Origin of the sequence: Pseudomonas sp. PAMC 26793 (assembly GCF_000313235.1) — a bacterium.
Lineage (GTDB): Bacteria > Pseudomonadota > Gammaproteobacteria > Pseudomonadales > Pseudomonadaceae > Aquipseudomonas > Aquipseudomonas yamanorum.
Genome location: NZ_AMXG01000015.1, coordinates 114,668 through 170,344 on the forward strand (window position 1 = coordinate 114,668; position 55,677 = coordinate 170,344).

Annotated in this window: 57 protein-coding genes and 1 pseudogene (2 of these 58 only partly in view); 30 read left to right on the forward strand and 28 right to left on the reverse strand. The window is 60.4% G+C overall.

All coding sequences use genetic code 11. From position 1 onward, the window contains the following. Positions 1-697: the 3' portion of a DNA-3-methyladenine glycosylase gene (locus D109_RS0103565; RefSeq protein WP_017475706.1), read on the forward strand. 167 nt of this gene lie to the left of the window's left edge; the window shows 697 of its 864 coding nt (coding positions 168-864); the start codon falls outside the window, past its left edge; its stop codon occupies positions 695-697. A 122-nt stretch (positions 698-819) separates the two neighbouring features. On the opposite strand, the gene D109_RS0103570 is transcribed toward D109_RS0103565, so the two are convergent. The 7 genes from D109_RS0103570 to D109_RS0103600 form a co-directional block, all read right to left on the reverse strand. Then, positions 820-2,169: a CoA transferase gene (locus D109_RS0103570; RefSeq protein WP_017475707.1), complete on the reverse strand. Its 1,350-nt coding sequence runs from the start codon at positions 2,167-2,169 to the stop codon at positions 820-822. 40 nt (positions 2,170-2,209) lie between these two features. Then, entirely contained in the window at positions 2,210-3,553 is a 1,344-nt protein-coding gene (locus D109_RS0103575) for a cell wall metabolism sensor histidine kinase WalK (protein ID WP_017475708.1), read from the reverse strand. Between the two features lie 65 nt (positions 3,554-3,618). After that, positions 3,619-4,083, reverse strand: a complete 465-nt coding sequence (locus D109_RS0103580; RefSeq protein WP_017475709.1) for an LTXXQ domain-containing protein — start codon at positions 4,081-4,083, stop codon at positions 3,619-3,621. A gap of 269 nt (positions 4,084-4,352) precedes the next feature. Further along, positions 4,353-5,030: a response regulator transcription factor gene (locus D109_RS0103585; protein WP_017475710.1), complete on the reverse strand. Its 678-nt coding sequence runs from the start codon at positions 5,028-5,030 to the stop codon at positions 4,353-4,355. A gap of 7 nt (positions 5,031-5,037) precedes the next feature. Next, positions 5,038-5,445 (reverse strand): hypothetical protein, encoded by a 408-nt coding sequence (locus D109_RS0103590; RefSeq protein ID WP_017475711.1) that lies wholly within the window; start codon positions 5,443-5,445, stop codon positions 5,038-5,040. A gap of 106 nt (positions 5,446-5,551) precedes the next feature. Then, on the reverse strand, positions 5,552-5,851 hold the full coding sequence (locus tag D109_RS0103595) for a YciI family protein (protein WP_017475712.1): 300 nt from the start codon (positions 5,849-5,851) through the stop codon (positions 5,552-5,554). 1 nt (position 5,852) lies between these two features. Next, entirely contained in the window at positions 5,853-6,449 is a 597-nt protein-coding gene (locus D109_RS0103600) for a septation protein A (RefSeq protein WP_017475713.1), read from the reverse strand. Positions 6,450-6,536: 87 nt separating this feature from the next. Here D109_RS0103600 and D109_RS0103605 point away from each other — a divergent pair, with 87 nt between their 5' ends. The 6 genes from D109_RS0103605 to rluB all read left to right on the forward strand — a co-directional run bounded on the left by D109_RS0103605 (position 6,537) and on the right by rluB (position 11,551). Beyond that, on the forward strand, positions 6,537-7,400 hold the full coding sequence (locus D109_RS0103605) for a PHP domain-containing protein (protein ID WP_017475714.1): 864 nt from the start codon (positions 6,537-6,539) through the stop codon (positions 7,398-7,400). 13 nt (positions 7,401-7,413) lie between these two features. Continuing rightward, positions 7,414-8,043, forward strand: coding sequence for an L-threonylcarbamoyladenylate synthase (locus tag D109_RS0103610; RefSeq protein WP_003220075.1), 630 nt, complete (start codon positions 7,414-7,416; stop codon positions 8,041-8,043). Positions 8,044-8,163: 120 nt separating this feature from the next. Beyond that, entirely contained in the window at positions 8,164-8,862 is a 699-nt protein-coding gene (locus D109_RS0103615) for a ScpA family protein (protein ID WP_172834604.1), read from the forward strand. 12 nt (positions 8,863-8,874) lie between these two features. Next, the gene (scpB, locus tag D109_RS0103620) at positions 8,875-9,834 is read left to right on the forward strand and encodes an SMC-Scp complex subunit ScpB (protein ID WP_017475716.1); all 960 of its coding nucleotides are present in this window, start codon (positions 8,875-8,877) and stop codon (positions 9,832-9,834) included. Positions 9,835-9,965: 131 nt separating this feature from the next. Continuing rightward, complete coding sequence (locus D109_RS0103625; RefSeq protein WP_017475717.1) at positions 9,966-10,157, forward strand: DUF1289 domain-containing protein; 192 nt, start codon at positions 9,966-9,968, stop codon at positions 10,155-10,157. A gap of 143 nt (positions 10,158-10,300) precedes the next feature. Next, the gene (gene rluB / locus D109_RS0103630; RefSeq protein ID WP_017475718.1) at positions 10,301-11,551 is read left to right on the forward strand and encodes a 23S rRNA pseudouridine(2605) synthase RluB; all 1,251 of its coding nucleotides are present in this window, start codon (positions 10,301-10,303) and stop codon (positions 11,549-11,551) included. 210 nt (positions 11,552-11,761) lie between these two features. Here the strand turns inward: rluB and D109_RS0103635 are convergent, their stop codons facing one another. Both D109_RS0103635 and D109_RS1000000134515 read right to left on the reverse strand, forming a co-directional pair. Then, positions 11,762-12,721: a hypothetical protein gene (locus D109_RS0103635; protein ID WP_017475719.1), complete on the reverse strand. Its 960-nt coding sequence runs from the start codon at positions 12,719-12,721 to the stop codon at positions 11,762-11,764. Between the two features lie 77 nt (positions 12,722-12,798). Then, positions 12,799-12,936, reverse strand: coding sequence for a hypothetical protein (locus D109_RS1000000134515; protein ID WP_003175756.1), 138 nt, complete (start codon positions 12,934-12,936; stop codon positions 12,799-12,801). Between the two features lie 525 nt (positions 12,937-13,461). Here D109_RS1000000134515 and D109_RS0103645 point away from each other — a divergent pair. Both D109_RS0103645 and arfB read left to right on the forward strand, forming a co-directional pair. Next, positions 13,462-14,874 (forward strand): amino acid permease, encoded by a 1,413-nt coding sequence (locus tag D109_RS0103645; protein ID WP_017475720.1) that lies wholly within the window; start codon positions 13,462-13,464, stop codon positions 14,872-14,874. A gap of 877 nt (positions 14,875-15,751) precedes the next feature. Continuing rightward, a complete protein-coding gene (arfB, locus tag D109_RS0103650; protein WP_003212972.1) occupies positions 15,752-16,165 on the forward strand; it encodes an alternative ribosome rescue aminoacyl-tRNA hydrolase ArfB in 414 nt (137 codons plus the stop codon). On the opposite strand, the gene D109_RS0103655 is transcribed toward arfB, so the two are convergent. Further along, the gene (locus D109_RS0103655; RefSeq protein ID WP_017475721.1) at positions 16,162-17,361 is read right to left on the reverse strand and encodes an MFS transporter; all 1,200 of its coding nucleotides are present in this window, start codon (positions 17,359-17,361) and stop codon (positions 16,162-16,164) included. The genes arfB and D109_RS0103655 overlap by 4 nt on opposite strands. A gap of 85 nt (positions 17,362-17,446) precedes the next feature. Beyond that, the gene (locus D109_RS1000000134520; protein WP_010169883.1) at positions 17,447-17,620 is read right to left on the reverse strand and encodes a hypothetical protein; all 174 of its coding nucleotides are present in this window, start codon (positions 17,618-17,620) and stop codon (positions 17,447-17,449) included. 565 nt (positions 17,621-18,185) lie between these two features. Here D109_RS1000000134520 and D109_RS0103665 point away from each other — a divergent pair. Beyond that, entirely contained in the window at positions 18,186-19,460 is a 1,275-nt protein-coding gene (locus D109_RS0103665; protein WP_026077761.1) for an MFS transporter, read from the forward strand. On the opposite strand, the gene D109_RS0103670 is transcribed toward D109_RS0103665, so the two are convergent. After that, complete coding sequence (locus D109_RS0103670) at positions 19,457-20,041, reverse strand: HD domain-containing protein (protein ID WP_017475723.1); 585 nt, start codon at positions 20,039-20,041, stop codon at positions 19,457-19,459. The two genes, D109_RS0103665 and D109_RS0103670, sit on opposite strands and share 4 nt — an antisense overlap. A 35-nt stretch (positions 20,042-20,076) precedes the next feature. After that, positions 20,077-20,388 (reverse strand): DUF962 domain-containing protein, encoded by a 312-nt coding sequence (locus D109_RS0103675; protein ID WP_017475724.1) that lies wholly within the window; start codon positions 20,386-20,388, stop codon positions 20,077-20,079. Positions 20,389-20,549: 161 nt separating this feature from the next. Between D109_RS0103675 and D109_RS0103680 the strand changes: the two genes are divergently transcribed. Continuing rightward, the gene (locus D109_RS0103680) at positions 20,550-21,605 is read left to right on the forward strand and encodes an AraC family transcriptional regulator (RefSeq protein WP_003212986.1); all 1,056 of its coding nucleotides are present in this window, start codon (positions 20,550-20,552) and stop codon (positions 21,603-21,605) included. Here the strand turns inward: D109_RS0103680 and D109_RS0103685 are convergent. From D109_RS0103685 to D109_RS0103715, 7 genes are all read right to left on the reverse strand, one after another. Then, the gene (locus tag D109_RS0103685; protein ID WP_017475726.1) at positions 21,562-23,016 is read right to left on the reverse strand and encodes a TrkH family potassium uptake protein; all 1,455 of its coding nucleotides are present in this window, start codon (positions 23,014-23,016) and stop codon (positions 21,562-21,564) included. The two genes, D109_RS0103680 and D109_RS0103685, sit on opposite strands and share 44 nt — an antisense overlap. 261 nt (positions 23,017-23,277) lie before the next feature. Further along, on the reverse strand, positions 23,278-24,615 hold the full coding sequence (locus D109_RS0103690; protein ID WP_017475727.1) for an imelysin family protein: 1,338 nt from the start codon (positions 24,613-24,615) through the stop codon (positions 23,278-23,280). Positions 24,616-24,776: 161 nt separating this feature from the next. Next, positions 24,777-26,828, reverse strand: coding sequence for a bifunctional diguanylate cyclase/phosphodiesterase (locus D109_RS0103695; RefSeq protein WP_017475728.1), 2,052 nt, complete (start codon positions 26,826-26,828; stop codon positions 24,777-24,779). A gap of 219 nt (positions 26,829-27,047) precedes the next feature. After that, on the reverse strand, positions 27,048-27,224 hold the full coding sequence (locus tag D109_RS1000000134525) for a hypothetical protein (protein ID WP_017475729.1): 177 nt from the start codon (positions 27,222-27,224) through the stop codon (positions 27,048-27,050). 153 nt (positions 27,225-27,377) lie between these two features. Next, positions 27,378-27,974, reverse strand: a complete 597-nt coding sequence (locus tag D109_RS0103705; protein WP_003212997.1) for a superoxide dismutase — start codon at positions 27,972-27,974, stop codon at positions 27,378-27,380. 187 nt (positions 27,975-28,161) lie between these two features. Beyond that, a complete protein-coding gene (locus D109_RS0103710) occupies positions 28,162-28,764 on the reverse strand; it encodes a LysE/ArgO family amino acid transporter (protein WP_017475730.1) in 603 nt (200 codons plus the stop codon). 5 nt (positions 28,765-28,769) lie between these two features. Continuing rightward, a complete protein-coding gene (locus D109_RS0103715; protein ID WP_017475731.1) occupies positions 28,770-29,171 on the reverse strand; it encodes an ACT domain-containing protein in 402 nt (133 codons plus the stop codon). A 99-nt stretch (positions 29,172-29,270) separates the two neighbouring features. Here D109_RS0103715 and D109_RS0103720 point away from each other — a divergent pair, with 99 nt between their 5' ends. The 10 genes from D109_RS0103720 to D109_RS0103765 all read left to right on the forward strand — a co-directional run bounded on the left by D109_RS0103720 (position 29,271) and on the right by D109_RS0103765 (position 40,443). Next, positions 29,271-30,164, forward strand: coding sequence for a LysR family transcriptional regulator ArgP (locus tag D109_RS0103720; protein ID WP_017475732.1), 894 nt, complete (start codon positions 29,271-29,273; stop codon positions 30,162-30,164). A 52-nt stretch (positions 30,165-30,216) separates the two neighbouring features. Further along, positions 30,217-31,215, forward strand: a complete 999-nt coding sequence (locus tag D109_RS0103725; RefSeq protein WP_017475733.1) for an NAD(P)-dependent oxidoreductase — start codon at positions 30,217-30,219, stop codon at positions 31,213-31,215. A gap of 117 nt (positions 31,216-31,332) precedes the next feature. Further along, positions 31,333-32,160, forward strand: coding sequence for an ATPase (locus tag D109_RS0103730; RefSeq protein WP_017475734.1), 828 nt, complete (start codon positions 31,333-31,335; stop codon positions 32,158-32,160). Between the two features lie 156 nt (positions 32,161-32,316). Continuing rightward, a complete protein-coding gene (locus tag D109_RS0103735) occupies positions 32,317-33,576 on the forward strand; it encodes an AGE family epimerase/isomerase (protein ID WP_017475735.1) in 1,260 nt (419 codons plus the stop codon). A gap of 106 nt (positions 33,577-33,682) precedes the next feature. Continuing rightward, positions 33,683-34,969, forward strand: a complete 1,287-nt coding sequence (locus tag D109_RS0103740; RefSeq protein ID WP_003213009.1) for an ABC transporter substrate-binding protein — start codon at positions 33,683-33,685, stop codon at positions 34,967-34,969. An 88-nt stretch (positions 34,970-35,057) separates the two neighbouring features. Continuing rightward, entirely contained in the window at positions 35,058-35,966 is a 909-nt protein-coding gene (locus D109_RS0103745; RefSeq protein ID WP_003213011.1) for a carbohydrate ABC transporter permease, read from the forward strand. Further along, positions 35,959-36,804: a carbohydrate ABC transporter permease gene (locus tag D109_RS0103750; RefSeq protein WP_017475737.1), complete on the forward strand. Its 846-nt coding sequence runs from the start codon at positions 35,959-35,961 to the stop codon at positions 36,802-36,804. Before D109_RS0103745 ends, D109_RS0103750 begins: the two co-directional genes overlap by 8 nt. Before the next feature lie 2 nt (positions 36,805-36,806). After that, on the forward strand, positions 36,807-37,967 hold the full coding sequence (locus D109_RS0103755) for an ABC transporter ATP-binding protein (RefSeq protein ID WP_017475738.1): 1,161 nt from the start codon (positions 36,807-36,809) through the stop codon (positions 37,965-37,967). A 105-nt stretch (positions 37,968-38,072) separates the two neighbouring features. Further along, positions 38,073-39,419 carry a carbohydrate porin gene (locus D109_RS0103760; protein ID WP_017475739.1) on the forward strand — a complete coding sequence of 449 codons (1,347 nt, stop codon included), beginning with the start codon at positions 38,073-38,075 and terminating at the stop codon, positions 39,417-39,419. 178 nt (positions 39,420-39,597) lie between these two features. Next, positions 39,598-40,443, forward strand: a complete 846-nt coding sequence (locus D109_RS0103765) for a D-hexose-6-phosphate mutarotase (protein ID WP_017475740.1) — start codon at positions 39,598-39,600, stop codon at positions 40,441-40,443. Between the two features lie 142 nt (positions 40,444-40,585). Here D109_RS0103765 and D109_RS0103770 read toward each other — a convergent pair whose 3' ends face one another. Continuing rightward, positions 40,586-41,446 (reverse strand): MurR/RpiR family transcriptional regulator, encoded by an 861-nt coding sequence (locus tag D109_RS0103770; RefSeq protein WP_172834605.1) that lies wholly within the window; start codon positions 41,444-41,446, stop codon positions 40,586-40,588. Between the two features lie 218 nt (positions 41,447-41,664). On the opposite strand from D109_RS0103770, the gene zwf reads away from it, so the two are divergent. From zwf to D109_RS0103785, 3 genes are read left to right on the forward strand one after another with little or no spacing between them, the layout of a single operon-like run. Beyond that, complete coding sequence (gene zwf / locus D109_RS0103775) at positions 41,665-43,131, forward strand: glucose-6-phosphate dehydrogenase (RefSeq protein WP_017475742.1); 1,467 nt, start codon at positions 41,665-41,667, stop codon at positions 43,129-43,131. Further along, entirely contained in the window at positions 43,118-43,831 is a 714-nt protein-coding gene (gene pgl, locus D109_RS0103780) for a 6-phosphogluconolactonase (protein WP_017475743.1), read from the forward strand. The genes zwf and pgl overlap by 14 nt, the downstream gene beginning before the upstream one ends. Positions 43,832-43,848: 17 nt before the next feature. Further along, positions 43,849-44,514 (forward strand): bifunctional 4-hydroxy-2-oxoglutarate aldolase/2-dehydro-3-deoxy-phosphogluconate aldolase, encoded by a 666-nt coding sequence (locus D109_RS0103785; RefSeq protein ID WP_003213027.1) that lies wholly within the window; start codon positions 43,849-43,851, stop codon positions 44,512-44,514. Between the two features lie 99 nt (positions 44,515-44,613). On the opposite strand, the pseudogene D109_RS1000000134805 reads toward D109_RS0103785, so the two are convergent. The 3 genes and pseudogenes from D109_RS1000000134805 to D109_RS0103795 form a co-directional block, all read right to left on the reverse strand. After that, a pseudogene (locus D109_RS1000000134805) lies at positions 44,614-44,721 on the reverse strand (outer membrane lipoprotein carrier protein LolA); the annotation flags it as partial. Next, positions 44,712-45,893 carry an aminotransferase class V-fold PLP-dependent enzyme gene (locus D109_RS0103790; protein WP_017475744.1) on the reverse strand — a complete coding sequence of 394 codons (1,182 nt, stop codon included), beginning with the start codon at positions 45,891-45,893 and terminating at the stop codon, positions 44,712-44,714. The pseudogene D109_RS1000000134805 and the gene D109_RS0103790, both read right to left, overlap by 10 nt. Before the next feature lie 12 nt (positions 45,894-45,905). Beyond that, complete coding sequence (locus D109_RS0103795; RefSeq protein WP_003213031.1) at positions 45,906-46,142, reverse strand: DUF3820 family protein; 237 nt, start codon at positions 46,140-46,142, stop codon at positions 45,906-45,908. A 206-nt stretch (positions 46,143-46,348) separates the two neighbouring features. Between D109_RS0103795 and D109_RS0103800 the strand changes: the two genes are divergently transcribed. After that, complete coding sequence (locus D109_RS0103800; RefSeq protein WP_017475745.1) at positions 46,349-46,816, forward strand: PA2169 family four-helix-bundle protein; 468 nt, start codon at positions 46,349-46,351, stop codon at positions 46,814-46,816. Positions 46,817-46,871: 55 nt separating this feature from the next. Here the strand turns inward: D109_RS0103800 and D109_RS0103805 are convergent, their stop codons facing one another. Further along, positions 46,872-47,342: a MaoC family dehydratase gene (locus tag D109_RS0103805; RefSeq protein WP_003213034.1), complete on the reverse strand. Its 471-nt coding sequence runs from the start codon at positions 47,340-47,342 to the stop codon at positions 46,872-46,874. A gap of 58 nt (positions 47,343-47,400) precedes the next feature. Continuing rightward, entirely contained in the window at positions 47,401-48,345 is a 945-nt protein-coding gene (locus tag D109_RS0103810; RefSeq protein WP_017475746.1) for an alpha/beta hydrolase, read from the reverse strand. Between the two features lie 207 nt (positions 48,346-48,552). Between D109_RS0103810 and fadD2 the strand changes: the two genes are divergently transcribed. Both fadD2 and fadD1 read left to right on the forward strand, forming a co-directional pair. After that, positions 48,553-50,241 (forward strand): long-chain-fatty-acid--CoA ligase FadD2, encoded by a 1,689-nt coding sequence (gene fadD2, locus D109_RS0103815; protein ID WP_017475747.1) that lies wholly within the window; start codon positions 48,553-48,555, stop codon positions 50,239-50,241. Between the two features lie 394 nt (positions 50,242-50,635). Then, positions 50,636-52,327, forward strand: coding sequence for a long-chain-fatty-acid--CoA ligase FadD1 (gene fadD1 / locus D109_RS0103820; protein ID WP_017475748.1), 1,692 nt, complete (start codon positions 50,636-50,638; stop codon positions 52,325-52,327). A gap of 183 nt (positions 52,328-52,510) precedes the next feature. Here the strand turns inward: fadD1 and D109_RS0103825 are convergent, their stop codons facing one another. Further along, complete coding sequence (locus D109_RS0103825; protein WP_003213043.1) at positions 52,511-52,888, reverse strand: hypothetical protein; 378 nt, start codon at positions 52,886-52,888, stop codon at positions 52,511-52,513. Positions 52,889-53,087: 199 nt separating this feature from the next. Between D109_RS0103825 and D109_RS0103830 the strand changes: the two genes are divergently transcribed. The 3 genes from D109_RS0103830 (at position 53,088) to def (ending at position 54,943) form a co-directional block, all read left to right on the forward strand. Continuing rightward, entirely contained in the window at positions 53,088-53,273 is a 186-nt protein-coding gene (locus D109_RS0103830) for a CsbD family protein (protein WP_017475749.1), read from the forward strand. 182 nt (positions 53,274-53,455) lie between these two features. Continuing rightward, complete coding sequence (locus tag D109_RS0103835; RefSeq protein WP_017475750.1) at positions 53,456-54,400, forward strand: YihY/virulence factor BrkB family protein; 945 nt, start codon at positions 53,456-53,458, stop codon at positions 54,398-54,400. A 3-nt stretch (positions 54,401-54,403) separates the two neighbouring features. After that, a complete protein-coding gene (gene def / locus D109_RS0103840) occupies positions 54,404-54,943 on the forward strand; it encodes a peptide deformylase (protein WP_017475751.1) in 540 nt (179 codons plus the stop codon). Positions 54,944-55,079: 136 nt separating this feature from the next. Here the strand turns inward: def and D109_RS0103845 are convergent, their stop codons facing one another. Continuing rightward, positions 55,080-55,677, reverse strand: the 3' portion of a protein-coding gene (locus D109_RS0103845; protein ID WP_017475752.1) for a class I SAM-dependent methyltransferase. It continues 221 nt past the right edge of the window; 598 of the gene's 819 nt are visible here — the last part of the coding sequence; its start codon lies off the right edge, out of view; it ends in the stop codon at positions 55,080-55,082.

Genomic DNA, 55,677 nt, shown 5'->3' on the forward strand with positions numbered 1-55,677 from the left:
GCTTGAAGTCACGGTGGACTTCCCCAATCAGGCGGCGTTGCCGGAGATCAAGCAGCGGTTGCGTGACATGTTTGACCTGTCGGCTGACCCGAAACGGATCAACCGGCAACTGGCGACTGATCCTTTGATGGCGAGGTTGGTTGCGGCGCGTCCCGGCCTGCGGGTGCCGGGAACCTGGGATGGGCTGGAGTTGGCGATCCGTGCGGTGTTGGGCCAGCAGATTACCGTGGTAGCGGCGATCAAGCTGGCGGGCAAGCTGGTGGCGCAGTACGGCACGCCGTTGGTGACGCCCCATGCCGGTGTGACCCATGTGTTTCCTTCAGCCGAGGTGCTGGCGGCGGCGGACCTGGCAACCCTCGGCATGCCAAAAAGTCGTGGGCGCACCTTGTCGGCTGTGGCCCAGGCCTTACTGGATGACCCGCAGGTTTTCCAGCCGAAGGCGAGCCTGAAGGAGGGGGTGGCGCGGCTGGTGGCATTACCGGGGATTGGTGACTGGACGGCGCAGTACATCGCCATGCGCCAGATGCGCGAGCAGGACGCGTTTGCCTCGGGGGATATCGCCTTGATCAATGCGTTGGTGGCGCTGGAAGGCGGGCCGGTGAGCCCACGCCAGTTGCTGGCGCGGGCCGAGGCCTGGCGACCGCTTAGAGCCTATGCGGCGCAGCATTTGTGGACATCACTGAGCCGGGTGGATTGATTCTGCATACCTGTGGCGAGGGAGCTTGCTCCCGCTGGGGCGCGAAGCGGCCCCATTGACCCCAAAGCAGGGGCCTGCTGCGCAGTCCAGCGGGAGCAAGCTCCCTCGCCACAGGATCCTGGTCACCACTTCGCCCGATGTGAACCCAGTTCACCTGCTGGCAAATCCCACTGCAACGGTGTCCCGCTGATGGTCACCGGGGGCAGCAACCGGTGGGCCGGGCCCCAGGCTGTTTGCTCCACCACCAAGCCTTGATCGCCCGGTTCTTCGGCTCGCAGCGGTAGTTGTTCCGGGACTTGCCCTGCGTCCACCAACAGTTTTGCCGTGCGCGCGAGGGACAGCAGCGCTGAACCGCCGCGCCCGGATTTCAATCGCTCACTCAAGGCCTGGATTGCACTGGCCGCCATCAAATACCCGGTGGCGTGATCCAGTGCCTGCAATGGCAGCGGCACCGGCTTGTCCGACTTTTTCCACTGCCTGCCGGCCTCGGCAATCCCGGTACTCATCTGCACCAGGCTGTCGAACCCTCGGCGATTGCGCCATGGGCCGCTCCAGCCATAGGCATTGAGGCTGGCGTCGATCAGGCCGGGAGCGATGGCTTGTAGCGCGGCCTCACCGTAGCCTAACTGCTCCAGGGCATCGGCGCGGTAGCCGTGCAGCAGAATGTCGGTGTCCTTCAGCAGGTTTTCGAAGGTCTTGCGGTCGTCGGCGTTCTTCAGGTCCAGGCGGGCGCAGCGTTTGCCCAGGGTCATTTCCGGTACGACGCCGGGTTCGTTCCAGTCAGGGGAGTCGATGCGCAGTACATCGGCGCCAAGGCCTGCCAGAAAGCGACTGGCAGTGGGGCCGGCCAATACGCGCGTCAGGTCCAGCACCTTGATCCCCGCCAATGGCCTTGCCACCGAGCCCAGCCAGGGTTTGTCGCTGAGGGCTGCAAAGGTCTGGCGATGGACCAGCGGTTCCTGATTGACCGCCAAACCTTGTGGGTGCAGCTGCCAGTCTGGCCACGAGCGCATCTGCGCCGCACAGCCGTTGGCTTCGACAATCGCCTGTTCCAGTTCGGCGGCGTTCCATTGGGCGACCTTCGCGGCCATCGCATCACGGTCAGCGACCTGCCCGAGTACGCGTTCAGCGGCGGCTCGATGGTGTGGCGCATTGGTGTGCAGGCGAATCCAGCCATCGGCGCAGGCGTAGTCGCCGGCAATCGGGTCCCACAGCGGCGGTGTGGTCCAGCCATCGGGACGCAGGGATGAGGAGAACCAGAATGAGGCGAGGCGCCGGTCCACGGTCACCGAGGGCAGGCGCCCGGTTTGCTGTAGCAGCAACTGGGCAACCGCCTGGCCCGCCGCACCGATGCTGGCGCTGGCCAGTTCGGTGACGGCAAAGGTCGAGGGCAGGGCGCCGGCTTCGGTAAAGGCCAGCGGGGTGACGGGTAAGTCGAGTGCTTCCTGGATGGGGGTGAGCAGATCAGTCATCAAAGGCCCTCCTTATGAGAAGGACCATCATAGAAGATCATCAGGGTTGAATGACAACCCCAGGCTCCAGCGGTAAATCCACGCTGGCGATAAAACCGCCGCCTTGATGATTGGCCAGGATCAGGCTGCCGCCATGACGTTCTGCGGCGCGCCGCGCGATGGCCAGGCCCAGGCCGTGGCCCTGGGCGGTTTGCCCCGGGGCGCGGTAAAACGGCTCGCCCAGTTGCTTCAGGTGTTCGGCGTCCACGCCGGGGCCGTGGTCGCGCACGCTGATCACAATGCGGTCGCCCTGGCGTCTGGCGTCCATTTCAATCGGTTGGCCCGGCGGGTTGAAGCGCTGGGCGTTGCGCAGCAGGTTGTCCACGGCGCGTTCGATCATGGTCGGCCAGCCCTTGAGTTGCAGCCCGGCCTCGGCATCGAGCTGCACGGGTTGGTCCGGCGCGCCGAGCAAGGCGTCTTTTTGCAGGGTCCGGAGTAAAGGGTTGAGGTCGATGTCTTCGGCGCTGGCGTTGTCGGCATCCACCCGGGCGAGTACCAGGATTTCGCTGATCAGCGCTTCAAGGCGGTCGCATTCGCGGGTCAGGCGCGGCCAGAGTTTCTCCCGTGCCTCGGGGGTGGCACGTTCTGCCAGGGCCAAGGCGATCCGCAGCCGGGCCAGGGGCGAGCGCAGTTCGTGGGACACGTCCCGCAGCAATTGGCGCTGGCTGCCAATCAGGCTTTGCAGGCGGGCGCCCATGCGGTTGAAGTCGGTGGCCAGTACGCCGAATTCGTCGCGACGGTTGGCCAGCCGCGCCAGGCTGTTCTGCTGGTAGGTGGTCTGGCCCAGGTCGTGCACTGCGCCGCGCAGGCGGCTGAGGGGGCGGGTGATGGACAGCGTCACCAGTAAACTGAACAGGGTCAGCACCACCAACGCGATCGCCAGGGCACTCAATGGCCAGAGCAGGCTGTTGCGGTGCCAGGCGTCCAGTTCCGGGTGGGGAATGCGGTAGATCAGCAGGTAAGTGTCGCCGGTTTTTTCACTGGTGTACTCGGCGGTCAGGCGCCGCCAGGGCAGATGGCGGTCCTGGCTGTCTTTTTGTCGGGCTTCGAGGGCGGCGGCGCGGCGCGGGAAGGTGCCGAGCACCACGGGCTCTCCGCTTTCGTTAAGCACTTGCACGTCGATGTGGTACTGGCGCTTGCGCTGCTGCAGCAACTCCTGGGCGGCGTCCTCGCCTTGGGCCTCATAGAGCTGCGTCCATTCCTGCGCGAGGTTATTGAGCCCGGGGTGGCGGCTGAGAATCCAGGCGTCCTGGTTGAGCATATGCCCAAGCAGGATCGACAACCCGGCAACCAGGGCGATGGCCAGCCAGAAGCTGGCTAGGACGCGCCAGAACAATGAACGCACAAGAAACCCTCAAACAGGAAAAGCCCAGCGGCGTTGGCCACTGGGCTGGGAGTGAAGCTAGATCATTATTGCGCTTTTTGCGGCTGTTGGGCTTTCCAGGCCTGGAATTCCTTCCACTCGGCGCGGCGCTCGGCTTGTTTCTTCACGATCTCGTCGAATTTCTTCTGTTGATCGGGTTTCAGCACGGCACGGATGTCGGCCTGGGTTTTCTGTTTGCCGGCAGCCATTTCGTCTTGCATGGCTTTCTGGTCAGCGGCCGGGAGTTTATCCAGGTACTTTTTGACCAGCTCTTTGCGAGCGTGCCACTGCTCGCCCATCAATTTGCCGATCTGCTGGCGCTGTTCAGGGCTCAGGTCCAGTTGGCCGAAAGGCCCACCTTTGCCGCGCATGCCGTGTTCACCGCCGTGGCCTGGGCCACCCATCATGTGGCCTTCAGGGCCGCCCATCGGGCCCGGGCCTTCTGGCATGGCCGCCATGGCAACGGTGGGCAGGGCAGCGGCGAACATCAGAGCGATAAGGGTCTTGCGCATGGTGATTCTCCTGTCTCTATTCCGGTGAGTCCGGATGTGAGTAGATTACGGAGAACAAGGTCAGCGGCAGTCAGGGGACGGTAAAGCTTGGGTAAAGAGGAATTTGGGCGGGGCTGACAAAACTATCCCGGCAGGGGAGATCATGTGTGGGAGCTGTCGAGCCTTGGCGAGGCTGCGATGCAGGCACCGCGGTCTATCCGTTGCACCGGGGTAATGCCATCGCAGCCTCGCCAAGGCTCGACAGCTCTCACAGGGGACAGGTGTTGTGCTTAGAGGCTGTAGTAGTAGCCGCGGCTACGCAGCGCCACGATTCGTGGCCGGCCATCCGGGTGCGGGCCGATCTTCTTGCGCAGGTTGCTGACGTGCATGTCCAGGCTGCGGTCATACAGGGTCAGCTTGCGGCCCAGGGCGATTTGCGCCAGTTCCTGCTTGTCCAGCGGCTCGCCCGGCTGGCGCAGCAAGGCTTCCAGCAGACGGCTTTCGGAAACGGTCAGGGCAAATTCCTGTTCATCGATAGTGACCACGCCACGCACCGGGCTGAAGCACAGGTCACCCAGTTCCAGCTGTGTAGACACAGCGGCCGGGTGACTGCGGCGCAGCACAGCGCGCAGGCGGGCGGTCAGTTCACGAGGATCGCAGGGTTTGGCCAGGTAGTCGTCGGCGCCCAGTTCCAGGCCGAGGATCCGGTCCAGCGGTTCGCCGCGAGCCGAGAGCATCAGCACCGGCAGCTCCGGGTGGTCGCTGCGCAATTGCTTGAGCAGCTCCAGGCCGCTGCCGTCGGGCAGCATCACGTCGAGCACCACGGCCGCCGGGGCGGCATCGGCCAAAGCCTTGCGGGCGCTCAAGCCGTCATGGCAGGCGCGCACCTGGAAACCTTCCTGGCTCAACCAACTGGTCAGCAGCTCACAGAGCTCCTGGTCATCATCTATCAGTAACAGCTCGCTCATGACTCACTCAATTTAGCCATTGTCGACGGCGCCGGTGCCCGCCACTGGCGAAGATCCCGCACAGCAGGGCGATCAATGCGACTGCTCCACCGGTCACGAACCATTGCTGTTGCTCGGTAAGCCAGCGTGGCAAGGCACCGCCCTGTGCTTCTTTGAGTTGCTGGACCAGGCGTTGGTTCTCCTGGCGCAGTTTACTCAGTTGGGTACTTTCCCGGGTGGCATCAGCGCTTTGCAATTGCTTGCTCAGTTCATCCCGCTGCCGTTCGCTTTCTTTCAAACGTTGCTGCAAATCGGTGATCTGGCTGCCGGCACTCAAGGACAGGGGCGTGGAACTGCCGGTGTTCGAGGTTTCTTCAGCGTGGGCCGTAGCCCCGATCATTAACACTGCCAACAGACACAACTGACGTAAGCGCATCGGAACTCCTGATTCCACACGAATATTCAGAACGTTGTCGGCAGGTTACCGGGAATAATGAGCGTTTAGGAGTGCGCTGAAGCCAATTGGTTCAGCGCACCACAAATCAAGGCAGGACTTGCTTGAACGGCTTGACCAGCACATGAGCATACACGCCGGCCGCGACATACGGATCAGCGTCGGCCCAGGCTTGTGCCGCCCCCAGGGACGCGAACTCGGCGACGATCAGGCTACCGGTGAAACCGGCGTCTCCCGGGTCATTGCTGTCGACTGCCGGGTGCGGGCCGGCGAGCACGATACGGCCTTCGGCTTGCAGCTGTTTCAGGCGTTCGACGTGGGCCGGGCGTACGGACAGGCGTTTTTCCAGGGAGTTGGCAACGTCGGTGGCAATGATGGCGTAGAGCATGTCAGTCCTCGGTTTTCGGCGTGGTAGGGTCGGTGTCATGCAGGTGGCGCGACAGGTAGATCCCTTGGCCGACCAGGAACAGCACGGTCATGCCCAGGCTGCCGAACACCTTGAAGTCCACCCAGTAGCTCTGGAAGGTAAAGGCGACGAACAGGTTGGCGGCGCCGCAGAACAGAAAAAACACGATCCAGGCGATGTTCAGGCGGGTCCAGACCGGCTCCGGCAAGCTCAGCGCGTGGCCCATGATCCGCTTGATCAGCAGGCGGTCACCGATGAAGTGGCTGCCGATAAAGGCCAGGGCGAACAGCCAGTTGACCACCGGGGCTTTCCATTTAAGGAAGGTTTCGCTGTGGAAGGCCAGGGTCAGGCTGCCGAAGACGAGGCAGGCGATCAGGGTCAGCCATTGGCTTTTTTCCAGCTTGCGCTGGGAGATGAAGAGCGCGCCGTAGACCACCACGGAGCTGATGATCAGCACCGCCGTGGCACTGTAGATGCCACCGACTGTCAGCTCGTGGCCGGCAAGATCGATTGAGCGAGGGTCGATTTTGTAAACGATGAAAAACAGCAACAGCGGGATGAAGTCGATGAATTGTTTCACAGTAAGAGCCAGAAGCTGGATGTGGCGGCATAATAACAAACATCCTTGGTAGCGAAAGCGCCAGCTGACTTGAGGTTACACACTCCCGTGAATGTTGATTTGCACTGCCATAGCACAGCCTCCGACGGCGCCCTGGCGCCCGCGGTCCTGGTTGCGCGTGCGTTTGAAAAAGGCGTGCGAGTCCTGTCGTTGACCGACCACGACACCCTCGAAGGCCTGGCAGAGGCCCGTGATGCGGCGAATGCGTTGGGCATGCAACTGGTCAACGGGGTTGAATTGTCCTGCACCTGGGGTGGCGCAACCATTCATGTACTGGGCTACGGTTTTGACGTAAACGCGCCGCCGCTGGTGGAGGCCATCGCCAAATTGCACGATGGTCGCTGGCTGCGGTCCGAAGAAATAAGCCGCAAGCTGGCCCTCAAGGGCATGCCCAACGGCCTGGAAGGCGCCCGCGCCATCCAGCAGGAACTGGGCGACAGCGGCAACGCCCCGGCCCGTCCGCACTTTGCCGACTGGATGGTGCGTGAAGGTTTTGTAAAGGATCGCGCCGAAGCGTTCCGCAAATGGCTGGGCGCCGGCAAGCTGGGGGACGTCAAGCAACACTGGCCCACCCTGGAAGACACCGTCGGCACACTGCGGGCAGCAGGCGCCTGGGTCAGCCTGGCGCACCCGTGGCATTACGATTTCACCCGCAGCAAGCGCCGCAAGCTGATTGGCGACTATATTGGAGCGGGCGGCCACGCAATCGAAGTGGTCAACGGGCATCAACCCGCCGAGCAGGTAGGCAGCCTGGCGATTCTTGCCCGCGAATTTGGTCTGCTGGTCAGCGCCGGCAGTGATTTTCATGGCCCTGGCGGCTGGTCCGAGATTGGCGAATACCGCGCCGTCCCGGAAGATTTGCCGCCCCTTTGGTGTCGCTTCAAACATGACCCCATTATTGCCACCGTCTGAACAGGTAGAACACGTGAGTCAATTCTTCCAGATTCATCCGGAAAACCCCCAGGCGCGCCTGATCAAACAGGCCGTGGAGATCATTCGTGCCGGTGGCGTGGTGATCTACCCCACGGATTCCTCCTACGCTATCGGTTGCCAGATCGGTGACAAGAATGCAGTCGAGCGAGTAAGACGCCTGCGTGACCTGGACAAGAACCACAACTTCGCACTGATTTGCAGCGACCTGTCCCAGCTGGGGCTGTTCGCCAAGGTCGACACCGGCACCTTCCGCCTGCTCAAGGCCCACACGCCAGGGCCTTACACCTTCATTCTCAACGCTACCCGCGAAGTACCGCGCCTGCTGCTGCACCCGAAGAAGCGCACCATTGGCCTGCGGGTGCCGGAACACCCGATCGCCCTGGCGCTGCTGGCCGAACTCGGTGAGCCGTTGATGAGCGTGTCGCTGATCCTGCCGGGTGAAGAAGAGCCGTTGTACGACCCTTATGAAATGCGCCGGTTGCTGGAAAAACACGTCGACCTGATCATCGACGGCGGCTACGGCGGCAACAAGGCCTCCACCGTGATCAACCTGGCCGACGGCGAGCCGGAAGTGGTGCGCGTGGGTTGTGGCGACCCGGCTCCGTTCATGGTCGAGGCCTGAATGTCGGCCGTGGAAACCGTCGACAGTCAGGCGGGCGCCCAGCAGGAACTGCCATTTGCCATGGTCTACGGCCAGGCCGTCATGGAAATGCCGCTGGACCTGTACATCCCGCCGGACGCCCTGGAAGTCTTCCTCGAAGCCTTCGAAGGCCCGTTGGACTTGCTGCTGTACCTGATCCGCAAGCAGAACATCAACATCCTCGACATCCCGGTGGCGGAAATCACCCGCCAGTACATGGGCTATGTCGAGCTGATGCAGACCGTGCGCCTGGAACTGGCTGCCGAGTACCTGGTGATGGCCGCGATGCTCGCTGAGATCAAGTCACGCATGCTGCTGCCGCGTTCGGAAAGCATCGAGGCGGAAGAGGATGACCCGCGCGCTGAACTGATCCGTCGCCTGCAGGAGTACGAACGCTTCAAGGCCGCTGCCGAAGGCATCGACGGCCTGAGCCGGGTCGGTCGCGATGTGGTGGTACCCAAGCTCGACGCCCCGGAAGCCCGGGCTCGCAAGCTGCTGCCGGACGTGAGCCTGGAAGAATTGCTGATGTCCATGGCCGAAGTACTGCGCCGTGGCGATATGTTTGAAAGCCACCAGGTCAGCCGCGAGGCGCTGTCCACCCGCGAGCGCATGAGTGATGTACTCGACCGCCTCAAGGGCGGCGGGTTTGTGCCTTTTGTCGAACTGTTTACCAAAGAAGAAGGGCGCCTGGGGGTAGTCGTGACCTTCATGGCAATCCTCGAATTGGTCAAGGAATCCTTGGTCGAGCTGGTCCAGAATGAGCCTTTTGCGGCTATCCACGTGCGGGCGCGAGCCGAATAAAGAGCTGAATCGATGAATCTGACTGAACCCCGCGAACTGGCCCCGCTGCTGGAGGCCTTTCTCCTGGCCTCGGGCAAGCCGCAATCCCTGGAACGCCTGTTCGAACTGTTTGAAGAAGCCGAACGCCCTGAGCCGCCGGTGTTCAAGAAGGCGTTGGAGATTCTGCGCAAGTCCTGCGATGGTCGTGCCTTTGAGCTGCGGGAAGTGGCTTCCGGGTATCGCCTGCAAATCCGCGAGAAATTCTCGCCGTGGGTTGGCCGCCTCTGGGAAGAACGCCCGCAACGTTATTCCCGGGCGATGCTGGAAACCATGGCGCTGATCGCCTATCGCCAGCCGATCACCCGGGGCGAGATCGAAGATGTGCGGGGCGTGGCGGTTAACAGTCATATCGTCAAGACGCTGCTGGAGCGGGAGTGGATTCGGATCGTTGGCTACCGGGATGTGCCCGGCAAACCGGCGATGTTTGCTACCACCAAGGTGTTCCTCGACCACTTCAACCTGAAAAACCTCGACGACTTGCCGCCGCTGGCCGAGCTGCGGGAGATGGAGCCGGACCCGGTCCTGGATTTCGACGACGCCCCGGTGCCGGCCAGTTTGCAGGAGCTGGCCGACGCCAGCGCCGAGCCGGAAGAGCCGAAGGACGAAACCAGTTTCCATACGCTGTTGCTGGAACTGGACGACATGGAGCAGGGCATCAAGACTGACTTCGACGACTTGCTGCGTGATGGTGCGGTCAGTGACGGTGAGCAGGAGCCTGCGCTGCAACTGAACGTTGAGGTTGAGCTGCCAGTCGAAGTTGAAGATGAGCCCGAGCCTGAACACGAGGAGGACATCCTTGGCGTCGCCGAAGCCCGTGCCAAACTCCTGGCCGCCGTCGCGGCGCTCGAACAACCGCCGCTGAGCGACGAAGAAGACGAAGCCCGCGCCCTGGCCGAAGCCATCGAAAACGAACGCCGCCAATTCGAAGACTGACGCAGAACAAAATGTGGGAGCGGGCTTGCTCGCGAATGCGGTGGGTCAGCCAAGCATCCGGCGACTGACACATTGCATTCGCGAGCAAGCCCGCTCCCACATTCGGATTGTCGGCAGCAAGGAGAACTCAAATGAGCTCCACCAAAGACCCCTGCATCAGCCTCTGCAAATTCACCGACGACATCTGCGTGGGTTGCGGCCGCAGCAAGCGCGAGATCCGTGCCTGGAAGAAACTCGACAAGGTCGACAAGCGCACGGTACTCGCCGAAGCTGAACTGCGCCTGTTGGCGCTGGGTGCCACCGGTCGGCGGAAAGGCAAATGAACCCGCACTTATCGACTAGTCTCTGATGCGCAACGCGCGGCTTACGCGTATGATTCGCGACCCTTTGGCGATGCGTTCGCCAAAAGCCCAGCTTTTACTATCTTCAGGCCCAGCCTGAATCGACACACCGGGAGGTGCTTAAGATGAGTGACCAAGACCAGAAAGACAGCCAGGAAATCGGCCCCGCAGGTGAAAAACTGCAGAAAGTCCTCGCCCGTATCGGCGTAGGCTCGCGCCGCGACGTAGAAGCCTGGATCACCCAGAAGCGCATCAAGGTCAACGGCGTTGAAGCCACCCTCGGCCAGCGCGTCGACCTGCACGATGCAATCACCATTGATGGCAAGGTCATCAAGCGTGAAGAGGCCGCCGAATCGGTGCGCCGCGTCATCATGTACAACAAGCCCGATGGCGAAATCTGCACCCGTGACGACCCGGAAGGCCGTCCAACCGTATTCGACAAGATGCCGCGCCCTAAAGAAGGCCGCTGGATCAACATCGGTCGTCTCGACATCAACACCACCGGCTTGCTGATGTTCACCACCGACGGTGAACTGGCCAACCGCCTGATGCACCCTTCCTACGAGATGGACCGTGAATACGCGGTGCGTGTGCGTGGCGAAGTCGATGACGAGATGATCGAGCGTCTGAAAGCCGGCGTCGTGCTGGAAGACGGCCCGGCCAAGTTCACCGACATCAAGCAGGCGCCAGGCGGCGAAGGCTTCAACCATTGGTACCACTGCGTGGTGATGGAAGGCCGTAACCGTGAAGTACGTCGTTTGTGGGAATCCCAGGGCCTGGTGGTCAGCCGCCTGAAGCGCGTGCGTTTCGGCCCGGTGTTCCTCAACTCCGACCTGCCGATGGGCCGCTGGCGCGAAATGAGCCAGTACGAAGTCGACATCCTGAGTGCCGAAGTCGGCCTGACGCCGGTGGCCATGCCGCAGATGAACGCCAAGAGCAAAGACAAGCTCGAGCGTATGCAGCGTAAATCTTCGCGTCCGGTGGCACGTACCGACCGTGTTGCCCGCACCCTGCGCCCTGCGCTGGATGCACCGGCCACTGGCGGTCGTATCTCCCGCGAGCCGCACATCGAAGGCGAGCGTCGTCCTTCGGCACCGGCCCGTCAGGATGGCGAACGTGCGCCGCGCGCGCCGCGTCCAGCCGGTCGTGGTGGTGATGCCCCAACGGGCGGTCGCGGTAACCGTGGCGAGTCTGGCCGTGGTGCTCCGGCTGCGGGCCGTCCCGACGACAGCGCCAGCACCAAACGCCCAGCCAAGCCATCGCCGAAAAAGCGCCCGGGCTTGAAGCTGGTCGATGACGCGCCATCGGGCAAGCGTCGTGGTGCACCGGCCGGTTCCGGCCAGCGTCCAGGTTTTGGTCGCAAGAAGCCGCAGTGATTCGTTAAGCGCTGCATAAAAACGCCAACCCTCGGGTTGGCGTTTTTTTTGGTCTGGATTTGGAACCTGCTCTATGAGCAAAGCAGGTCCATTGTGGGAGCGGGCTTGCTCGCGAATGCGGTCTATCAGTTGATACATCCAGTGACTGACCCACCGCATTCGCGAGCAAGCCCGCTCCCACAGTTGATCTCCATTGTTTTGGCGGGCGTGTCAGAACATGAAAGCCCCGTCGAACACGGGTTTATCGTCGAGGGCCAACACGCCGCTGGCGAAGATCAGGTCCAGGTGGTGGCTGCCTTTCTGCCCGCCACCCAAGCCCAGGTGCAGCCCGCAATGACGCTCTTCAAAGCCGGCATTGCGCGCATACAGGTCCTTCACGCCTTCATTGGTGCCAATGCCCAGTTCTTCCACCCGGCGGTTGGACGGGTTGGCATTCAGGTATTTGTTGAAGTCATCCGCCAGCCCCGGCACTTCACTGGCCACGGTGCAGATGGTCGAGTTCTCGATCCACAGTTCCAGCGGTGATTGCAGTACGCCGTATTTGCGCGCAAAGGGAATGGTGCTGAGGAAGGTGCCCACAAACCTGACTTGGCCATTGATGGCCTCGCTGTGGGTCGCGATCTCGCCGGGCGCCAGGTCGTGGTTGCCGACGCCGTTGATATTGGTCCACTTCTTGATGCTGCTCATGGGCGCTTCAAGGCGCGAGCCATGCTGGTCGGTGAAGCTCAGCACGCTGGCCTGGGACATGCGCCGGATCAACGTGGCGTTGAGGTCGGCAATCCGCTGTGGGGCGACGCTGAAGGTGTCGTAGAAATAGTCGCCGTAGTCCTTGAGCAACAGGGATTTTTTCCAGTGCTCGGCCATCACGCCTTGCAGCGCACGGATAAAGTCCGGGCCCTCGGCACGAGGGTTGGGCAAGGTCGAGGAATCGTAGAGAAACATGTACAGGTCGCAGGCTTCGATGGCCTTGGCCAGTGCTTCGCTGGGGGCCTGGTCCAGGCGTTGTACCTGGAAGTCGAAACGGGCGGCGCTGCCTTGGGTGATCGAGTGGGCGATGGCGTCGTAGCGTTCGGTATGGCCGAGCAGAATGGTGGGGCGGTGCAGGCCGGTGAGGGCCGGGTGATGAGCGAGGTAGTAGAGAAAATGTTCGACGGCGCGGGCCTTGTCCATGACGTCCTTCCTTCAAAGCCTTCGGTAGGAGCAGTGGCAGGTGCGGCGTCCCGCACCTGCCGGGGTGCCTGATCAGATCAGAAAGGCCACATCGCGGTGCCGAACGGCACGACGGCATCGGCTTGCATCATTTCAACGGCGGCCTCGTGGGTCGGCGCTTCAAACCAATCGTCGAGTTGCAGTTCGGTTTCCAGGTCGTTTTCCAGTGCTTGCATGGTGAATCTCCTAGATGACGTTGTTTGAGAACGAGCTTGCCAGCGGGCTGCGCTGGGCAAGTGGATGAACCTAGAAGAGAGTGTTGGGGAATGCAAAATTTTTATTGACACGGTTTCATTTGGATTTTTTATTCTGTTTTGATCGCGATTTGGTTTATGTCGACGAAACAGTCAGTTGGTTGCGTCGTTCTGTGGGAAACGTCTCTGCGTCAATTTCTCGATATCTGAAAGAATTTTCCCAATGTCCCTGCTATCCGCCGCACCGCATCCTGTCAGCCCAGACAGGTTTGGCGGTGTACAATGCGCCGCGTTTTACTGTGATCCCACTTTTTCAGGGCTATCCGCCTTGTTCATTCCGCCTGGCCACAAGCCCGTCGGGTTCGATTTCGTCACAGATAAAAACAACAGGTGACGTATGACCGTAAGAAAAAACGCTGGACCGGGGTTTGATCGGCGCTGCTGTAGCCCGTTACCAAAGCAGCACCCCTCCATGAGCACCCTCAAACCTTGCGTGAGACCCTTTCCATGAGTGAAGCCAACTCGCATTCAGGCGAACTGAAGCGCGGCCTGAAAAATCGCCATATTCAACTGATCGCCCTCGGTGGCGCGATTGGCACCGGGTTGTTCCTGGGGTCGGCCGGCGTGCTGAAGTCCGCCGGGCCGTCGATGATCCTCGGCTATGCCATCTGTGGCTTTATCGCCTTCATGATCATGCGGCAACTGGGCGAGATGATCGTCGAAGAGCCGGTGGCCGGTTCCTTCAGCCACTTTGCTCACAAGTACTGGGGCGGTTTCGCCGGCTTCCTGTCGGGCTGGAACTGCTGGATTTTGTACATCCTGGTGGGCATGTCGGAGCTGACTGCCGTCGGCAAGTACGTGCACTACTGGTGGCCCGAGATCCCGACCTGGGTGTCGGCGGCGGCGTTTTTTGTGTTGATCAACGTGATCAATCTGTCCAATGTCAAAGTCTTCGGCGAGGCCGAGTTCTGGTTTGCGATCATCAAGGTGGTCGCCATTGTCGGCATGATCGCCCTGGGCAGTTACCTGCTGGTGAGCGGCACCGGCGGGCCGCAGGCTTCGGTGAGCAACCTGTGGGAACACGGCGGGTTCTTTCCCCATGGGGTCGGTGGTCTGGTGATGGCCATGGCGATCATCATGTTCTCGTTCGGTGGCCTGGAAATGCTTGGGTTTACTGCGGCTGAGGCGGACAAGCCCCGCACGGTGATCCCGAAGGCGATCAACCAGGTGATCTACCGGATCCTGATTTTCTATATCGGTGCACTGGTGGTGCTGCTGTCGTTGACGCCCTGGGACAGCCTGCTGGAGACCCTGAACGCTTCCGGTGACGCCTATAGCGGTAGTCCGTTTGTGCAGGTGTTTTCGATGTTGGGCAGCAATACTGCGGCGCACATTCTCAACTTTGTGGTGCTGACGGCGGCGTTGTCGGTCTACAACAGCGGCACTTACTGCAATAGCCGGATGTTGTTGGGGATGGCCGAACAGGGTGACGCGCCGCGCGCATTGGCGAAGATCGACAAGCGTGGGGTGCCGGTGCGGTCGATCCTGGCGTCGGCGGCGATCACGTTGGTGGCGGTGTTGATGAATTATCTGATTCCGCAGCATGCGTTGGAGTTGCTGATGTCGCTGGTGGTGGCGACCCTGGTGATTAACTGGGCGATGATCAGCTTTTCGCATTTCAAGTTTCGCCAGCATATGGATCGGACGGGGCAGGTGCCTTTGTTCAAGGCGCTTTGGTATCCGTATGGGAATTATGTGTGCCTGGCGTTTGTGGTGTTTATTCTTGGGGTGATGCTGCTGATTCCGGGGATTCAGGTGTCGGTGTATGCGATTCCGGTTTGGGTGGTGTTTATGTGGGTTTGCTACGGGATCAAGAATAGGCGTAAGGCTCGGGAGGGGGTGGCCTTGAACCGGGGTTGATCTCGAGTACATATCCGTTGCTGCGGTAACGGCTGCTTATGGTTCCGCTCTTACAGCGGGTCACTTTTGGCAAACGCCCCAAAAGTAACCAAAAGGTCTTTGCCCCACCACTCGGTGCCTCGCTTAGGCTCGGCATGCCCGCACTCCGGCCCGGTTCCGCGGGCCGCCGCGACGGGCCATCCATGGCCCGGCGCGGCTAAATCGGCATCCCTGCCGATTTACCCGCTCCACCGTGCCTACTTGCAGCCATCGTGGTTAACGGGGCCCGCAGATCAAAATCAAAAGCAGATCAAAAGCAGAGCACAGCGGCCTACCGGCCGGCTTGAGTGTTAAAAGCCAGATCAAAAGCCAGAGCGAAAACAGAGCTGCTTTTCTGTGGGAGCTGGCTTGCCTGCGATGCAGACACCTCGGTGCATCAGGTGTACCCAGTTGATGCTATCGCAGGCAAGCCAGCTCCCACATTTGACCGTGCCCGCTTTAGCTTTTGATTTTGCTCTAAAACACTCAAGCCGGCCGGGAGGCCGCTGTGCTCTTGCTTTTGATCTTGATCTTAGGCGCCCCGTTAAACCACGCTGGCCGAACGCAGGCTTTGGAGCGTGGGTAACCCGGCAGGACGCCGGGTTAGCCGCGCTGGGCCAAGGATGGCCCATCGCGGCGGCCCACGGTCCAAAGCCGGAGTGAGGGCACTCCGAGCCTAGGCGAGGAGCCGAGTGGTGGGGCAAGAGCGTTTTGCTTACTTTTGCGCTTTTCAAAAGTGAGCCGCCGTAAGGGCGGAACCCATATCGGCCGTTACCTAAATAACGGATATGCCCCCAGGCCCCAGCAGCCCACCACATTGGCGTATCCTTACCCCTCCACCCCAAGGCCCGATCAAAAAATGCTGGTGATTTCCAACAACGTGCACCTCCCCGACGCCGAGATCGAGCTGACAGCCATCCGCGCCCAAGGCGCCGGCGGTCAAAACGTCAACAAAGTCTCCAGCGCCGTGCACCTGCGTTTCGACATCCCGGCCTCGTCCCTGCCGGACTTCTACAAGGAACGCCTGCTGGCCCTGCGTGACACCCGCATCACCAGCGAAGGCGTGCTGATCCTCAAGGCCCAGCAATACCGCACCCAGGAACAAAACCGCGCCGACGCTCTCGAGCGCCTGGTTGAGCTGATCCTCAGCGCCACCAAGGTCGAAAAAAAACGCCGCCCCACCAAACCCACCCTGGGCTCAAAAAAGCGCCGCCTCGAATCCAAAACCAAACGCGGCAGCATCAAGGCCGGTCGCGGCAAGGTTGATTTCTAAGCCGCCTCCCGCTCCTCACGGTACTTCGGCGCCTGCCGGTACAAGTACAGGCTCAACAGCAACCCGCCAAACGCCGCGATCGCCGCAAACAGGAAGATCGAGGCAAATCCGAACCCCGCCGCAATCGCCCCGGCCAACGGCCCGGTGATCCCCAACGACAAATCGATAAACAGCGAATACGCCCCCACCGCCGCGCCCCGGCTCGAGGCAGGCACCAGATTGACCGCCTCCACACCCAAGGCCGGAAACACGAGGGAAAACCCGAACCCGCTCAACGCCGCACCCGCCAACGCCAAATGAGGATCCGGCGCCAGCCACAACAGCAGCAAGCCCAGGGTCTCGACCGACAGGCAGGCAATCGCCACGCGAAACCCGCCAATGCGGTTGATCAAATTACCGAACAACAACCGCGCCCCGATAAAGCTGGCACCGAACAGGCTCAGGCACAGCACCGCGTTGTCCCAGTGCTGGGTCGCGTAATACAAGGTGATGAAGGTCGCGATGGTGCCAAACCCGATCGAGCCCAGCGCCAGGCCGCAGCCGTGGGGCAGTACACGCCCGAGCACATGCATGAACGGCAGACGCTCGCCCACCACGATTGGCGCCGCGACTTTCGGCCAGGCCAGCAGCAGGCCCAATACCGCCAGCAGGATGATGCTGACGCCCATGCTCCACAGCCCGAAATGACTGACCAGCAACACCCCCAGCGGCGCGCCGATGGCCAGGGCGCCGTAGCTGGCGATGCCGTTCCAGGAAATGACCTTGGCGGTATTCGCCGCGCCCACCCGGCCAATGCCCCAGCCGATGGAGCCCGAGCCCACCAGGCTTTCAGCGCTGCCCAGCACCAGGCGGCCAATCAGCAGGCTGGTGAGGCTCAGCGCCGGCAGGTGTGACAGCCACGCCGAGAGCAACATGAACACGCCACTCAACCCGCAACCCGCGAGGCCGTACATGACGGCGCGCTTGCTGCCGCGGTTATCGATGATGCGCCCCGCATAGGGCCGGCTCAGCAGGGTGGCCAGGTATTGCACGCTGATCACCAGGCCCGCAATCACGGCGCCAAAGCCCAGGTCGCTGTGCACATAGCCGGGCAACACGGCCAGGGGAATGCCGATATTCAGGTAGCCGATAAAGGTGAACAGAACGATGGAAACGACTTGCAGCGTGACCGCCATGGGGCGCTGGGTATCTGGCATGGGAGAGGTCCACTGTCGCAGCAGGAAAAGATAGGCTGCTTATGATACCGATGCTGGGCGCGTGCGGGGGCAGCAAACCAAACTTTTAGCGATCGGCGGGGTTGAGCAGTTGCGTGGTTACCAACGCGGCGAGGGCGTTTTCCTGGGTGCCGAAGCGCTTGAGCAGGAGGGCCTGTTTTTCCGGGGTGAGGCGGTTCCATACGTCGACCATCTGCAGGGCAGTGTCGAGCAGGGCGGTATCGGGGGTGGTGTCGGTCATGGCGGGGCTCACGGTGTTCAGGCGGTGTGGAAAGCGCGCAATGTCACGCTTTCCACACGGTCTGGGTACGGCACTCAGTCTGCGCTTTTGCGGTCGACCGGTTTTGCCTCTGTTGGCTCGGGCTTGCTGGCACCGGCCTGTTGCGGGGTTGGCTGCTCAGTTTCGCGCAGGCTTGGGAAGGGGAGATTAGGGATTTCGTGCATCGTCGTCGCTCCTCGCAAGATCTGTTTTATCAATCGCAGGTGATTCCGCGCTTTCAAAAAGCTTGGGCAGGATACAGCACTGTAAATGACAGAAAGATTTTATCTCAAAAAATGAACACCTCTTCATCCCGCCGCGCAAGTGACGTGGCGCCACAGGTGGATCGATTGTCATCGTACAACATCACCCTTAACGGATTGACATCGTGGTGCGGACTGAATATAACGCTAGAAGTTGTATGATGACATATGACGTTACAGTTTTATAGCGCCCGTAATACGGGTGCGCTCGGTCGCAGAACGTAAGCCTCAAATCTAAAAATAATTAAGGTGAAGCGATGAAAATCAAAGGCATCCGTTGGTGGATGGTCGGGCTGATGACGGTCGGCCTGATTATTAACTACCTGGCCCGCAACACGCTGTCCGTCGCAGCCCCCACGCTGATGACCGACCTGAGTATCTCCACTGAGCAGTATTCCCACATCGTCGTTGCCTGGCAGGTGTGCTACGCCTTGATGCAGCCGATCGCCGGTTACGTGATCGATGCGATTGGCACCAAGATGGGCTTTGCGATCTTCGCCATTTCCTGGTCCGTAGTGTGCGCGCTGGCGGCATTCGCCACCGGTTGGCAGAGCCTGGCCGTGGCCCGTGGCGCCCTGGGGCTGACGGAGTCGGCGGGCTTCCCCGGCGGCGTCAAGGCGATTACCGAGTGGTTCCCGGCCAAGGAGCGCTCCGTCGCCATCGGCTGGTTCAACTTTGGTTCGTCGTTTGGTGCGCTGCTGGCACCGCCACTGGTGGTCTGGGCAATTTTGCACAGCGGCTGGCAGTTGGCGTTCCTGATCGTCGGCGGTATCGGCCTGGTGTGGAGTGGGCTTTGGCTACTGCTGTACAAGCACCCGCGTGACCAGCGTCTGCTGGCCCAGGCCGAGCGTGAGTACATCGAAGCCGGCCAGGAGACTCACCTCAAGGAAGGCGTGCAGAAGAAAGCCAGCTGGAAGCGCATCCTCAAGAGCCGCAACTTTTTCGCCATCGCCTCGGCGCGGATGCTCTCGGAGCCGGCCTGGCAGACCTTCAACGCCTGGATTCCGCTGTACCTGATGACCGAGCGGCACATGAACATCAAGGAAATGGCGCTGTTCGCCTGGCTGCCGTTCCTGGCCGCCGACATCGGCTGCGTGCTGGGTGGCTACCTGAGCCCGCTGTTCCATCGTTACTTCAAGGTTTCGCTGTTCACTTCGCGCAAGCTGGTGATGCTGTTCGGTTGCCTGTGCATGATCGGCCCGGCGTGCATCGGCCTGGTGGACAGTGCCTACACCGCGATTGCCCTGCTGTGTGTTGGCGGTTTCGCCCACCAGACCTTGTCCGGCGCGCTGTTTTCCATTGCCTCGGACTCATTCGGCAAGAACGACGTGGCCACCGCCACCGGTGGCGGGCAGATGTGCGGGTTTATCGGGGCAGCGGCATTTACCGCCGTGTTCGGCGTACTGGTGACCAAGGTCGGCTACAGCCCCCTGTTTGTGGTGCTGGCGATTTTCGACATCATCGCCGCCATCATCATCCTGACGGTGGCCCGGGAGATGGTTAAAGGCCCGGAGCCGGCCACCCAAACCGGTCAAGGCGGCACACTGTTGCCGGTTTAACCCTGGCGCTCCATCGCCGCCTTGTAGAGGGAGTGCTTCGGCTGGGCAAACACCCGCGCCAGCATCGGTTCGAAGAAGCTCAGCGGCAGGGTGTCGTAGGCCGGGTCGAACGCCGCCGCGTCGTATTGCGCGCAGAACTCGATGGTTTGCCGGTACTGTGGGTGATCGCCAAATTGCTCGCGCAGGTGGCGGTCCATCCCCAGGTGGTGGAAGAAGTAGTAGCCCTGGAAGATCCCGTGCTTCTCCACCATCCACAGGTTTTCGGCGCTCACGAACGGCTTGAGGATCGCGGCGGCGATGTCCGGGTGGTTGTAGGAACCCAGGGTGTCGCCGATGTCGTGGAGCAGGGCGCAGACCACGTATTCTTCATCACGCCCGTCGTGCCAGGCGCGGCTGGCGGTTTGCAGCGAGTGGGTCAGGCGGTCCACCGGGAAGCCGCCGAAGTCGCCTTCCAGCAGTCGCAGGTGCGCCACGATTCGGGTTGGCAGTTGCCGGGCGTAGGCGCTGAAATCCTTGGCAATGATCGCCCAGTCTTCCTGGGTGCCATCCTGCATATGGGTGAAGCGGGCCTGCTGGTTCATCAGAGCCTCTCTTATTGTTTTTTTAAGGTGCAGGGCTAGAACGGCACCTTGCCCAGAATCATGTCGCGGTACATCACAAAATCCCCCAACAGGCTGTAAAGCGGGTGCTGGAAGGTCGCCGGGCGATTCTTTTCAAAGAAGAAGTGGCCGATCCAGGCAAAGCTGTAGCCGGCCACCGGCAGCGCCAGCAGCAGCCACCACGCACCTTTGCCGATGGCGAACGCGAGGATGAAGATAACGAGGCTGGTGCCGATAAAGTGCAGGCGACGGCAGGTGCTGTTGCCGTGTTCACTCAGATAGTAAGGGTAAAAATCAGCGAAGCTATTGAATTGTCTGACGTTTTCCACAGTTCTCGGCCCTCTGGTTATTGTTCTGCCCGACAGATGTTCGGCGGGGAGCTTATTTGAGTCTAGAGTCATCAGTGGTAACAGCCAGTGACAATAGATGCCACTTTAGTATCCTTCGGATTCCTGGCTGTGGTTTCAGCCTTCCTTGTTAAGAAAACGCCATGAGCGAACGAACGACTTCTGCAAGCTGGGCGATGGGGATAGTCAAGGCGCTGGAGATGGACGGCCTGGATTGCCGTGCCTTGTTCAAGCAGCTTGGCCTGGATTACGCCGCGCTGAATGACCCGGATGCACGCTTCCCCCAGGATTCCATGACCCGCCTCTGGCAGCGGGCCGTCGAGCTGTCGGGCAACCCGGCGATCGGCTTGAACATGGGTAAGGTGGTGCGCCCGGCGTCGTTTCATGTGGCCGGCTACGCCTTGATGTCCAGTAATACCCTGGCCGAGGGTTTCATGCGCCTGGTGCGTTATCAGCGAATCATTGCTGAAAGTGCCGACCTGAGTTTCCGACTGTTACCCGAAGGTTATGCGCTGATTCTGACGGTGCATGGCGACCACCTGCCGCCCACCCGACAAAGCGCCGAAGCGTCCCTGGCCAGTGCCCTGGCGTTATGCGGCTGGCTGACCGGGCGCACTCTGCAACCGCGCAAGGTGCTGGTGCAGGGCGATCAACCGGCGGACCTGGCACCCTACAAGCAAGCGTTCCATGCACCGTTGGTGTTCAACGCGCCCTATGACGCGCTGATCTTCGAGCGGGCGGATATGGAGGCGCCGTTGCCCACGGCGAACGAGGCGATGGCGTTGCTGCACGATCGTTTTGCCGGGGAATACCTAGCGCGGTTTTCCGAGAGCCGGGTGACCCACAAGGCGCGGCAGGTACTGTGTCGATTGCTGCCGCAAGGCGAGCCCAAGCGCGAGGTGGTCGCGCAGACGTTGCACCTGTCCCAGCGCACCTTGCAGCGGCGCTTGCAGGAGGAGGGCACCAGTTTCCAGACCTTGCTTGATGACACCCGCCGCGAACTGGCCGAGCAATACCTGGCACAGCCGAGCATGACCCTGCTGGAAATTGCCTACCTGCTGGGATTTGCCGACCCGAGCAACTTCTTCCGCGCGTTCCGCCGCTGGTTCGATGCCACGCCCGGCGAGTACCGGGCGCGGTTGCATGAGCTGCCTGTCAGTGACGCCAAAACGCCGGAATGCACAGCACAAACACCGTAATAATCTCCAGCCGGCCCAGCAGCATGCCAAACGACAGGATCCACTTGGCGGCATCCGGCAGGGTGGAGAAGTTGCCGGCCGGGCCGATGGTTTCCCCCAGGCCCGGGCCCACGCCGGACACGGTGCTGGCGGCGCCGGTCAGCGCGGTCATCCAGTCCAGGCCCAGCAACGACAGGGCCAGGGCGATGGCGCAGATGGTGATCGCGAAGAAAAACGAGAAGGTCAGGATCGAACGCACGATTTCTTCGTCGAGGCGATGGCCGTTGTATTTCTGCTTGATCACCGCCCGTGGGTGAATCAGCTGGTTCAAGTTGGCCTTGAGCAGGATGTAGGCCACCTGGAACCGGAAGATCTTGATCCCGCCGGCGGTGGAGCCGGAGCAACCGCCCACAAAGCCCAGGTAGAAGAACAGCATCAGCGAGAAATTGCCCCAGATGCTGTAGTCCCCCAGCGCAAAACCGGTGGTGGTCACTACCGAAGTGACGTTCACCGCCACGTGGCGCAGCGCATCCAGCCAATGCAGGTCGGTGGTCCACCAGTACCAGGTGCCGAGCACGAGCCAGGTCACCACCAGCAACCCGAGCAAGCCTTGCACCTGCTGGTCTTTGATCAGCGCCCGGCGGTTGCCGCGCATCGTGGCCACGTACAGGGTGAACGGCAGGCTGCCGAGAATCATCACCACTACCGCGACCCAGTGCACCGCCGGCTGTTTCCAGTGGGCCAGGGACTCATCGGAGGTGGAGAACCCGCCGGTGGAAATCGCCGACATCGCATGGTTGATCGCGTCGAACAGGCCCATGCCTGCCCACCAGAACGCCAGGCTGCCGAGGATGGTGATGCCCACGTACGCGGCCACGATCAGGCGCGCCACCATGTGCGAGCGGGGCATGACCTTTTCCGAGCGGTCGGAAGATTCGGTCTGGAACAGGCGCATGCCACCGATGCGCAGCAGCGGCAGGATCGCGACGGCCATGCCGATAAAGCCGATGCCGCCAAGCCAGTGCAGCAGCGAGCGCCAGATGAGGATGCCCGGGGACATGGTGTCCAGGCCGCTGAGCACCGTAGAACCGGTGGCGGTGATGCCGGACATGCTTTCGAAGAAGGAGTCGGTGTAGCTGATGTGTTGGGTCAACAGGAACGGCAGTGCGGCGAAGATGCACACCACCAGCCAGCTTGTCACTGTGAGGAGGTACATGTCCCGCGGGCGCAGGTGCACGTGTTCCGGGCGACCGGGAATCACCAGCGCCAGGCCGGCGATGAAGGTAATCAGGCTGGCCCAGAGGAACGATGGCAGGTCGCTGGTGCGTTCGAAGAAGACCAGGGTCGCCATGGGGATGACCATGGCGATGGCCAGGGTGATCAGGAAGATGCCGATAATGAAACCGATTATCCGTAAGGTCGGCAACGCCATGAGGTCCGCTCGGTGTGACAGGAAAGGCGCCATTCTACCTGCGGTGCAGGGCAAGTAAACCGGGGGCTGGATGGCGACGCCGGGCAAATGTGGGAGCGGGCTTGCTCGCGAAAGCGGTGTGCCAGTCAACGGATGCATTGGCTGACCCACCGCTTTCGCGAGCAAGCCCGCTCCCACAGGGGTTTTGCGGTGGTTAATGGACCTTGAAGGGCAGGCACAAAAAAGGCGACCCGAAGGTCGCCTCATTCAACGCGGCACGGATCAGAAATCGTGATCAGCGTTATCCGGGTTCAGGTCGCTGATGCCCAACTTGGCCGCAGCCTGTTCGATCGAACCGGTCTGCTTGACCAGTGCGGCGATGGCATCACGCACGATCTGGTTGCCTTTATCGTTACCAGCCGCGATCAACTGGTCGTAATGCTCACCGTTGTTGGCGTGATCCACCATCACCTGGATCTTCGCTTCGGTCGACGCCAGGTCAGCCTTCAGCGTTGCATCGGCAGTTGGATCAGCCTTCGCCACCAGGGACGACAGGCTTGGGCCGGTCATTTTGGTACCGTCGGTGCGGGTGTACTCGCCCAGGTAAACGTTGCGAATACCCTTGGCGTCATAGAAGTGCGAATTGTGGGTGTTGTCGCTGAAGCAATCCTGTTCGTCTTCCGGCGAGTTGGCTTCCAGGGAAACCTTCATGCGCTCACCGGCCAGTTCGCCCAGGGACAGGCTACCCATGCCGAACAGCATTTTGCGCAGGCCATCGGTCGGCGCCTCGGCTTCCAGGGTGGCGCGGTAGTTGTCTTCGACGTTGGGCTTCCAGTTGCCGACCATCTCTTCCAGGTCGCTGACCAACAGTTGAGTCACGGCGCGCAGGTAGGTGCGGCGACGCTCGTTGTGGCCGCCAGTAGCACCATCACCGGTCATGTAGTCCGACGCTGGACGGTTGCCGGCGCCCGGGCCGGTGCCGTTCAGGTCCTGGCCCCAGAGCAGGAATTCAATCGCGTGGTAACCGGTGGCCACGTTGGCTTCGGAACCGCCCAGTTCATTCAGGCTGGCGAGTTTTTCGGGGGTGATGTCTTTCACATCGACCTTGTCTTCGCCGACCTGGATTTCATTGTTGGCGATGATGTTGGCAGTGGCGCCAGGGTTGCCCAGGGCGTGTTCGTAGGTCTTGTCGACGTAGTCGATCAGGCCTTCGTCCAGGGGCCAGGCGTTCACTTGGCCTTCCCAGTCGTCAATGATGGTGTTGCCGAAGCGGAACACTTCACTCTGCAGGTACGGCACGCGCGCAGCGATCCAGGCGGTACGGGCCGCTTTCAGGGTGTCGTCGTTCGGGTTGGCGAGGAAGGTGTCGATCGCGGTTTGCAGGGTCTTCGCAGTGGACTCGGCATCGCTGTACACCGCGAATACCATGTCAGCGTAATGCGCGACCACGGCCTTGGCAGCGGCCTCGTCGACCTGGCCTGCCGGGGCAGCCGCAGGGGCGGTGGTGCTGGCGGCGGCCGGGGCTTGAGGTGCGGCGGCCTTGTCTTTGCCTTCACCACAACCGGCGAGAGAAATGGCAATGGCGAGAAGGCTGGCGGTGGCCAGGGGCATACGAATCATGGCGAACATCCTGCTTCGGTTGATGATGGGGCACGCGGGGGGCGCGCAAAACTGCGACATAATGCGAAAGATTTGCATTTTGTGTAAAGGGTTATAAGTAGGAAATATTCAGTATTGATTTGCTGGCAGCGGCGCGGGCGGCACTGCTGGCCAGCATTGCGTCAGAGAATGACGGCGTTATTGCGTTGGGCCTGTTTCAAGTAGGCCGCCAACTCCCGTGCCGGCAGGGGTTTGCTGTAGAGGTAGCCCTGACCTTCGTGGCAACCCTCGGAGATGATGTAGGCCTCCTGTTCGGCGGTCTCCACACCCTCGGCGATCACCTGCATGCCGAGGCTTTTGCCGAGCTGGATGATCGCCCGCACGATGGTCGCGTCGTCGTCGTCATCCAGCAGGTCCTGGACGAAGCTCTTGTCGATCTTGATCTTGTCCAGCGGCAGGCTTTTCAGATAGCTCAGGGACGAATAGCCGGTGCCGAAGTCATCAATTGCAATCAACGCCCCGGAACGGCGCAGGCTCAGCAGGTGCTGGGCGGCGGTGCTGATGTCTTCCATCAGGCCGGTCTCGGTCACTTCCAGCTCCAGGCTGCGGGGCGGCAGGCGGTAGATTTGCAGCAGGTTGTTGACCACCCGTGGCAGCTCGGCGTGGTGCAACTGCACGGTGGACAGGTTGACCGCCATGCGCAGTTCGGTGAAGCCTATGTCATGCCATTCCCGAAGTTGCCGGCAGGCCTGGTCCAGCACCCATTCGCCGATGGCAATGATGGTGCCGTTCTGTTCGGCCAGGGGGATAAACAGGTCAGGCGGCACCAGGCCGTGTTCCGGGTGCTGCCAGCGGATCAAGGCTTCGACACCCACCACGCGGTGGTCGAGATAGCTGATCTGCGGCTGGTACACCAGGTGGAACTGCTCGCGGCTCAAGGCGTCGCGCAAATCCTTTTCCAGCTCGCGGCGGCGGCGCATTTCGCTGTCGACGCTGGCGATATAGAACTGGTAGCGGTTGCGCGAACGGCTCTTGGCCAGGGTCATGGTCTGTTCGGCTTTTTGCAGCAGCTTCTCGGTGCTGTCGCCGTCTTCCGGGAACAGGGTGATGCCGATGGTGGCACGCAGGCGGATCTGTTCGTGGTCGAGGGCGAATTCGGCCTCCAGGTCATCGAGGATGCTTTGCGCCAGCTCGGCGGCTTCGTAGGGTTGTTCGATATCGGCCTGCACCAGGGCGAACTGGTCGCCACCCAGGCGGGCGAGGGCGCCGAGGCGGCCGCTGTGGGCCCGCAGGCGGTCGGCCAGGGCCAGCAGCAATTGGTCGCCGGCCTGGTAGGTGAACTGCTCGTTGACGCTTTTGAAGTCATCCAGCCCCACACACAGCACTGCGACACGGCGCTGCCGGCGGCCGGCGTCGATCAGGATCTTGTCCAGTTGCTCCTGCAACTTCTGGCGGTTCGGCAGGCCGGTGAGAAAGTCGTACTGGGCCATGCGCAGCAGGCTGTTCTCCGCCTCGTGGCGCAGGTGCGTGTTGCGCTCGATGGATTCGAGCAACTGGTTGGCGGTGCTGATCCAGATCCCTAGTTCGTTTTTCTCGTGGCCCTTGAGCTGCGGAATCTTGTGCTCGCTGGGGCGATCGGGGTTGATCGAACTCAGGTGCTCGATGACGCGGGACAGCGGCTTGGTCAGCAGCCAGTGATAGACCAGGTACAACACCAGGCCCATGGCCAGGGCCCGCAGCACCCCGGAGATGAAAATGATCACCGAACTGACGAGAAACCCTTTGCCATAGGTGGCGGTGTCGAGGGTGATGCTCAGGTCGCCGTAGTACTCGCTATAAGGCCCGCGCCCCACCAGTGGCGTGGTGAACGTGCGCTCCTGGCCCAGAATCAGGTCAGTCAGCCAGCGGGTTGGGGATTGTTGCAGGTCGCGGGTTTTTTCCGCGAGCATGGTTTCGTTGGGGTGGCCAATGGAGGCCATGCGCACGGCATCGTCCTGGAACAGACCTTCGATGACCTGCATGCCCATCTCCCGGTCCAGGCTATAGACGGCCTGGGTCGACGGGTCGCGAAACATGTCGAGGATGCGCTGGGCATCACCGGCCACGGCCTGGCGTGTCTTATAGGCATCAAAGACGATCTGCGCCGCGCTCAGCACCACGCCCACTGCCAATGCCGAAAGCAGCACCACCCGTAGCAACTTCACCGACAAGCTGTTTTTGAGTTCCAGCTTCAAAGGGGTATTCCTTGTTCCATGCGGGTAGCCTCAATATGCCATGAGTATTGGCAATCCGGTGAGGGCAGTCAAAGGAACATTGGGCTCGGAGCACCTGAATGCTAACAACTGAAGGTTGGGAAGGAGGAGGGCGGATCCTGTCCGCCGTCCTCTTGTACTGCGCGGGGAGCGAAGGTGAATGCCTTTTTTATAGCTCGCGAGAGGTTGCCAAGGGTTTTGTTAGCCGAAAGTAATCTGCTCGGATGATTTCTGGTGAGCATCTTCGCCGATTTTACCCGGTTCCCCACCTGCGCTCTGACTTGTTGAATCCATCAGCTTGCTCAGCAGGTCCATGCCTTTTTCTGCCAGTGGCATGGCTGCTGAAACCGCTGACATTCCCATCGATAAAGGATCCATTGCGGACTCTCCTAACTGAAATGAGAGAGTTATTTCTCTCACTTGTTGGGTGGCCAGTTCATCGCCTTGAGTTCCACGGGTCCTGCATTACGCTTTTGTAACCTCCACAAAAAAGCCCGGCAATCGCCGGGCTCTTTCTACTGCAAGCAGTACTTAAGCAGTGAAGGTTTTGCCTTCGAACTGCTCAGCCACGAACTTCCAGTTGACCAGGTTCCAGAACGCTTCCACATACTTTGGACGCACGTTGCGGTAGTCGATGTAGTAAGCGTGTTCCCAGACGTCGCAGGTCAGCAGCGGGGTGTCGCCGCTGGTCAGCGGGTTGCCGGCGCCGATGGTGCTGGCCAGGGCCAGGGAACCGTCAGCCTTTTTCACCAGCCAGCCCCAACCGGAACCGAAGGTGCCGACGGAAGTCTTGGTGAACTCTTCCTTGAACTTGTCGAACGAACCGAAGGCAGCGTTGATGGCTTCAGCCAGCGCGCCGGTAGGTTGGCCGCCGGCGTTTGGCGCCAGGCAGTTCCAGTAGAACGTGTGGTTCCAGACCTGAGCGGCGTTGTTGAAGATGCCGCCCGAAGAAGACTTGACGATTTCTTCCAGGGTCTTGCCTTCGAACTCGGTGCCAGGCACCAGGTTGTTCAGGTTCACGACATAGGTGTTGTGGTGCTTGTCGTGGTGATATTCCAAGGTTTCCTTGGAAATGTGCGGCTGCAGGGCATCGTGTGCGTAGGGCAGCGGCGGCAATTCGAAAGCCATGATGATTCTCCTAATCAGGTCAGTTGCGGTGAGCGCAAGGCCGATCACGGGCGGCCAAACAAGCGCCGGGGAGTTTGTACTCTTTGCGGCGCAGGGGCTGGATCATAGCACCGGGGGTGCGGCAAAACCACGCAACAACTGTGTGGGATAGAGGTTCCAGAGGGTTTTGGCTTCTGTTGAAAAAAGTTTATGCGGCGCTGATTAATTGATAGGCCACGCTGAACATCATGGCCGCCACCAGCAGGTCCAGAATTCGCCAGGTGGCGGGGCGTGCCAGCCACGGTGCCAGCCAGGCGGCACCCAGAGCCAGGGTCATGAACCACAGGAATGAAGCGCTGGCGGCACCGGCCACGTAGGCGCCGGGTTCGGTCTGCTGGGCACCGAGGGAGCCGATCAACAGCACGGTATCCAGATACACGTGGGGGTTGAGCAGTGTCACTGCCAGGGCGCTGAGCATCACCGCCTTCAGCGAGCGCACCTTGAGGTTCTCACCCCGGCCAAGGCTCTGCTTCGAGCAGGCCCGACGCAAGGCGAGGGTGCCGTACCACAACAGGAACGCCGCACCGCCCCAACGGGCAACCGCCAGCAATATCGGGTTATGCGCCAGCACGGTCGCCAGGCCGAACACACCGGCGGCCACCAGGATCGCGTCGCACACCACGCACAATGCCGCCACGGCCAAGTGATGCTCGCGCCGCAGGCTCTGCGCCAGCACAAACGCGTTCTGGGTGCCGATCGCCATGATCAAACCAAAGGCCACCAACAGGCCGTTCGTATAGCTTTGCCACATAGGATTTACTCCGCGCCCGCCGCCAATTGCCGCAACACCGCCATAGCGCGCTCGGCATCGGCGCGGCCGACAAACAGGTGATCGTGGTAGTAGCCGGCAATCACGTTGCAACTGATCCCGGCCTTGCCCAGGGCCGTGGCAAACGCGGCAGTCAGGCCCACGGCTTCCAGGGCCGAATGCACGTTCAAGGTGATCCATGCCGCCACGTAGTCGAAGGCCAGCCCGGCCCGTTCGGCCTGCTGGCGCTCGACGATCAGCGTCAGGCCTTCCTGCTCGCGGAAGCTGCCGATCACGTCGCAACCCTCGGGGGTGTGGCCGTCGGCCAGGGTGCAGAACACGTAGTCACCGTCATTGAGCTGTGGGCTCATGCTGCGCAGCAGGGTTGCCAGGGCGGTTTCGCCAGCCATGTGGAAGGTCCTTGAATAAGAAGAAGCGATGCTGGCTATTCTCCTGTCCAAGGCTGTATAAGAAAAACCAATATTGCTGATCGCTCATTAGGAAAACTGATGTTCGAATATAAATTGCTTTCCGCCCTGGCAGCGGTGGTGGAACAGGCCGGCTTTGAACGGGGCGCCCAAGTGCTGGGAATCTCCCAATCGGCGATCTCCCAGCGCATCAAGTTGCTGGAAGCGCGGGTCGGCCAGCCGGTGCTGGTGCGCGCCACGCCGCCGACGCCCACCGAAATCGGCCGCCGTTTGCTCAACCATGTGCAACAGGTGCGGCTGTTGGAGCGCGACCTGCAAAGCCAGGTGCCTGCGCTGGATGAAGAGGGCATGCCGGAGCGCCTGCGCATCGCCTTGAATGCCGACAGCCTCGCCACCTGGTGGGCCGAGGCCGTCAGCGACTTCTGCGCCGAGCAACACCTGCTGCTGGATCTCGTCGTGGAAGACCAGACCGTCGGGCTCAAACGCATGCGTGCCGGCGAAGTGGCGGCCTGTATCTGCGCCAGCGAACGCCCGGTGGCCGGTGCCCGCAGCCTGTTGCTCGGCGCCATGCGCTATCGGGCGCTGGCCAGCCCGGCGTTTGTCGCACGGCACTTTCCCGATGGCGTACGCGCCGATCAACTGGCCCGCACTCCGGCGCTGGTGTTTGGCCCGGATGATTTTCTGCAGCATCGCTACCTGGCATCCCTGGGTGTCGACGGTGGTTTCGAACACCATTTATGCCCCTCGTCCGAAGGTTTTATCCGCCTGACGGAAGCCGGATTGGGCTGGGGCCTGGTGCCCGAATTGCAGGTGCGCGATCAACTGGAAAGAGGCGTGCTGGTGGAGTTATTGCCAGATAAGCCGATCGATGTGCCGCTGTACTGGCATCATTGGCGCAGTGGTGGACAATTGCTGGGTCTGCTGACGGATCATCTGGCACACACAACGGGGCAATGGTTGGTGCCGTTGGCGTGATGGCCAGCGTCAAGGCAACAGCGATGAAAAACGAAAGAATGCGGAGTAAGTCATGAAAATTCTGGTCACCGGCGCAAGCGGCTTCATTGGCGGGCGTTTTGCGCGTTGCGCTCTGGAGCAGGGCCTGGACGTGCGGGTCAACGGGCGGCGGGCCGAAGGTGTGGAGCACCTGGTACGACGCGGCGCCGAGTTTATCCAGGGTGATTTGAATGATCCGGACCTCGTGCGCGAGCTGTGCCGCGACGTCGAGGCCGTGGTGCATTGCGCCGGGGCCGTGGGGCTGTGGGGGCGCTATCAGGACTTCCACCAGGGCAATGTGCTGGTTACCGAAAACGTGGTGGAGGCCTGCCTCAAGCAGCGGGTGGGGCGCCTGGTGCACCTGTCGTCGCCGTCGATCTATTTCGATGGCCGCGACCACCTGGGGTTGACCGAAGAACAAGTGCCCAAGCGTTTCAAGCATCCGTATGCGGCCACCAAGTACCTGGCGGAGCAAAAGGTGTTCGGCGCCCAGGAGTTTGGCCTCGAAGTGCTGGCCCTGCGCCCGCGTTTTGTCACGGGGGCCGGCGACATGAGCATCTTCCCGCGCCTGTTGAAGATGCAGCGCAAGAACCGCCTGGCGATTGTCGGCGACGGCCTGAACAAGGTGGATTTCACCAGCGTGCACAACCTCAATGAAGCCCTGCTCAGCGGCTTGCTCGCGACGGGTTCGGCGTTGGGCAAAGCCTACAACATCAGCAACGGCGCCCCTGTGCCGGTGTGGGATGTGGTGAACTATGTGATGCGTCAAATGGACATGCCCCAGGTCACCCGTTACCGGTCCTACGGCTTGTCCTACAGTGTCGCGGCGCTCAACGAAGCCTTCTGTGCCATGTGGCCGGGGCGTCCGGAACCGTCGTTGTCACGGCTGGGCATGCAGGTCATGAACAAAGATTTCACCCTCGACATCACCCGGGCACGGCATTATCTCGATTACCAGCCCAAGGTCAGCCTGTGGGCGGCCCTCGATGAGTTCTGCAGTTGGTGGAAGGCTCAGGACGCAGGGCTTAAATAACCGGCAACACACCGGGAACCGAATGGGCGAACCCCGGTCGATCAGTGCGGCAGCCGGAGGTTTATACTCCGGCGCTTGGCTATCCATATGCCACCTCAAAGGATTTAAGGTTGATTCATGCGTAACGATGCTAACGACGACTTTGACAACGTTCCCAGCCTGCGGGCGGACACCTCGGACGACGATGATTTCGAGCCTACGCCGGCCACGTCCGTGCGCTCCCGGCCAGCGCCTGTCGTCAAGGTCAAGAGCGCCAGCACCGGGCCGTTGTGGGCACTGGTCGGTGCGTTGCTGTTTGCCTTTGCCGGCCTTGCCTGGTGGAGCTTCCAGCAGATTTCCCTGATGGGCCAGCAACTGGTGGCCACCCAGGAAAGCTTCGCGCGCATCAGCGAAGAAGCGGCGGGGCGCCTGCAGGATATTTCCGGCAAGGTGGTCGCCAGCGAAGCCAACGTGAACAACGGTAGCGAAGCCCTGAAGCTGCAGATCAAGCAGCTGGAAACCCAGTTGCTGGAGCAGGGCAAGCAGCAGTTGGGCGTAGCGGGCCAGGCCACTGACCTGGACAAGCGCCTGGAGCAAATGACTGCCAGCACGACCCAGCTATCCAGTGCCAACGCGCAACTGCAAGGCCAGGTCCAGGCGCTGACGGAGGCGGTGGCAACCCTCAAGTCCCGGGACGCCGAGTTCAAGGACCTCTCCGCCGACGTCGCGGCCCTGAAAAAGCAAGGCAACCCCACGGCCGCCATCGCCCGCCTGGAGCAGGACCTGGTGGTCCTCAAGAGCGAACTGGACAGCCGCGCGGCGGCCTCCGACGGTCCGTCCAACAAGGAGTTCGACGTGTTCCGCATCCAGACCACGCGTAACGTCACCACCTTGCAAAGCCAGGTGCAGAACCTGCAGCAGCAGATCAACCAGCCGGCACGGGCCACTCCTCTCGGGCAGCAATGATGTTGAGAAACTGTAGGCGTCATGCACATGACGCCTACAGGCCCTAGCACAATCAATGTCACCATTCGGTGACATTTCCTACCTCCTTCGTTACTTGCCCTCGCCCCGCCCTTGTTTAGACTCCCGTCATCCCGCACATAATAAAAAGGGCTAATCATGACCACGCAACCACTGCCTGCCAGTAGTTGGCTGAACGCTCCTGCCCATCACGCCTGGCTCGCCACTGAAGGTCAGCGCCTGCTGTCATTCGCCAAGGCTTCCAAGCTGCCTGAAGGCTTCGGCAATCTCGACGATCACGGTGTTTTGCCGCCCGATGCCGTCGCCGAAACCATGAACACCGCCCGCATGACCCACAGTTTCGCCATGGCCCATAGCCTGGGCCTGCCCGGTTATGCCGACCTGGTGGAACACGGCGTCGCGGCCCTCAGCGGCCCGCTGCGCGATGCCCGGTATGGTGGTTGGTTCGCTACGCCCAATGCCAGCGATGGCAACACCGGCAAGGCCACGTACCTGCACGCCTTTGTGGCCCTGGCCGCCAGCTCGGCGGTAGTGGCCGGCGCGCCCGGCGCACAAACCTTGCTCAACGACGCGACCCACATCATCGACCAGTACTTCTGGAGCGAAGAGGAGGGCGCGATGCTCGAGTCCTTTGCCCAGGACTGGAGTGGTGTAGAAGCCTATCGCGGCGCCAACAGCAACATGCACGCCACCGAAGCGTTCCTGGCCCTGGCCGATGTCACCGGTGAAACCCGTTGGCTGGACCGTGCACTGCGCATCGTCGAACGGATTATTCATACCCATGCGGCGGAAAACCGGGACATGGTGATCGAGCATTTCGACAGCCACTGGCAACCCCTGCGCGGTTACAACGAAGACAACCCGGCCGATGGTTTTCGCCCCTACGGCATCACCCCCGGCCACGGCTTCGAGTGGGCGCGGCTGGTGTTGCACCTTGAGGCCGCGCGCCTGGATGCCGGGCTCGCCACCCCTGAGTGGCTGGTCACCGATGCCAAGGGCCTGTTCGCCAGCGCCTGCGAATATGCCTGGGCCATCGACGGCGCTCCCGGCATTGTCTATACCTTGGACTGGAGCCAGCGGCCCGTGGTGCGCGAGCGCCTGCACTGGACCCATTGCGAAGCCAGCGCCGCTGCCCAGGCGCTGCTCAAACGCACGGGTGAGCTGCATTACGAAATCTGGTACCGGCGCTTCTGGGAGTTCTGTGAAAGCCATTTCATTGACCGCACCCATGGCAGCTGGCACCACGAACTGAGCCCGAAAAACCAGCCCAGCAGCAAGATTTGGGGCGGTAAGCCGGACTTGTATCACGCCTGGCAGTCTGTCTTGCTGCCGGGTCTGCCCTTGGCACCGAGCATGGCCAGTGCCGTGGCCGCCGGGCGTTATGTCACCAAGTGGTGACATTTTGGCATCCCTTTGTTACCTGCACCTGAAAAATCCCTGTTTAAACTCGTTTGCAGCGCAAGCACCGACTTGCATGCATAACAACAAGAAAAAAGGTACTCAGATGAAAGCGATCAGTCGCCTCGCCGTAGCTATTTCCGTTGCCTCGTTGTTTCCCCTCAGTGCTTTTGCCGCCGACTCGAAAGGGACGGTTGAAGTTGTGCATTGGTGGACCTCGGGTGGCGAGAAAGCGGCAGTAGATGTCCTGAAGGCCCAAGTTGAAAAAGACGGTTTCACCTGGAAAGACGGTGCCGTCGCCGGCGGTGGTGGTTCGACTGCCATGACCGTACTGAAAAGCCGCGCCGTTGCTGGCAACCCGCCTGGCATGGCTCAGATCAAAGGCCCCGACATCCAGGAATGGGCGTCCACCGGGCTGCTCGACACCGACGTCCTCAAGGAACCCGCCAAAGAAGAGAAGTGGGACAGCCTGCTGGACAAGAAAGTCTCCGATACCGTGAAGTACGAAGGTAACTACGTGGCCGTGCCGGTGAACATTCACCGCGTCAACTGGCTGTGGATCAACCCGGAAGTCTTCAAAAAAGCCGGTATCACCAAGAACCCGACCACCCTCGAAGAATTCTACGCAGCGGGCGACAAGCTCAAGGCTGCGGGTTTCATTCCGCTCGCCCACGGTGGCCAGCCTTGGCAGGACAGCACCGTATTCGAAGCGGTCGTGCTCTCGGTCATGGGGGCTGACGGTTACAAGAAAGCCCTGGTGGACCTCGACGAAAAAGCCCTGACCGGCCCTGAAATGATCAAGTCCCTGACCGAGCTGAAGAAAGTCGCGACCTACATGGACGCCGACGGCAAGGGCCAGGACTGGAACCTCGAAGCGGCCAAAGTCATCAACGGCAAGGCCGGCATGCAGATCATGGGTGACTGGGCCAAGAGTGAATGGACCGCCGCCAAGAAAGTCGCCGGCAAAGACTACGAGTGCGTAGCCTTCCCGGGCACCGACAAGGCCTTCACCTACAACATCGACTCCCTCGCAGCCTTCAAGCAGAAAGACAAAGGCACTGCTGCCGGCCAGCAGGACATCGCCAAGGTCGTGCTGAGCGAAAACTTCCAGAAAGTCTTCAGCATCAACAAGGGCTCGATCCCGGTTCGTATCGACATGTTGCAAGACATGGGCAAATACGGCTTTGACTCCTGCGCCCAGACTGCTGCCAAGGACTTCCTGGCGGATGCCAAGACTGGCGGCCTGCAACCAAGCATGGCCCACAACATGGCAACCACGCTGGCGGTGCAAGGCGCGTTCTTTGATGTCGTGACCAACTACATCAACGACCCGAAAGCTGACCCTGCTGATACCGCGAAGAAACTCGCGGCAGCGATCAAGTCGGCCAAGTAACGGTTAGCACTGAATGGCCTTGTGGGGGGACCCCTAACCCCCACAAGGCATGTTCCTGTAGTCCTTTTTCCCTGTACTGGATTTCCCCATGAGTTCTGTTGCTGTGTTCAGCAAAGCCTCGCCGTTCGATGCACTGCAGCGCTGGCTACCCAAACTGGTGCTGGCGCCGAGCATGTTCATCGTTCTGGTGGGCTTCTATGGCTACATCCTGTGGACGTTTGTGCTGTCGTTCACTAACTCGACTTTCCTGCCGACCTACAAGTTCGTAGGCCTGGCGCAATACGTGCGCTTGTTCGACAACGACCGCTGGTGGGTCGCGAGCAAGAACCTGGCGGTGTTCGGTGGCATGTTCATCGGCATCACCCTGGTGATCGGCGTGACCCTGGCGATTTTCCTCGACCAGAAAATCCGTCGCGAAGGTTTTATCCGCACCATTTACCTGTACCCGATGGCGCTCTCGATGATCGTTACCGGTACGGCCTGGAAATGGCTGCTCAACCCGGGCATGGGCCTGGACAAATTGCTGCGTGACTGGGGCTGGGAAGGCTTTCGCCTGGACTGGCTGATCGACCCGGACCGTGTGGTGTACTGCCTGGTGATCGCCGCTGTGTGGCAAGCCTCGGGCTTCATCATGGCGATGTTCCTCGCCGGCCTGCGCGGTGTTGATCAATCGATCATCCGTGCCGCGCAGATCGACGGCGCGAGCATGCCGCGCATCTACTGGAAAGTGGTGCTGCCAAGCCTGCGCCCGGTGTTCTTCAGTGCGGTAATGATCCTGGCGCACATCGCGATCAAGAGTTTCGACCTGGTGGCGGCAATGACGGCGGGTGGTCCGGGTTACTCCTCCGACCTGCCGGCGATGTTCATGTACTCCTTCACCTTCAGCCGTGGCCAGATGGGCATGGGTTCGGCCAGTGCGATTCTTATGCTCGGTGCGATTCTCGCAATCATCGTGCCTTACCTGTACTCCGAGCTAAGGACCAAGCGTAATGACTAGTCTCGCCGGCAAACCTGCCATCAGCCTGAGCCGCGTCGCGATCTACGCGGTGCTGATCCTCGCTGTCCTGCTTTACCTGGTGCCGTTGGTGGTCATGTTGCTGACCAGCTTCAAGACCCCGGAAGACATCAGCACCGGCAACCTGCTGAGCTGGCCCACCGTGATCACCGGCATTGGCTGGGTGAAAGCCTGGGCCACGGTTGACGGCTACTTCTGGAACTCGATCAAGATCACCGTTCCGGCGGTACTGATCTCTACCGGCATCGGTGCGCTGAACGGCTACGTGCTGTCGATGTGGCGTTTCCGCGGTTCGCAGTTGTTCTTCGGCCTGTTGCTGTTCGGCTGCTTCCTGCCGTTCCAGACCGTGCTGCTGCCAGCCTCGTTCACCCTCGGCAAGATGGGCCTGGCCAGTACCACCACCGGCCTGGTGTTCGTGCACATCGTCTACGGACTGGCCTTTACTACACTGTTCTTCCGTAACTACTACGTCAGCATTCCCGATGCACTGGTGAAAGCGGCACGCCTGGATGGTGCGGGGTTCTTCACGATCTTCCGCCTGATCATCCTGCCGATGTCGACACCCATCATCATGGTGTGCCTGATCTGGCAGTTCACGCAGATCTGGAACGACTTCCTGTTCGGTGTGGTGTTCTCCAGCGGTGATTCGCAGCCCATCACGGTGGCGCTGAACAACCTGGTCAACACCAGTACCGGGGTCAAGGAATATAACGTTGATATGGCGGCGGCGATGATCGCTGGGCTGCCGACCCTGCTGGTCTATGTGGTCGCAGGCAAGTATTTCGTGCGCGGCCTGACGGCCGGTGCGGTCAAGGGGTAATCATGGCAACGCTTGAACTTCGTAACGTAAACAAGACCTACGGTACCGGCCTGCCGGACACCCTGAAGAACATCGAACTGTCGATCAAGGAGGGTGAGTTCCTGATCCTGGTCGGGCCTTCGGGTTGCGGTAAGTCGACCCTGATGAACTGCATCGCCGGCCTGGAAAACATCACCGGCGGCGCGATCATGATCGGCGACCAGGACGTCAGCGGCATGAGCCCCAAGGATCGCGACATCGCCATGGTGTTTCAGTCCTACGCGCTGTACCCGACCATGAGCGTGCGCGAGAATATCGAATTCGGCCTGAAAATCCGCAAGATGCCCCAGGCGGCGATCGACGAAGAAGTGGCACGGGTGGCCAAGCTGCTGCAGATCGAGCACCTGCTCAATCGCAAGCCGGGCCAGCTCTCCGGCGGCCAGCAACAGCGTGTGGCCATGGGCCGTGCGCTGGCGCGTCGTCCGAAGATCTACCTGTTCGACGAACCACTGTCCAACCTCGACGCCAAGCTGCGGGTCGAGATGCGTACTGAAATGAAGCTGATGCACCAGCGTCTGAAAACCACCACCGTCTACGTCACTCACGATCAGATCGAAGCGATGACCCTGGGCGACAAAGTGGCGGTGATGAAGGACGGCATCATCCAGCAGTTCGGCACGCCGAAAGAGATCTACAACGACCCGGCGAACCTGTTCGTGGCGAGCTTCATCGGTTCGCCGCCGATGAACTTCATTCCACTGCGCCTGCAACGCAAGGACGGCCGCCTGGTGGCGCTGCTGGACAGCGGCCAGGCCCGCTGTGAGTTGCCGTTGAACATGAACGATGCCGGTCTTGAAGACCGCGAAGTGATCCTGGGCCTGCGCCCGGAGCAGATCGTACTGGCCGCCGCTGAAGCCACCGGCGCGCCGACCATTCGGGCTGAAGTGCAAGTCACCGAGCCGACCGGTCCGGACACCCTGGTGTTCGTGCAAATCAATGACACCAAGGTCTGCTGCCGCCTGGCGCCCGATGTGGCGCCGCAAGTGGGCGAGACCCTGACCTTGCAGTTCGACCCGGCCAAGGTGTTGCTGTTCGACGCCAAGACCGGCGAGCGCCTGGGCACTGCCGCTTCGTTGCCGGCACAGGACCGTGCGGACAACGTTGCTCAATTCAAGGGACGCTGAAGTTTCAAATGATGTGTAGGGGCTTTTGTGAGAGTCCTGCTCTCACAAAGAAGTAAACCGCGTTAGATAAAAACAGTTAATAACAATAAAGACGAGGATGTAGGGATGAAAAAGCACCACAACAACACCCGGCTGTTCTGCCAACTGTCAGCAGCAGCAGCCCTGGTACTGTCCGCCAATGCGATGGCGGACGACGCTTTCAGCGCCGACTCCAAGTGGATGACCGGTGATTGGGGCGGCGAACGTACCAAACTGATCGAGCAAGGTATCGACATCAAGGCGGATTACGTCGGTGAAGTCGGTGCCAACCTCGGCGGCGGCTACAACAACGACAAGACTGCCCGTTACGCTGACCAGTTCGGTTTGGGCGTGGCACTGGACCTGCAAAAGCTGTGGGGCTGGGATAACACCCAGGCCAAGATCCAGTTGACCAATCGTAATGGCGCAAACATCTCCAACGACCGTATCGGTGACCCGCGTGCCGGCACCTTGAGTTCGTCTCAAGAAGTCGACGGCCGAGGCCACATGGTGCGTCTGACCCAGTTCTGGGTTCAGCACCAGATGTTCGACAACAAGCTGGACGTGAAACTCGGTTACTTCGGTGAAGGCGAAGACTTCAACACCTTCCCGTGCGACTTCCAGAACCTGTCGTTCTGTGGCTCCCAGGTCGGTAACTATGTAAACACCTGGTACAACTGGCCAGTCGCCCAAGCCGCTATTCGGGTGAAGTACAACATCACGCCTGAGCTGTATGCGCAAATCGGTGCATACAACCAGAACCCATCGCAACTGGAGCACGGCAACGGCTTCAAGCTCAGCGGCAGCGGCACCAAGGGCACCGTGATTCCGGTGGAATTGGTTTGGTCGCCTAAGGTCAATGGCCTGCCGGGCGAATACCGTGTGGGTTACTACAAGAGCGCCGCGGACGCCAACGACGTACTTAAAGATGTTAATGGCAACGATGCAGCCACCACTGGGGCCGCCTACCGTGTGCGCAGCAGCAAAAGCGGCTATTGGGGCGTCGTGCAACAGCAACTCACTACCCACAATGGCGACGCTTCCCGCGGCTTGAACATCGCAGCCAACGCCACCTTCCACGACAAAGACACCAACCTGGTCGACAACTACCAGTCGGTGATGCTGGTGTACAAGGGCCCATTCGACGCGCGTACCAAAGATGACGTAGGTATCGGTGTGTCCCGTATCCACGCCAACAGCGACGTGAAGAAAAACGCTGAGCTGTACAACGAAGCCAACGGTTTCACCGACTACAGCGAAGCGGGTTATGCACCGCTGCGCAACACCGAGTACAACGTTGAACTGAACTACGGCATCCACGTCACCAACTGGCTGACCGTGCGTCCTAACCTGCAATACATCGCCAACCCAGGTGGTGTTAAGCAAGTCGACAACGCGGTAGTAGCGGGCCTGAAAATTCAGTCTACGTTCTAACGTTGTTGCGATAAGCTCCTTCTCTCTGTGCGCATTTTGCGGGTAGCCATGGCTATCCGCTTTTTTTTGTGTGGGAGCTGGCTTGCCTGCGATGCGAGCCCCGCGGTGTATCTGGCACACCGAGGCGATGCCATCGCAGGCAAGCCAGCACCTGCAAGGATATTCAGGACCGTGGCACATGCATGAGCATCCGCTGCAACGCTTTTTCAAATCCCTGCGCGAGCGGCCGGTATTCGCCTGGGAGCGCTTCCAGATGCGCGATGTACTGGTGATCGATCACCCGCTCTGCCAGGCGGTGTTCAGTCGCCAGGGCGCGCAATTGCTGCACTTTCAGCCCACGGGCCAGAAACCCTGGCTGTGGTGCGCGGCCAAGTGGCCGCAGGTCGGCGCCATCCGTGGCGGCGTGCCGGTGTGTTGGCCATGGTATGGCCGTCATCCCAGCGAAAACGCCTGGCCATCCCATGGTTGGGCGCGGCTGATCGACTGGAAACTGCTGGACAGCAGCACCGACGACGACGGCGTGCGGTTGCACTGGCAATTGCAGTTATGTGATTGGCAGGTGGACCTGCACGCGCACCTGGGGGAAACCCTGGAACTGCGCCTGGCCACCGAGCACCAGGATGAGCTGCCGTGCCAACTGAGCCATGCGTTGCACGCCTATTGGCGGATTGGCAACGTGGGTGAGGTAGCGCTGTCTGGGCTGGATGGCGCGCAGGGCTACGACCAGCTCAATCGCCAGGCGTGCCAGCAGGAAGGTGAGTTGCGGGTGGATGGCGGCTGTCAGCGAGTGTTCCAGCACGAGGGCGAATTGCACCTCAAGGACCACGCCTGGCAGCGCGAGCTGTGCATCGATACCGGTGAGAGTGCCGACACGGTGGTGTGGCATCCGGGCAGCCGGCCGTTGCTGGGGGTGAGCTTCAACGAGGCTTCGGGGTTTGTGTGTGTAGAGTCGGCGATGGCTGCCGCGAGCCTGGCGCCGGGGGAGAGGGCGCATTTGAGTTTGCAGGCCAGGGCGGGGGCCTGATCCGGAAGTTCCGGTGTTGCTGATGCCGCTTTCGCGAGCAAGCCCGCTCCCACATTCGACTGCATTCCAAAAGTGGAACTCGGTCTAATGTGGGAGCGGGCTTGCTCGCGAAGAGGCCGGCACAGCCCCAGTAGATTCGGGCCTAGTTGAATTCATCCCCAACCGGATACCGGCTGTCGTTCAAACTCTCCTTGATCTTGCGCAAGTGCGGTTGGAAATCCACCCCGCGACGCAAGGTCATGCCCGTCGCCAGGACGTCCAGCACCGTCAACTGAATGATCCGCGAGGTCATCGGCATGTAGATGTCGGTGTCTTCCGGCAACGGAATGTTCAGGCTCACCGTGCTGACCTTGGCCAGCGGTGAGTTCTCGGCGGTCACCCCCAGTACCGAGGCGCCGTTCTCCCGCGCAATACGCGCCACTTCCACCAGTTCACGGGTACGCCCGGTGTAGGAAATGATCACGAACAATTCCCCGGTGTGGGCCACCGAGGCGATCATCCGCTGCATCAACACATCGGCATGGGCCGTGACCGACAGGTTGAAACGGAAAAACTTGTGCAGGGCATCCATGGCCACCGGCGCCGAAGCCCCCAGGCCAAAGAAGTGGATCTGCCGGGCCTGGATCAGCAGGTCGACGGCCTTGCTGATCAGGTTCGGGTCCAGGGCCTGGCAGGCGCTGTCGAGGGACGCGATGGCACTGCCGAAGATCTTCTGGGTGTAGGCCTCCGGGTTATCATCGGCCTCCACCGCGCGGCTGACATACGCCGCGCCACTGGCCAGGCTTTGCGCCAGCTGCAATTTAAGTTCAGGGTAACCACTCACGCCGAACGAGCGGCAGAAGCGGTTCACCGTAGGTTCGCTGACCGAAGCGGCCTGGGCGAGGGCGGCGATAGAGAAGCGGGTCGCCTGCTGCGGGTTGAGCAGGATGACCTCGGCGACTTTACGTTCAGCCTTGTTCAATTCATCGAGGCGTTTCTGGATCTGTTCCAGTAGATTTCGCACGCGGTCCATTCATGTTTCCTTAGGGCGACGATGCAAATAAGGGTCGTCAACCAATCGACGAGCGGCCCTTTGCGGTGGCCTATCCTACTGAGGGTAGTTGAACACCACCACTCGGAATACGTTTTTCGGGAAAATGTTGTGGTTATTACTACATTTTTCCTTGAGTGATGCCTTAAAAAAAGGTATTTGTAGCTTAACTTGATAAAAGAACAAATATCATGCCTTCGATAACCGTAGAACCCTGCACCTTTGCCCTGTTTGGCGCCTTGGGTGATCTGGCGCTGCGCAAGTTATTTCCTGCCCTCTATCAACTCGATGGTGCCGGTCTCCTGCACGAAGACACGCGCATCCTGGCCCTGGCCCGTGAGGCCGGTTCCGAGCAACAGCACCTGGCTCACATCGAAAAAGAATTGCGTAGCTACGTTGGCAAGGAACTGGACGAAACCGTCGCCCAGCGCTTCCTGGCCCGTCTGACGTACCTGCACGTCGACTTCCTGAAGGCTGATGACTACGTCGCCCTGGCGGAAAAAGCCGGCACCGAACAACGCCTGATTGCCTACTTCGCCACCCCGGCGGCGGTGTATGGCGCGATCTGCGAGAACCTGTCCAAGGTCGGCCTGGCGGAAAACACCCGGGTCGTCCTGGAAAAACCCATCGGCTCGGACCTGGATTCCTCGCGCAAGGTCAACGACGCCGTGGCGCAGTTTTTCCCGGAAAACCGCACCTACCGCATCGACCACTACCTTGGCAAAGAAACCGTCCAGAACCTGATCGCCCTGCGATTTGCCAACAGCCTGTTTGAAACCCAGTGGAACCAGAACTACATCTCCCACGTGGAAATCACCGTGGCCGAGCAGGTAGGCATCGAAGGTCGCTGGGGCTATTTCGACAAGGCCGGGCAACTGCGGGACATGATCCAGAACCACCTGCTGCAGCTGCTGTGCCTGATCGCCATGGACCCGCCGGCCGACCTGTCTGCCGACAGTATTCGTGACGAGAAGGTCAAGGTGCTCAAGGCCCTGGCGCCTATCAGCCCGGACGGCCTGACCACCCAGGTGGTGCGCGGCCAGTACATCGCCGGCTATACCGCCGGCAAGCCGGTGCCGGGTTACCTGGAAGAAGAGAATTCCAACACCCAGAGCGACACCGAAACCTTCGTCGCCCTGCGTGCCGATATCCGTAACTGGCGTTGGGCCGGGGTGCCGTTCTATCTGCGTACCGGCAAGCGCATGCCGCAAAAGCTGTCGCAGATCGTCATCCACTTCAAGGAACCGTCCCACTACATCTTCGCCCCGGAGCAGCGCTTGCAGATCAGCAACAAACTGATCATCCGACTGCAACCGGACGAAGGGATTTCCTTGCGGGTGATGACCAAGGAACAGGGCCTGGACAAGGGCATGCAACTGCGCAGCGGCCCGCTGCAACTGAATTTTTCCGACACCTATCGCAGCGCACGGATTCCCGATGCCTACGAGCGTTTGTTGTTGGAAGTCATGCGTGGCAACCAGAACCTGTTTGTGCGCAAAGATGAAATCGAAGCCGCGTGGAAGTGGTGTGACCAGTTGATCGCCGGGTGGAAAAAATCCGGTGATGCGCCCAAGCCGTATGCGGCGGGGTCCTGGGGGCCGATGAGCTCGATTGCACTGATCACGCGGGACGGGAGGTCTTGGTATGGCGATATCTGATTTGAAACTGCCTCAGGGCGTGACGGCCCATGAGTACCGCAACCCGGTGCTGCTGGCCGATGGCTTGGCCAATGACGTGGCCGAACAACTGCGCGCGGCCATCAGTGCCCGTGGCGAAGCGACCCTGGTGGTATCCGGTGGCCGCAGCCCGGTGGCGTTCTTCCAGAACCTCGCCAAGCAAGGCCTGGACTGGTCCAAGGTGACCATCACCCTGGCGGATGAGCGCTGGGTGCCGGTGGAACATGCCGACAGCAATGCCGGCCTGTTGAAGAAGTATTTGCTGCAAGGCCCGGCGGCCAAGGCGAAGTTCCTGAGCCTGTACAGCGTGGCCGCCACCCTTGATGACGCTGCCGAGCAGGCTGATCGCCTGTTGGCCGAGTTGCCGGCGATTGACGTGCTGGTGCTGGGCATGGGCGACGACGGCCACACCGCGTCGCTGTTCCCCAACAGCCCGAACCTGGCTGAAGCGCTGAAGCCCGATGGCAGCCGTCGTTGCTGGCCGATGCTGGCGCCGACCGTGCCGCACCAGCGCCTGACCATGAGTCGCGCGTTGCTGGCTACCGCCCACTACACCGTGCTGTCGATTTCCGGCGGTTCGAAATTGACCACCTTGAGCGCCGCGCTGGCCAGTGACGACGTTGCTGCCATGCCGATACGCGCGTTTTTGCAACCTACTTTAGAGATTTACTGGTGCCCATGAGCCAAGGATCAGCCGCGATGAACAGCCCTCAACCTACCGTTTCCATGGCGGACAAAGTTGCCTTGATCGACAGCCTCTGCGCCAAGGCGCGGATCCTGCCGGTGATCACCATTGCCCGTGAACAGGACATTCTGCCTCTGGCCGATGCCCTGGCTGCCGGTGGTTTGACCGCACTGGAAGTGACCCTGCGTTCGCAGTTCGGCCTCAAGGCCATCCAGGTGCTGCGTGAGCAGCGTCCGGAGCTGTGCACCGGTGCCGGTACCGTGCTGGATCGCCATATGCTGGAAGCGGCCGAAGTGGCCGGTTCGCAATTTATCGTCACCCCCGGGATTACCCGTGACCTGCTGGAAGCCTCGGTACACAGCTCGATTCCGCTGTTGCCGGGCATCAGCAACGCCTCCGGGATCATGGAAGGTTATGGCCTGGGTTATCGCCGCTTCAAACTGTTCCCGGCTGAGGTCAGCGGTGGCGTGGCGGCGATCAAGGCCTTGGGTGGCCCGTTTGGCGAAGTGAAATTCTGCCCGACTGGCGGCGTAGGCCCGGCCAACATCAAGAGCTACATGGCCTTGAAGAATGTGATGTGCGTGGGCGGTAGCTGGATGCTGGACCCAGAGTGGGTCAAGAACGGCGACTGGGCACGTATCCAGGAAACCACCGCCGAGGCGCTGGCCCTGCTGGACTGATTGGATTTACCGAATCGTTGTTGCTGTGTTCTACGGCATTTTTGCGGCGCACTTGGTCGGTGTGCCGCTTTTTTTTGCCTGCGGAAAATGGTCCACTCCCACTGTAGGAGCGAGCTTGCTCGCGAAAAAACCGAGAGCACCGCTGGGTGTCAGGTTTCCCGTGTCATCGTTAACGACCTTCGCGAGCAAGCTCGCTCCTACAGTGATATCGCGCTCAGTTCGGTGATGGCTTTGATCAGCACATGAATGTCTGCCGCTGACGTCAAAAAGCCCGGTGTTACCCGAATACAACTGCCGAACGACGCCCCGCTGCGGGTTGTGGTGAAGAGGTTGTATTCCTTGAGCAGTCGGTCCGCCATCACCTGCTGATCCGGCTGATGAGTGAACTTGAACGACGTAATCGCGCAATACAGCCGTGGATCATCCGGCGTCAGTACCTCGATTCCCGGCAACTGCCGCACCTCGTTCACCCACAAGTCCCGCAGGTAGTTGAGACGGGCGCCCTTGGCCTTTGAGCCGCCCAACAAGCGATGTTCTTCGAACACCAGCGGCAAGGTCATCAACGCCGGGAAATTCGGTGTGCTGTACGGTGTACGGGCCCGTACATCGGTGATGGGGTAGTGAAACTCACCCGTGTCCGGATCAATGTCCGCCAAGCGCTGTGGGTCGATGTAGATAAAGCCCAGGGTCAATGGCGCGCCAATCCACTTGTGCAGGTTGAAACCGGCAAACGCGATACCCAACTGCGCCAGGTTGAACTCGATCTGCCCCAGCGCATGGGCGCCATCCAGGATCACATCAATTCCGTGTTCTTTGGCCGCGCTGGCAACCGCTTCCACCGGCATCACCAGTCCGGTGCGGTGGGTGACGTAGGTCAGTGCCAGCAGCTTGAGCCGCGGGTAGCGCACGAAGGCATCGCTATACGTCTGCACCAGGCTGTAGAAGCTGGCCGGGTGTTCGTGGGCAATCTCGATCACTTCTACGCCACGATTCTGCGCCAGCCAGCGCATGGCGCCCTTGACGGTGTCGTACTCCAGGTCGCTGATCAGCACCTGGTCGCCGGGCTGCAAGCGGTTGTAGTTACGGATCAGCGACTGCAACGCATCCGAGGCGCAACGGGTGAGCGCGATGGCTTCAGGATCGGCGTCCATCAATTGCGCCAACTGGTTACGGATCTCGACGTTCTCGCCCTGCTCGAAACGCTGGCGCACATGGATCGAGTTGCTGCGGTTGATGAAGGCGACGTTGTCCTGATACTGCTGCAGTACCGCGCGGCTCATGCGCCCGAAGTAACCGTTTTCGAGGTTGATCGGGCCGGGCTCCAGGTCGTAGCGCTGGGCGATGGCGTGCCAGTGTTGTTCGTCGCGGGTACTGTCCATGTGCGTGCTCGATTAATGACGAGGGGCAGGCTTGCCGTGTTTGGCGCGAAGGGGTTCCAGCAATTCGGATAAGCCGTTGTGGTCGATTTCCTGCATCAGGGCCAGCAACCCGCCCAGCTCGCCGTGGGGGAAGCCTTCACGGGCAAACCAGTTCAGGTAGGGGCCGGGCAGGTCGGCAATGATCCGACCCTTGTACTTGCCGAAGGGCATTTCGCGGGTGATCAGCAATTCAAGTTTTTCAGGATTCATTGGGGCTTCAGGTGTTTGAGTCGATGCCTTGGAAAATACAGGCATTCTGCATGGAGGCCAAATGACAGATCATGCAAATAAAGCGGATACAGATTTTTGGTTAATTTATAACTTGTTGAAATATAAGAATTAAATTGTTTTTCAAAACCTGGCACGGGCGCTGCAATTACTAAGACACGTTTCTTAACCCGCGAAGGAATTGAAAAATGACTGATATCAACAAAGAATCGATCTCCGTACTGAATGACCTGATCGAGACCAGCAAGGACGGCCAGGAAGGCTTCAAGACCTGCGCAGAAGACATCAAGCATCCAGAGCTCAAAGCCCTGTTTGCCAAGCGTTCCGCTGATTGCGCCACCGCCGCTGCCGAACTGCAGACCGCCGTTAAAGCCCTGGGTGGCGATCCGGAAAAATCCGGTAGCGTCGCCGGTGCCTTGCACCGTGGCTGGGTCGACGTGAAGTCGATGGTCACCGGTAAAGACGAAGAGGCTGTACTGAACGAAGCCGAGCGCGGTGAAGACCACGCACTGAAGGCTTACAAAGAAGCGATCGAGAAGATCAACAAGCACAACCTGCTGGGCATTCGTGACCTGGTGGAGCGTCAGTTCCACGGCGCGCAACGTAACCACGACCAGGTGAAAGCCCTTCGTAACCAGGCACGCGCTCAGTCTTGAGCCCCGCCTGAATGAAAAAGCCCCGCCGATGCGGGGCTTTTTCATGGGCGATTAGTCAGCCGATGCTGATGGCCGGCAATTCGGTCAAGGTCACGGTCTGCTGCTTGCGCGGCGCGAGGATCTCGGCCTCACCGTCCACCACCAACTCATCGCGCTGGTTGAACACGCGGGTGGCGATGCGCACACGGAATTTCGGCAGCTTCTCCAGGATTTCCAGACGCACGGTCAGGGTGTCGCCGATTTTGACCGGCTTCTGGAAGGTCATTTGCTGGCCGATGTAGATCGTGCCGGGCCCGGGCAACTCGCACGCTACCGCTGCGCTGATCAGGGCGCCGCTGAACATGCCGTGGGCAATGCGCTCCTTGAACATGGTCGCCTTGGCGAATTCGGCGTCCAAATGCACCGGGTTGTGGTCGCCGGACATCGCTGCGAACAACTGGATATCGCGTTCTTCGACGGTCTTGCTGTAGCTGGCGGTCTGGCCGACTTCGAGGGCTTCGTAAGGCGTGTTGGTAACCTGGGTCATCAGATGCTGCATCCTGTGGCTAATCGATAAACTTAATGTATTGATTTTAAACGAAAAATCATTCGCAGCGAGTAGGGCGGCGCAGTACTGCTGCCTGGGCCAGCCACGCCAGCACATCGGCTGTGACCGCATCACGGTTGGTTTCGTTGAATAATTCGTGGCGCGCCTGCGGATAAATGCTCAGCTCCAGATTCTGGCAGCCGGCTTCGCGCAACGCGTTGGCCAGACTTTTGAGACGCTTGCCTTCACTGACCGGATCACATTCTCCACCCATTATCAGGATCGGCAGGCCCGGATCGATCTGAGCGAGATTGGACGCTTTGCTGATTTGCTGCAAGCCGCCCAGCAGGTCGATCCACAGCTGGTTGGTGCAGCGAAAGCCGCAGAGTGGGTCGTTGACGTACTTGTCGACCTCCGCTGGGTCGCGGCTGAGCCAGTCGAAAGCGGTGCGATTGGGTTTGAACGCTTTGTTGAACGATCCAAATGACAGGAAATCAATCAGCGCGCTGCGCCCGCGCAAGCCCTGGCGCAGGCGTTCGACGTGGGCAATCACCTTGGCCGCGCCGTACAGCGCCACCGGCTGGAAGTTCGAGCCGCTGAGAATCGCCCCATTGAGGCTGGCGCTGTGGTGCAGCAGATACGCCTGGGCGATGTAGCTGCCCATGCTATGCCCCAGCAGGATGATCGGCACGCCCGGCGCCTGCTGGCCGATGTGCTGATTGAGGCTCGCCAGGTCACCCACCACTTTGTTCCAGCCGTCTTTCTCGGCGAACAGCCCCAGGGTGCCCTCGTCGGCGGTACGCCCGTGGCCGCGCTGGTCGGGGGCGTACAGGCCATAACCGGCGTCACACAATGCCTGGGCCAGGCGCCCATAGCGGCCACTGTGCTCGGCCATGCCGTGGGCCAGCATGATCAGAGCCTTGGGCGGCCCGTCGGGTAGCCATTGGTTGACGTACACCCGACTACGGTCATTCGCGGTCAGCCAGAAAGTGGTGTGGTTCATGGCGCTTCCTTTGCTCAGGGTCGTTGCAGTGTATCGCTCAATTGCCTCGGGCCGCTGGATCAGTGCTGGCCTTGGCGGGGAGATTCACGCAATCAATGACGCATCTTGTTGTATTTGCCTGATTGACCATAGCTGCTAACGTCCCCAAAGCTCCGCTTTCATTGCAATCAAAAGCGGCCGGACCACTCAGGTAAGAGGACAAGAATAATGCAACCTGATTTCTGGAATGACAAACGCGCGGCCGGGGTGCCCAGCGAGATCGACCTGAGCGCCTACAAGTCGGTGATCGAAGTCTTCGAGCGTTCCTGCAAGGCCTTTGCCGATCGTCCGGCGTTCAGCAACATGGGGATCACCCTGACGTACGCCGAGCTGGACCGGCGCAGTGCCGCGTTCGCCGGTTACCTGCAAGGGCACACCGACCTCAAGCCGGGTGACCGCATTGCGGTGCAGATGCCCAACGTCCTGCATTATCCGATTGCCGTGTTCGGCGCCCTGCGTGCCGGGCTGATCGTGGTCAACACCAATCCCCTGTACACCCCGCGGGAAATGCGTCACCAGTTCAAGGACGCCGGCATTCGTGCATTGGTGTACCTCAATCTGTTCGGCTCGCGGGTTGAAGAAGTCAGCAAAGACGCCGAGATTGAATACCTGATCGAAGCGAAAATGGGCGACTTCATGCCCGCCGCCAAGGGCTGGCTGATCAACACGGTGGTCGACAAGGTCAAGAAGATGGTCCCGGCCTATAACCTGCCCCAGGCCATCTCCTTCAAGCGTGCCCTGCGCATGGGCGCCGGCCAGGCGCTCATCCGCCACCCGGTGACCCTCGACGACATCGCCGTGCTGCAATACACCGGCGGCACCACCGGCCTGGCCAAGGGCGCCATGCTCACCCACGGCAACCTGGTGGCCAACATGCAGCAAGTGCGGGCGTGCATGTCGCAACTGGGGGACGACGGCCATCCGCTGATCAAGGAAGGGCAGGAGGTGATGGTCGCGCCGCTGCCGCTGTACCACATCTATGCCTTCACCGCGAATTGCATGTGCATGATGGTGTCCGGCAACCACAACGTGCTGATCACCAATCCCCGGGACATTGGTGGCTTTATCAAGGAGCTGAAAAAGTGGCGCTTCACCGGGATTCTGGGGCTCAACACGCTGTTTGTGGCGTTGATGGACCATCCGGATTTCAAGACCCTGGACTTCTCTCACCTCAAGCTCACCAACTCCGGCGGCACCGCGCTGGTCAAGGCGACGGCTGAGCGCTGGCAGCAACTGACCGGCTGCGCGATTGGCGAAGGCTACGGCCTCACCGAAACCTCCCCGGTGGCCAGCACCAACCCCTATGGCGGCAAATCGAAGCTGGGTACCGTGGGCATTCCGGTGCCGGGCACGGCGATGAAAGTCATCGACGACAACGGTGTGGAGTTGCCGCTGGGTGAGCGGGGCGAGTTGTGCATCAAGGGCCCGCAAGTGATGAAAGGCTACTGGCAGCAACCAGTGGCGACCGCCGAGACCCTGGACGCCGAAGGCTGGCTCAAGACCGGCGATATCGCGGTGATCGACCCGGATGGCTTTGTGCGCATCGTTGATCGCAAGAAGGATTTGATCATCGTCTCGGGGTTCAACGTGTACCCCAACGAGATCGAAGACGTGGTGATGGCGCATCCAGCGGTGGCCAGTTGCGCAGTGATCGGCGTACCGGACGAGCGTACCGGCGAGGCGGTGAAGCTGTTTGTGGTGGCCCGTGCCCAGGGCGTGAGCCTTGAAGAGCTTAAGACCTACTGCAAGGCCAACTTCACTGGCTACAAGGTGCCCAAGCACATTGTGTTGCGTGAGTCGCTGCCGATGACGCCGGTGGGCAAGATCTTGCGGCGTGAATTGCGCGACATAGCCTGATTTGAAATAAGGTCAACAAAAGTGGGAGCGGGCTTGCTCGCGAAAGTGGTGTACCAGTCGACATATCCTGTGACTGACGCTGCGCTTTCGCGAGCAAGCCCGCTCCCACATTTGGTGTTTATTCATTCAGTTTAAATGTGTAGAAGCCCATTCCAGAGCCATTTCCTGGCTTATAGAATCTTTGATCTAAAAATGACCATTAGATGTTCTTGAGTCATGTTTATGACTGTAGGGGCCTCTTTTGGCTCTAGGCGGCCTTTGGCAAAGCTGCTACTCTCGGCGCGCTTTGTGACCTCTTGGCCTGCTTTTAACCGCCAGACTCACCCAAAAACAAACAAATAATAATCGCATCAAATGCGATGAATGAATTCGCGTCGCTGAGGAGTGGGCTTCCATGATCGAAGACTTTTGGAAGGATAAGTACCCCGCCGGGATTGCTGCAGAAATCAATCCAGACGAGTATCCGAATATTCAGGCGGTACTGAAGCAGTCCTGCCAACGCTTCGCCAACAAACCGGCTTTCAGCAACCTGGGCAAGACAATCACCTACGGTGAACTGTACGAACTGTCCGGCGCCTTTGCCGCTTACCTGCAACAGCATACCGACTTGCAGCCCGGTGATCGAATCGCCGTGCAACTGCCCAATGTCCTGCAATACCCGGTCGCCGTATTCGGTGCCATCCGTGCCGGCTTGATCGTGGTCAACACCAACCCGCTGTACACCGCGCGGGAAATGGAACACCAATTCAACGACTCCGGTGCCAAGGCCCTGGTTTGCCTGGCCAACATGGCGCACCTGGCTGAAAAAGTCGTGCCCAAGACTTCCGTCAAGCACGTGATCGTCACCGAAGTCGCCGACCTGTTGCCGCCGCTCAAGCGCCTGCTGATCAACAGCGTCATCAAGTACGTGAAGAAGATGGTCCCGGCTTATCACTTGCCCAAGGCCATCAAGTTCAACGACGTCCTGGCCAAGGGCCACGGCCAGCCGGTCAACGAAGTCAGCCCCGACGCCAGCGACGTGGCCGTGCTGCAATACACCGGCGGCACCACGGGCGTGGCCAAGGGCGCGATGCTGACCCACCGCAACCTCGTCGCCAACATGCTGCAGTGCAAGGCGCTGATGGGCTCCAACCTCAATGAAGGTTGCGAGATCCTGATTACGCCGCTGCCGCTGTACCACATCTATGCCTTCACCTTTCATTGCATGGCAATGATGCTGATTGGCAACCACAACATCCTGATCAGCAACCCGCGCGACCTGTCGGCGATGGTCAAGGAACTGTCGAAGTGGAAGTTCAGCGGCTTTGTCGGCCTGAACACGCTGTTTGTTGCGCTGTGCAACAACGACGCCTTCCGCAAGCTGGATTTCTCGGCGCTGAAAGTCACCCTGTCCGGTGGCATGGCCCTGCAACTGGCGGCGGCCGAGCGCTGGAAAGCGGTCACCGGCTGCTCCATCTGCGAAGGTTACGGCATGACCGAAACCAGCCCGGTGGCCACCGTGAACCCGATCCAGAACATCCAGATCGGCACCATCGGCATCCCGGTGCCGTCGACCCTGTGCAAGGTCATCACCGATGACGGCGTCGAACTGGCGCTGGGTGAAGTGGGCGAGTTGTGCGTCAAGGGCCCGCAAGTGATGAAGGGCTACTGGCAGCGCGAAGACGCCACCGCCGAGATCCTCGACAGCGAAGGCTGGCTGAAGACCGGTGACATCGCGATCATCCAGCCCGATGGCTACATGCGCATTGTCGACCGCAAGAAGGACATGATCCTGGTCTCCGGTTTCAACGTGTACCCCAACGAGCTGGAAGACGTGCTGGCGACCCTGCCGGGCGTGCTGCAATGTGCGGCCATTGGTGTGCCGGACGAGAAGTCCGGGGAACACATCAAGATCTTCATCGTGGTCAAGCCGGGTGCCACCCTGACCAAAGACCAGGTGATGGAACACATGCGCGCCAACGTCACCGGCTACAAGGTGCCCAAGGCCGTGGAATTCCGCGATGCGCTGCCGACCACCAACGTGGGCAAGATCCTGCGTCGTGAGTTGCGGGACGAAGAACTGAAAAAGCTGGGTTTGAAGAAGTAACTCGGCCCCCAATAAAAAGCCCCGCAGATGCGGGGCTTTTTATTGAACGCTGATTTTCCCGCATTGAAATGCAATCCAAATGTGGGAGCGGGCTTGCTCGCGAATGCGGTGTGCCAGTGATATACCGGTTACTGACACACCGCATTCGCGAGCAAGCCCGCTCCCACAGTTTTTACCGTATTCCTACAGTGCGAACTGCGCGAAGCTCACACCAGCACCGGCCGGGCGTACATCCTTGAGGAACGAGTCCTTGTCTGCACTCAGCTCCAAAGTGATCTCCGGCTTGCGCTTGCCAGCATTGCGCACCACCAGCCCTTCGAGCTTCTCGCGCAAAAATACCGTCGGCACCTTCAGGTGCAGCAACTGGTCGCTTTCGGCGTTGTGCATCAACAAGTGGATCCACTCGTACTGGCCCACGGCAATCCGGCCCACCGGCAGATCGAACCACCAGATGTTGCGTTTGCGGTCCAGGTCGGTGAAGTGGCAGTTGTTGACGCCGAGTACGGCACCGCCCAGTTCCTGGTTTCTGCGGGCAATGGCCTGTGCTTTATTGAGTTTCATAACCTTCCTACGGGATCTGTTATCCAGCGCTTGCGCCTGGATGTGCCCGGCATTCTCGTGGGTTGGCCGCAAAACATAAAGCCAAACCTGTACGGCGCGATGAAATGCCGCTCAAAAAATAATTGAAACTCTCGGCAAAGGCCAAGGGTCAACGATTACGTAGTGACCAAAATCCTCGATTGTTCCCAGGAGAAATACCATGAGTAGCACATCGGATAAGGCAAAAGGTTTGGCGAACGAAGCCATCGGCAACATCAAGCAAGGTGTTGGCAAAGTCACCGGCAATGACAAATTGCGGGCTGAAGGCGTGGTTCAGGAAAAGAAAGGCGAAGTGCAAAAAGCAGTTGGCGACACCAAGGACGCGGTAAAGAAAGCGGTCAAATAGTCCTGACCTGGCTGACTGCAACACATCAGCCCGACGGCCATCCACGGATGGCCGTTTTTGTGTCACCGGCAGTGATTAAAGTTTGGAAATTGTTTCAAGGTCGCCAAATGGGCTACCTTGATGTAGTAAACGGCCCCTGAGTCGCCCACGAACTCATATTTTTTGCGGCGAAAGGAGACGCTATGATTTTTCCGGTATTACAAGGCCTGCCCCTGCACAAAGTGCTGGTGCGCACCGTCACAGAGTTCCTGGATGACGAGATGCCTACGTACGCCTCGGCACTGGCCTACCAGATGCTGTTCTCGCTGTTTCCCTTCCTGCTGTTCCTGATTGCCCTGATCGGTTTCCTGCACCTGCCGGACTTCTTCACCTGGCTGCGTATGCAATCGGAACTGGTACTGCCGCCCCAGGCCCTGGAGCAGGTCAACCCGGTGATCGACCAGTTGCAGCAATCCAAGGGTGGACTGTTGTCGGTGGGTATCGTGATCGCGCTGTACACCGCCTCGGCGGGTGTGCGCCTGATGATGAGTGCGATGAACGCCGCCTACGACGTGGTGGAAGGCCGGCCGATCTGGAAGCGCTTCCCGTTGTCGATTTTCTACACCGTAGGTTTCGCCGGCATGCTGTTGGCGGCCGCTGCACTGATGGTGCTCGGGCCGCAGGTGATGGAATGGCTGGCGGGGCAGATCGGCATGCAGGAATTCGTGGTCACGCTGTGGACCATCCTGCGCTGGCCGCTGATCGTGATCCTGTTGATGTTTTCCGTGGCCTTGATGTACTACGTGATGCCTGACGTGAAGCAGAAATTCCGCTTCATCACCCCGGGTTCGGTGCTGGCGGTGGTGGTGTGGATCATTGCTTCCCTGGGCTTTGGCTACTACGTCAAAACCTTTGCCGACTACAACGCCATGTATGGCAGTATCGGCGCGATTATTGTGTTGCTGCTGTACTTCTACATCTCGGCCGCCGTGCTGTTGCTGGGGGCGGAGATGAACGCGGTGATCGAACACATGTCGGCTGAAGGCAAGGATCCTGGTGAAAAAGACTTTGGCGAGCACGACGAAAAAAAGCATGTTTCCGGCCTTGGCCGAGACCCTTCCCTCAAGCCCACTACCGATGAAGTCTGATCGATGATCCGTGAAATCCTGAAAATGGGCGATGAGCGCCTGCTGCGTGTTGCCCCGCCGGTTCCGCCGGAAATGTTCGACAGCCCCGAGCTGTGGCAGTTGATTGATGACATGTTCCAGACCATGGAACACGTCGGTGGCGTTGGCTTGGCCGCGCCGCAGATTGGCGTGGACCTGCAACTGGTGATCTTCGGTTTCGAGAGCAGCGAACGCTACCCCGATGCGCCTGCCGTGCCCCAGACCATCCTGATCAACCCACTGATCACGCCGCTCAGCCCGGTGCTGGAAGAGGGTTATGAAGGGTGCCTGTCGGTGCCTGGTTTGCGTGGGGCAGTGGACCGCTACCAGCAGATTCGCTACGAAGGGTTTGACCCCAAGGGCGAGCCGATTGTGCGGATCGCCGAAGGCTTTCACGCCCGGGTGGTCCAGCACGAGTGCGATCACCTGATCGGCCGGCTGTACCCGTCGCGGATTACCGATTTCAGCAAGTTCGGGTTTATCGAAGTGATGTTTCCTGATATGGACCCGACGGCAGACGAATAACCCTCAGGCAAAACACACATCAAACTGTGGGAGCGGGCTTGCTCGCGAAAGCGGAGTGCCAGTCACCGAAGATATAGACTGATCCACCGCATTCGCGAGCAAGCCCGCTCCCACATTTGTTCTGCGTGCATTCAGATTATTTTGTGGGCTTCACAAACCGCAACGTCATCCGATCCGACTCACCAATCGCCACATACTTCGCCTTGTCCTTCTCCCCCAGCGTCAACGCCGGCGGTAACGTCCAGACCCCATCCGGGTAATCCTTGGTGTCTTTCGGGTTGGCATTCACCTCACTCTGTCCCTCAAGCTTGAACCCCGCATCCGTCGCCAGTTTCACCACATACGCCGTGGTCAGGTAACCGCTGTGCTTGATGTCTTCCAGCGACGCCCCGTCCTTGGCCCGGTGATCCACCACCCCCAGCACGCCACCCGGCTTCAACACCTTGAAGAACGCCTCGAACATCGCCGGCGCCGTATCCGCCATCACCCAGTTATGCACGTTGCGAAAGGTCAGCACGGTGTCCGCCGAGCCTGGTCTGCCCAGCACCGGCGCCTTGGGGTCGAACTCGGCAAAGCCCGCCTTGGCGTAATGCGCCGGGTCTGCGGCGAATTTCTTCTTCAGGTTTTCCTCTGACGTACGCGCGTAGGCACTGCTGCTGGGAGCCTGCACAGCGGCGATGTAATGGCCATTATCCTTTAGCAGCGGCGCCAGCACTTCGCTGTACCAGCCGGCA

What these genes read in the sequence shown, in the direction of transcription:
- D109_RS0103755 (WP_017475738.1), top strand. Translation starts at nt 36,807, where the DNA reads ATGGCAACGCTTGAACTTCGTAACGTAAACAAGACCTACGGTACCGGC.
- D109_RS0103800 (WP_017475745.1), top strand. Translation starts at nt 46,349, where the DNA reads ATGACTGATATCAACAAAGAATCGATCTCCGTACTGAATGACCTGATC.
- D109_RS0103760 (WP_017475739.1), top strand. Translation starts at nt 38,073, where the DNA reads ATGAAAAAGCACCACAACAACACCCGGCTGTTCTGCCAACTGTCAGCA.
- D109_RS1000000134515 (WP_003175756.1), bottom strand. Translation starts at nt 12,936, where the DNA reads ATGCAAGCACTGGAAAACGACCTGGAAACCGAACTGCAACTCGACGAT.
- D109_RS0103765 (WP_017475740.1), top strand. Translation starts at nt 39,598, where the DNA reads ATGCATGAGCATCCGCTGCAACGCTTTTTCAAATCCCTGCGCGAGCGG.
- D109_RS0103635 (WP_017475719.1), bottom strand. Translation starts at nt 12,721, where the DNA reads ATGGACAAGGCCCGCGCCGTCGAACATTTTCTCTACTACCTCGCTCAT.
- D109_RS1000000134520 (WP_010169883.1), bottom strand. Translation starts at nt 17,620, where the DNA reads ATGACCGACACCACCCCCGATACCGCCCTGCTCGACACTGCCCTGCAG.
- def (WP_017475751.1), top strand. Translation starts at nt 54,404, where the DNA reads ATGATCCGTGAAATCCTGAAAATGGGCGATGAGCGCCTGCTGCGTGTT.
- D109_RS0103670 (WP_017475723.1), bottom strand. Translation starts at nt 20,041, where the DNA reads ATGAACCAGCAGGCCCGCTTCACCCATATGCAGGATGGCACCCAGGAA.
- D109_RS0103645 (WP_017475720.1), top strand. Translation starts at nt 13,462, where the DNA reads ATGAGTGAAGCCAACTCGCATTCAGGCGAACTGAAGCGCGGCCTGAAA.
- D109_RS1000000134525 (WP_017475729.1), bottom strand. Translation starts at nt 27,224, where the DNA reads ATGGATCCTTTATCGATGGGAATGTCAGCGGTTTCAGCAGCCATGCCA.
- arfB (WP_003212972.1), top strand. Translation starts at nt 15,752, where the DNA reads ATGCTGGTGATTTCCAACAACGTGCACCTCCCCGACGCCGAGATCGAG.
- D109_RS0103590 (WP_017475711.1), bottom strand. Translation starts at nt 5,445, where the DNA reads ATGCGCTTACGTCAGTTGTGTCTGTTGGCAGTGTTAATGATCGGGGCT.
- D109_RS0103795 (WP_003213031.1), bottom strand. Translation starts at nt 46,142, where the DNA reads ATGAATCCTGAAAAACTTGAATTGCTGATCACCCGCGAAATGCCCTTC.
- zwf (WP_017475742.1), top strand. Translation starts at nt 41,665, where the DNA reads ATGCCTTCGATAACCGTAGAACCCTGCACCTTTGCCCTGTTTGGCGCC.
- D109_RS0103730 (WP_017475734.1), top strand. Translation starts at nt 31,333, where the DNA reads ATGCGTAACGATGCTAACGACGACTTTGACAACGTTCCCAGCCTGCGG.
- D109_RS0103625 (WP_017475717.1), top strand. Translation starts at nt 9,966, where the DNA reads ATGAGCTCCACCAAAGACCCCTGCATCAGCCTCTGCAAATTCACCGAC.
- D109_RS0103705 (WP_003212997.1), bottom strand. Translation starts at nt 27,974, where the DNA reads ATGGCTTTCGAATTGCCGCCGCTGCCCTACGCACACGATGCCCTGCAG.
- fadD1 (WP_017475748.1), top strand. Translation starts at nt 50,636, where the DNA reads ATGATCGAAGACTTTTGGAAGGATAAGTACCCCGCCGGGATTGCTGCA.
- D109_RS0103595 (WP_017475712.1), bottom strand. Translation starts at nt 5,851, where the DNA reads ATGCTCTACGCCATCATTGCCACCGACGTTGCCAACTCCCTGGAAAAA.
- D109_RS0103570 (WP_017475707.1), bottom strand. Translation starts at nt 2,169, where the DNA reads ATGACTGATCTGCTCACCCCCATCCAGGAAGCACTCGACTTACCCGTC.
- D109_RS0103690 (WP_017475727.1), bottom strand. Translation starts at nt 24,615, where the DNA reads ATGATTCGTATGCCCCTGGCCACCGCCAGCCTTCTCGCCATTGCCATT.
- rluB (WP_017475718.1), top strand. Translation starts at nt 10,301, where the DNA reads ATGAGTGACCAAGACCAGAAAGACAGCCAGGAAATCGGCCCCGCAGGT.
- D109_RS0103680 (WP_003212986.1), top strand. Translation starts at nt 20,550, where the DNA reads ATGAGCGAACGAACGACTTCTGCAAGCTGGGCGATGGGGATAGTCAAG.
- D109_RS0103580 (WP_017475709.1), bottom strand. Translation starts at nt 4,083, where the DNA reads ATGCGCAAGACCCTTATCGCTCTGATGTTCGCCGCTGCCCTGCCCACC.
- D109_RS0103735 (WP_017475735.1), top strand. Translation starts at nt 32,317, where the DNA reads ATGACCACGCAACCACTGCCTGCCAGTAGTTGGCTGAACGCTCCTGCC.
- D109_RS0103790 (WP_017475744.1), bottom strand. Translation starts at nt 45,893, where the DNA reads ATGGACAGTACCCGCGACGAACAACACTGGCACGCCATCGCCCAGCGC.
- D109_RS0103835 (WP_017475750.1), top strand. Translation starts at nt 53,456, where the DNA reads ATGATTTTTCCGGTATTACAAGGCCTGCCCCTGCACAAAGTGCTGGTG.
- D109_RS0103740 (WP_003213009.1), top strand. Translation starts at nt 33,683, where the DNA reads ATGAAAGCGATCAGTCGCCTCGCCGTAGCTATTTCCGTTGCCTCGTTG.
- D109_RS0103710 (WP_017475730.1), bottom strand. Translation starts at nt 28,764, where the DNA reads ATGTGGCAAAGCTATACGAACGGCCTGTTGGTGGCCTTTGGTTTGATC.
- D109_RS0103715 (WP_017475731.1), bottom strand. Translation starts at nt 29,171, where the DNA reads ATGGCTGGCGAAACCGCCCTGGCAACCCTGCTGCGCAGCATGAGCCCA.
- D109_RS0103785 (WP_003213027.1), top strand. Translation starts at nt 43,849, where the DNA reads ATGAACAGCCCTCAACCTACCGTTTCCATGGCGGACAAAGTTGCCTTG.
- D109_RS0103655 (WP_017475721.1), bottom strand. Translation starts at nt 17,361, where the DNA reads ATGCCAGATACCCAGCGCCCCATGGCGGTCACGCTGCAAGTCGTTTCC.
- D109_RS0103830 (WP_017475749.1), top strand. Translation starts at nt 53,088, where the DNA reads ATGAGTAGCACATCGGATAAGGCAAAAGGTTTGGCGAACGAAGCCATC.
- D109_RS0103805 (WP_003213034.1), bottom strand. Translation starts at nt 47,342, where the DNA reads ATGACCCAGGTTACCAACACGCCTTACGAAGCCCTCGAAGTCGGCCAG.
- pgl (WP_017475743.1), top strand. Translation starts at nt 43,118, where the DNA reads ATGGCGATATCTGATTTGAAACTGCCTCAGGGCGTGACGGCCCATGAG.
- D109_RS0103720 (WP_017475732.1), top strand. Translation starts at nt 29,271, where the DNA reads ATGTTCGAATATAAATTGCTTTCCGCCCTGGCAGCGGTGGTGGAACAG.
- D109_RS0103665 (WP_026077761.1), top strand. Translation starts at nt 18,186, where the DNA reads ATGGTCGGGCTGATGACGGTCGGCCTGATTATTAACTACCTGGCCCGC.
- D109_RS0103685 (WP_017475726.1), bottom strand. Translation starts at nt 23,016, where the DNA reads ATGGCGTTGCCGACCTTACGGATAATCGGTTTCATTATCGGCATCTTC.
- D109_RS0103725 (WP_017475733.1), top strand. Translation starts at nt 30,217, where the DNA reads ATGAAAATTCTGGTCACCGGCGCAAGCGGCTTCATTGGCGGGCGTTTT.
- D109_RS0103585 (WP_017475710.1), bottom strand. Translation starts at nt 5,030, where the DNA reads ATGAGCGAGCTGTTACTGATAGATGATGACCAGGAGCTCTGTGAGCTG.
- D109_RS0103810 (WP_017475746.1), bottom strand. Translation starts at nt 48,345, where the DNA reads ATGAACCACACCACTTTCTGGCTGACCGCGAATGACCGTAGTCGGGTG.
- D109_RS0103745 (WP_003213011.1), top strand. Translation starts at nt 35,058, where the DNA reads ATGAGTTCTGTTGCTGTGTTCAGCAAAGCCTCGCCGTTCGATGCACTG.
- D109_RS0103825 (WP_003213043.1), bottom strand. Translation starts at nt 52,888, where the DNA reads ATGAAACTCAATAAAGCACAGGCCATTGCCCGCAGAAACCAGGAACTG.
- D109_RS0103750 (WP_017475737.1), top strand. Translation starts at nt 35,959, where the DNA reads ATGACTAGTCTCGCCGGCAAACCTGCCATCAGCCTGAGCCGCGTCGCG.
- scpB (WP_017475716.1), top strand. Translation starts at nt 8,875, where the DNA reads ATGAATCTGACTGAACCCCGCGAACTGGCCCCGCTGCTGGAGGCCTTT.
- fadD2 (WP_017475747.1), top strand. Translation starts at nt 48,553, where the DNA reads ATGCAACCTGATTTCTGGAATGACAAACGCGCGGCCGGGGTGCCCAGC.